The organism is Staphylococcus pragensis (genome assembly GCF_004785665.1).
In the GTDB taxonomy this organism is placed as follows: domain Bacteria; phylum Bacillota; class Bacilli; order Staphylococcales; family Staphylococcaceae; genus Staphylococcus; species Staphylococcus pragensis.
This window is the reverse complement of sequence record NZ_SRPJ01000001.1, coordinates 403,701-461,371: the sequence shown is the minus strand read 5'-3', so window position 1 is coordinate 461,371 and position 57,671 is coordinate 403,701. Positions and strand designations below refer to the sequence as shown.

At 33.2% G+C, this 57,671-nt stretch carries 55 protein-coding genes and 1 riboswitch (2 of these 56 cut by a window edge); of the genes, 21 read left to right on the top strand and 34 right to left on the bottom strand.

What is annotated here, in order from left to right:
* From E2558_RS02355 to E2558_RS02315, 9 genes are all read right to left on the bottom strand, one after another.
* On the bottom strand, nt 1–580 hold the 5' portion of the coding sequence (locus tag E2558_RS02355; protein WP_126565373.1) for an ABC transporter permease. The gene continues 224 nt to the left of window position 1, outside the view; only the first 580 of its 804 coding nucleotides appear in the window; its start codon is at nt 578–580; its stop codon lies off the left edge, out of view.
* Entirely contained in the window at nt 573–1,667 is a 1,095-nt protein-coding gene (locus E2558_RS02350) for an ABC transporter ATP-binding protein (RefSeq protein ID WP_126565372.1), read from the bottom strand. Before E2558_RS02350 ends, E2558_RS02355 begins: the two co-directional genes overlap by 8 nt.
* A 15-nt stretch (nt 1,668–1,682) precedes the next feature.
* On the bottom strand, nt 1,683–2,222 hold the full coding sequence (locus E2558_RS02345) for a helix-turn-helix domain-containing protein (RefSeq protein WP_126565371.1): 540 nt from the start codon (nt 2,220–2,222) through the stop codon (nt 1,683–1,685).
* A 173-nt stretch (nt 2,223–2,395) separates the two neighbouring features.
* Nucleotides 2,396–2,671 carry a UPF0223 family protein gene (locus E2558_RS02340; RefSeq protein WP_126565370.1) on the bottom strand — a complete coding sequence of 92 codons (276 nt, stop codon included), beginning with the start codon at nt 2,669–2,671 and terminating at the stop codon, nt 2,396–2,398.
* Between the two features lie 166 nt (nt 2,672–2,837).
* Complete coding sequence (gene lpdA / locus E2558_RS02335) at nt 2,838–4,244, bottom strand: dihydrolipoyl dehydrogenase (protein WP_126565369.1); 1,407 nt, start codon at nt 4,242–4,244, stop codon at nt 2,838–2,840.
* Between the two features lie 3 nt (nt 4,245–4,247).
* Nucleotides 4,248–5,549 (bottom strand): dihydrolipoamide acetyltransferase family protein, encoded by a 1,302-nt coding sequence (locus E2558_RS02330; protein WP_126565368.1) that lies wholly within the window; start codon nt 5,547–5,549, stop codon nt 4,248–4,250.
* Between the two features lie 210 nt (nt 5,550–5,759).
* Nucleotides 5,760–6,737, bottom strand: a complete 978-nt coding sequence (locus E2558_RS02325; RefSeq protein WP_103297106.1) for an alpha-ketoacid dehydrogenase subunit beta — start codon at nt 6,735–6,737, stop codon at nt 5,760–5,762.
* A 3-nt stretch (nt 6,738–6,740) separates the two neighbouring features.
* A complete protein-coding gene (gene pdhA / locus E2558_RS02320) occupies nt 6,741–7,853 on the bottom strand; it encodes a pyruvate dehydrogenase (acetyl-transferring) E1 component subunit alpha (RefSeq protein WP_126565367.1) in 1,113 nt (370 codons plus the stop codon).
* A 169-nt stretch (nt 7,854–8,022) separates the two neighbouring features.
* Nucleotides 8,023–8,649, bottom strand: a complete 627-nt coding sequence (locus E2558_RS02315; protein WP_126565366.1) for a YkyA family protein — start codon at nt 8,647–8,649, stop codon at nt 8,023–8,025.
* 130 nt (nt 8,650–8,779) lie between these two features.
* Here E2558_RS02315 and def point away from each other — a divergent pair, with 130 nt between their 5' ends.
* From def to rnjA, 3 genes are all read left to right on the top strand, one after another.
* A complete protein-coding gene (gene def, locus E2558_RS02310) occupies nt 8,780–9,331 on the top strand; it encodes a peptide deformylase (protein ID WP_126565365.1) in 552 nt (183 codons plus the stop codon).
* Nucleotides 9,332–9,753: 422 nt separating this feature from the next.
* Nucleotides 9,754–9,972 (top strand): DNA-dependent RNA polymerase subunit epsilon, encoded by a 219-nt coding sequence (locus E2558_RS02305; RefSeq protein WP_126565364.1) that lies wholly within the window; start codon nt 9,754–9,756, stop codon nt 9,970–9,972.
* Nucleotides 9,972–11,651 (top strand): ribonuclease J1, encoded by a 1,680-nt coding sequence (gene rnjA, locus E2558_RS02300; protein WP_126565363.1) that lies wholly within the window; start codon nt 9,972–9,974, stop codon nt 11,649–11,651. Before E2558_RS02305 ends, rnjA begins: the two co-directional genes overlap by 1 nt.
* 95 nt (nt 11,652–11,746) lie before the next feature.
* On the opposite strand, the gene E2558_RS02295 is transcribed toward rnjA, so the two are convergent.
* The 3 genes from E2558_RS02295 to E2558_RS02285 all read right to left on the bottom strand — a co-directional run bounded on the left by E2558_RS02295 (nt 11,747) and on the right by E2558_RS02285 (nt 14,899).
* On the bottom strand, nt 11,747–12,406 hold the full coding sequence (locus E2558_RS02295) for a potassium channel family protein (protein WP_126565362.1): 660 nt from the start codon (nt 12,404–12,406) through the stop codon (nt 11,747–11,749).
* A gap of 124 nt (nt 12,407–12,530) precedes the next feature.
* Complete coding sequence (locus E2558_RS02290) at nt 12,531–13,547, bottom strand: cytochrome d ubiquinol oxidase subunit II (protein ID WP_126565361.1); 1,017 nt, start codon at nt 13,545–13,547, stop codon at nt 12,531–12,533.
* Entirely contained in the window at nt 13,547–14,899 is a 1,353-nt protein-coding gene (locus E2558_RS02285; RefSeq protein WP_126565360.1) for a cytochrome ubiquinol oxidase subunit I, read from the bottom strand. Before E2558_RS02285 ends, E2558_RS02290 begins: the two co-directional genes overlap by 1 nt.
* 214 nt (nt 14,900–15,113) lie before the next feature.
* On the opposite strand from E2558_RS02285, the gene E2558_RS02280 reads away from it, so the two are divergent.
* Nucleotides 15,114–15,347: a glutaredoxin family protein gene (locus E2558_RS02280; RefSeq protein WP_126565359.1), complete on the top strand. Its 234-nt coding sequence runs from the start codon at nt 15,114–15,116 to the stop codon at nt 15,345–15,347.
* A 138-nt stretch (nt 15,348–15,485) separates the two neighbouring features.
* Here the strand turns inward: E2558_RS02280 and ptsP are convergent, their stop codons facing one another.
* The 5 genes from ptsP to auxA all read right to left on the bottom strand — a co-directional run bounded on the left by ptsP (nt 15,486) and on the right by auxA (nt 21,051).
* On the bottom strand, nt 15,486–17,201 hold the full coding sequence (gene ptsP / locus E2558_RS02275) for a phosphoenolpyruvate--protein phosphotransferase (protein ID WP_126565358.1): 1,716 nt from the start codon (nt 17,199–17,201) through the stop codon (nt 15,486–15,488).
* 2 nt (nt 17,202–17,203) lie between these two features.
* A complete protein-coding gene (locus E2558_RS02270; RefSeq protein ID WP_103297095.1) occupies nt 17,204–17,470 on the bottom strand; it encodes a phosphocarrier protein HPr in 267 nt (88 codons plus the stop codon).
* A 327-nt stretch (nt 17,471–17,797) separates the two neighbouring features.
* Nucleotides 17,798–18,340 carry a DUF697 domain-containing protein gene (locus tag E2558_RS02265; RefSeq protein WP_126565357.1) on the bottom strand — a complete coding sequence of 181 codons (543 nt, stop codon included), beginning with the start codon at nt 18,338–18,340 and terminating at the stop codon, nt 17,798–17,800.
* A gap of 66 nt (nt 18,341–18,406) precedes the next feature.
* Entirely contained in the window at nt 18,407–19,579 is a 1,173-nt protein-coding gene (locus E2558_RS02260) for a class I SAM-dependent rRNA methyltransferase (protein ID WP_126565356.1), read from the bottom strand.
* Between the two features lie 176 nt (nt 19,580–19,755).
* On the bottom strand, nt 19,756–21,051 hold the full coding sequence (gene auxA / locus E2558_RS02255) for a lipoteichoic acid stability factor AuxA (protein WP_126565355.1): 1,296 nt from the start codon (nt 21,049–21,051) through the stop codon (nt 19,756–19,758).
* Between the two features lie 150 nt (nt 21,052–21,201).
* On the opposite strand from auxA, the gene graF reads away from it, so the two are divergent.
* The 4 genes from graF (at nt 21,202) to E2558_RS02240 (ending at nt 24,456) form a co-directional block, all read left to right on the top strand.
* Nucleotides 21,202–21,336 carry a glycopeptide resistance-associated protein GraF gene (gene graF, locus E2558_RS12420; RefSeq protein WP_194432013.1) on the top strand — a complete coding sequence of 45 codons (135 nt, stop codon included), beginning with the start codon at nt 21,202–21,204 and terminating at the stop codon, nt 21,334–21,336.
* 138 nt (nt 21,337–21,474) lie between these two features.
* A riboswitch (TPP riboswitch) is annotated at nt 21,475–21,575 on the top strand.
* An 87-nt stretch (nt 21,576–21,662) separates the two neighbouring features.
* On the top strand, nt 21,663–22,238 hold the full coding sequence (locus E2558_RS02250; RefSeq protein ID WP_126565354.1) for an ECF transporter S component: 576 nt from the start codon (nt 21,663–21,665) through the stop codon (nt 22,236–22,238).
* A 12-nt stretch (nt 22,239–22,250) separates the two neighbouring features.
* Nucleotides 22,251–23,654 (top strand): ABC transporter ATP-binding protein, encoded by a 1,404-nt coding sequence (locus E2558_RS02245; RefSeq protein ID WP_126565353.1) that lies wholly within the window; start codon nt 22,251–22,253, stop codon nt 23,652–23,654.
* On the top strand, nt 23,647–24,456 hold the full coding sequence (locus tag E2558_RS02240; protein ID WP_126565352.1) for an energy-coupling factor transporter transmembrane component T family protein: 810 nt from the start codon (nt 23,647–23,649) through the stop codon (nt 24,454–24,456). Before E2558_RS02245 ends, E2558_RS02240 begins: the two co-directional genes overlap by 8 nt.
* A 60-nt stretch (nt 24,457–24,516) precedes the next feature.
* Here E2558_RS02240 and purD read toward each other — a convergent pair whose 3' ends face one another.
* The 11 genes from purD to purE are packed head-to-tail and all read right to left on the bottom strand — an operon-like array spanning nt 24,517 to nt 35,752.
* Complete coding sequence (purD, locus tag E2558_RS02235) at nt 24,517–25,755, bottom strand: phosphoribosylamine--glycine ligase (protein WP_126565351.1); 1,239 nt, start codon at nt 25,753–25,755, stop codon at nt 24,517–24,519.
* A gap of 33 nt (nt 25,756–25,788) precedes the next feature.
* Entirely contained in the window at nt 25,789–27,267 is a 1,479-nt protein-coding gene (gene purH / locus E2558_RS02230; protein WP_126565350.1) for a bifunctional phosphoribosylaminoimidazolecarboxamide formyltransferase/IMP cyclohydrolase, read from the bottom strand.
* A 15-nt stretch (nt 27,268–27,282) separates the two neighbouring features.
* The gene (purN, locus tag E2558_RS02225; protein ID WP_126565349.1) at nt 27,283–27,849 is read right to left on the bottom strand and encodes a phosphoribosylglycinamide formyltransferase; all 567 of its coding nucleotides are present in this window, start codon (nt 27,847–27,849) and stop codon (nt 27,283–27,285) included.
* Nucleotides 27,846–28,880 (bottom strand): phosphoribosylformylglycinamidine cyclo-ligase, encoded by a 1,035-nt coding sequence (gene purM, locus E2558_RS02220; RefSeq protein WP_126565348.1) that lies wholly within the window; start codon nt 28,878–28,880, stop codon nt 27,846–27,848. The genes purN and purM overlap by 4 nt, the downstream gene beginning before the upstream one ends.
* Nucleotides 28,873–30,357, bottom strand: a complete 1,485-nt coding sequence (gene purF / locus E2558_RS02215) for an amidophosphoribosyltransferase (protein ID WP_126565347.1) — start codon at nt 30,355–30,357, stop codon at nt 28,873–28,875. The genes purM and purF overlap by 8 nt, the downstream gene beginning before the upstream one ends.
* Nucleotides 30,336–32,525 carry a phosphoribosylformylglycinamidine synthase subunit PurL gene (gene purL / locus E2558_RS02210; protein ID WP_126565346.1) on the bottom strand — a complete coding sequence of 730 codons (2,190 nt, stop codon included), beginning with the start codon at nt 32,523–32,525 and terminating at the stop codon, nt 30,336–30,338. Before purL ends, purF begins: the two co-directional genes overlap by 22 nt.
* Entirely contained in the window at nt 32,518–33,189 is a 672-nt protein-coding gene (gene purQ / locus E2558_RS02205; protein ID WP_126565345.1) for a phosphoribosylformylglycinamidine synthase subunit PurQ, read from the bottom strand. The genes purL and purQ overlap by 8 nt, the downstream gene beginning before the upstream one ends.
* A gap of 1 nt (nt 33,190) precedes the next feature.
* Nucleotides 33,191–33,451 carry a phosphoribosylformylglycinamidine synthase subunit PurS gene (gene purS, locus E2558_RS02200; protein ID WP_103297081.1) on the bottom strand — a complete coding sequence of 87 codons (261 nt, stop codon included), beginning with the start codon at nt 33,449–33,451 and terminating at the stop codon, nt 33,191–33,193.
* Entirely contained in the window at nt 33,451–34,155 is a 705-nt protein-coding gene (gene purC / locus E2558_RS02195) for a phosphoribosylaminoimidazolesuccinocarboxamide synthase (protein WP_126565344.1), read from the bottom strand. Before purC ends, purS begins: the two co-directional genes overlap by 1 nt.
* A gap of 3 nt (nt 34,156–34,158) precedes the next feature.
* Nucleotides 34,159–35,283: a 5-(carboxyamino)imidazole ribonucleotide synthase gene (gene purK, locus E2558_RS02190; RefSeq protein WP_126565343.1), complete on the bottom strand. Its 1,125-nt coding sequence runs from the start codon at nt 35,281–35,283 to the stop codon at nt 34,159–34,161.
* A complete protein-coding gene (gene purE / locus E2558_RS02185; protein ID WP_126565342.1) occupies nt 35,270–35,752 on the bottom strand; it encodes a 5-(carboxyamino)imidazole ribonucleotide mutase in 483 nt (160 codons plus the stop codon). Before purE ends, purK begins: the two co-directional genes overlap by 14 nt.
* A 210-nt stretch (nt 35,753–35,962) precedes the next feature.
* Here purE and folD point away from each other — a divergent pair, with 210 nt between their 5' ends.
* Complete coding sequence (gene folD, locus E2558_RS02180) at nt 35,963–36,820, top strand: bifunctional methylenetetrahydrofolate dehydrogenase/methenyltetrahydrofolate cyclohydrolase FolD (RefSeq protein WP_126565341.1); 858 nt, start codon at nt 35,963–35,965, stop codon at nt 36,818–36,820.
* A gap of 93 nt (nt 36,821–36,913) precedes the next feature.
* On the opposite strand, the gene E2558_RS02175 is transcribed toward folD, so the two are convergent.
* A complete protein-coding gene (locus tag E2558_RS02175; protein WP_126565340.1) occupies nt 36,914–38,059 on the bottom strand; it encodes a globin domain-containing protein in 1,146 nt (381 codons plus the stop codon).
* 256 nt (nt 38,060–38,315) lie between these two features.
* On the opposite strand from E2558_RS02175, the gene E2558_RS02170 reads away from it, so the two are divergent.
* The 6 genes from E2558_RS02170 to rihC all read left to right on the top strand — a co-directional run bounded on the left by E2558_RS02170 (nt 38,316) and on the right by rihC (nt 44,013).
* Nucleotides 38,316–38,633: a DUF5011 domain-containing protein gene (locus E2558_RS02170; RefSeq protein ID WP_126565339.1), complete on the top strand. Its 318-nt coding sequence runs from the start codon at nt 38,316–38,318 to the stop codon at nt 38,631–38,633.
* 297 nt (nt 38,634–38,930) lie between these two features.
* Nucleotides 38,931–40,052 (top strand): cytochrome aa3 quinol oxidase subunit II, encoded by a 1,122-nt coding sequence (gene qoxA / locus E2558_RS02165; RefSeq protein ID WP_126565338.1) that lies wholly within the window; start codon nt 38,931–38,933, stop codon nt 40,050–40,052.
* The gene (gene qoxB, locus E2558_RS02160) at nt 40,052–42,040 is read left to right on the top strand and encodes a cytochrome aa3 quinol oxidase subunit I (RefSeq protein ID WP_126565337.1); all 1,989 of its coding nucleotides are present in this window, start codon (nt 40,052–40,054) and stop codon (nt 42,038–42,040) included. Before qoxA ends, qoxB begins: the two co-directional genes overlap by 1 nt.
* Nucleotides 42,030–42,635, top strand: coding sequence for a cytochrome aa3 quinol oxidase subunit III (gene qoxC, locus E2558_RS02155; protein WP_126565336.1), 606 nt, complete (start codon nt 42,030–42,032; stop codon nt 42,633–42,635). The genes qoxB and qoxC overlap by 11 nt, the downstream gene beginning before the upstream one ends.
* Nucleotides 42,632–42,922, top strand: a complete 291-nt coding sequence (gene qoxD, locus E2558_RS02150; protein WP_126565335.1) for a cytochrome aa3 quinol oxidase subunit IV — start codon at nt 42,632–42,634, stop codon at nt 42,920–42,922. Before qoxC ends, qoxD begins: the two co-directional genes overlap by 4 nt.
* A 182-nt stretch (nt 42,923–43,104) precedes the next feature.
* Nucleotides 43,105–44,013 (top strand): ribonucleoside hydrolase RihC, encoded by a 909-nt coding sequence (gene rihC, locus E2558_RS02145; protein WP_126565334.1) that lies wholly within the window; start codon nt 43,105–43,107, stop codon nt 44,011–44,013.
* A gap of 75 nt (nt 44,014–44,088) precedes the next feature.
* On the opposite strand, the gene E2558_RS02140 is transcribed toward rihC, so the two are convergent.
* The gene (locus E2558_RS02140; RefSeq protein WP_126565333.1) at nt 44,089–45,264 is read right to left on the bottom strand and encodes a serine hydrolase domain-containing protein; all 1,176 of its coding nucleotides are present in this window, start codon (nt 45,262–45,264) and stop codon (nt 44,089–44,091) included.
* Between the two features lie 399 nt (nt 45,265–45,663).
* Here E2558_RS02140 and E2558_RS02135 point away from each other — a divergent pair, with 399 nt between their 5' ends.
* The 4 genes from E2558_RS02135 to E2558_RS02120 all read left to right on the top strand — a co-directional run bounded on the left by E2558_RS02135 (nt 45,664) and on the right by E2558_RS02120 (nt 52,495).
* Nucleotides 45,664–46,911, top strand: coding sequence for an LCP family protein (locus E2558_RS02135; RefSeq protein ID WP_126565332.1), 1,248 nt, complete (start codon nt 45,664–45,666; stop codon nt 46,909–46,911).
* A gap of 19 nt (nt 46,912–46,930) precedes the next feature.
* Nucleotides 46,931–47,401, top strand: coding sequence for a DUF2538 family protein (locus E2558_RS02130; protein WP_126565331.1), 471 nt, complete (start codon nt 46,931–46,933; stop codon nt 47,399–47,401).
* Between the two features lie 156 nt (nt 47,402–47,557).
* A complete protein-coding gene (locus tag E2558_RS02125; protein WP_126565330.1) occupies nt 47,558–47,983 on the top strand; it encodes a GNAT family N-acetyltransferase in 426 nt (141 codons plus the stop codon).
* A gap of 363 nt (nt 47,984–48,346) precedes the next feature.
* On the top strand, nt 48,347–52,495 hold the full coding sequence (locus E2558_RS02120) for a GW dipeptide domain-containing protein (RefSeq protein ID WP_126565329.1): 4,149 nt from the start codon (nt 48,347–48,349) through the stop codon (nt 52,493–52,495).
* Between the two features lie 117 nt (nt 52,496–52,612).
* Here the strand turns inward: E2558_RS02120 and E2558_RS02115 are convergent, their stop codons facing one another.
* Nucleotides 52,613–53,032: a MarR family transcriptional regulator gene (locus E2558_RS02115; protein WP_126565328.1), complete on the bottom strand. Its 420-nt coding sequence runs from the start codon at nt 53,030–53,032 to the stop codon at nt 52,613–52,615.
* Between the two features lie 153 nt (nt 53,033–53,185).
* Between E2558_RS02115 and E2558_RS02110 the strand changes: the two genes are divergently transcribed.
* Nucleotides 53,186–54,193, top strand: coding sequence for an acyltransferase family protein (locus tag E2558_RS02110; RefSeq protein ID WP_126565327.1), 1,008 nt, complete (start codon nt 53,186–53,188; stop codon nt 54,191–54,193).
* A gap of 130 nt (nt 54,194–54,323) precedes the next feature.
* Nucleotides 54,324–55,487, top strand: coding sequence for an aminotransferase class I/II-fold pyridoxal phosphate-dependent enzyme (locus E2558_RS02105; protein ID WP_126565326.1), 1,164 nt, complete (start codon nt 54,324–54,326; stop codon nt 55,485–55,487).
* A gap of 66 nt (nt 55,488–55,553) precedes the next feature.
* On the opposite strand, the gene menB is transcribed toward E2558_RS02105, so the two are convergent.
* The 3 genes in view from menB to menD are tightly spaced (each overlapping or abutting the next) and all read right to left on the bottom strand, a layout consistent with a single transcriptional unit that may run on beyond the window.
* On the bottom strand, nt 55,554–56,372 hold the full coding sequence (menB, locus tag E2558_RS02100; protein WP_126565325.1) for a 1,4-dihydroxy-2-naphthoyl-CoA synthase: 819 nt from the start codon (nt 56,370–56,372) through the stop codon (nt 55,554–55,556).
* On the bottom strand, nt 56,365–57,168 hold the full coding sequence (menH, locus tag E2558_RS02095) for a 2-succinyl-6-hydroxy-2,4-cyclohexadiene-1-carboxylate synthase (protein WP_126565324.1): 804 nt from the start codon (nt 57,166–57,168) through the stop codon (nt 56,365–56,367). Before menH ends, menB begins: the two co-directional genes overlap by 8 nt.
* Nucleotides 57,155–57,671, bottom strand: the 3' end of a protein-coding gene (menD, locus tag E2558_RS02090; RefSeq protein ID WP_126565323.1) for a 2-succinyl-5-enolpyruvyl-6-hydroxy-3-cyclohexene-1-carboxylic-acid synthase. Its footprint extends 1,154 nt past the window's final position; the window shows 517 of its 1,671 coding nt (coding positions 1,155–1,671); the start codon falls outside the window, past its right edge — the gene reads right to left on this strand; its stop codon occupies nt 57,155–57,157. The genes menH and menD overlap by 14 nt, the downstream gene beginning before the upstream one ends.

Below are 57,671 nucleotides of genomic sequence, written 5' to 3'. Positions count from 1 at the left end.
CACCTTCTTTAGTTAACGGCATAATTACTTTTCTAAAAGTAGTGAAAGGATTAGCACCTAAATCACTTGATGCTTGCAATAAATTATTAGGTATTGCTTTCATACTATTAAAAATTGGCAAAATCATAAAAGGAATATAAATGTAACTTGCTACTAATAGAAACGCACCTGGCGTAAATAACATAGATGCCGATGGAATATGTAAAAAGTTTAAAAATTTATTAATCATTCCTTCATGACTAAGAATACCGATGAAGGCATATGTTTTAAGCAATAGGTTAATCCAAGTTGGTATAATCAGTATCAGTAACCAAAGATTTTGATTTTTAGATGTACGTATAAAATAAGCTGCTGGGTAACTGATAATCAATGTGACTATAGTAATAAGCGCTGCATAAAATATAGAATCCCACATCATTTTCAAATATTTTAATGAAAATACTTGCTCATAGTTGGTAAAGCTGAAGTGTCCTTTTACATCAGTAAAAGAGAAATAAACAAGCAAAATCACAGGGATAATGATAAAGAACACCATCCATAAAAGATAGGGAATTATCAGTATCTTATTGAGATTACGCATGATCTATATCCTCATAACTTTCGATTCGTTTGTCGAACTCTTCTTCTGTTTCTCCTGGCACCATAATGTGTATCGCTTCAGGATCGAAGAATAAGCCCACTTCACTACCCACTTCAGCTTTTTTCGTCGATTGAATAACCCATTCATAGCCTTTCCTATCTATACAGCAAATTTCATAATGCACGCCTCTGAATAGCATTGAATCTACTGTTGCTTTGAATAAGCCTTTATCGGATTCAATTAATGAAATATCTTCGGGACGGATGACGACTTCAACATTTTTATTAGCTGGAATCCCAGCATCTACACATTCAAAGTCTTGTCCATAAATATTTACCACAAAATCTCTTACCATTGTGCCTTCAACAATATTAGACTCACCTATAAAGTCAGCAACAAAACGGTTAACTGGTTCATCATATATATCCGTTGGTGTCCCAAATTGTTGGATTTTGCCATCTTTCATAACAAAGATATAATCGCTTAACGCTAACGCTTCTTCTTGATCATGTGTAACGAAGATAAAAGTAATGCCTAAACGCTTTTGTAATTCACGTAATTCATACTGCATCTCTGTACGCAATTTTAAATCTAGCGCTGATAATGACTCATCGAGTAGAAGTATTTCAGGCTCATTCACAATTGCTCTGGCAATCGCAACACGCTGCTTTTGTCCCCCACTCATTTCACTGATATTACGTTGTTCATAACCAGATAATTTTACTAGTTTTAACGCATCTTTAACTTTTTGATTAATCTCTTTTTTAGATTGCTTTTTTAGTTTCAAACCAAAAGCAATATTATCGAAAACATTTAAATGAGGAAATAGGGCAAAATCCTGGAACACTGTATTCACTTTACGCTTATTCGCAGGCAAGTTTCCAATTGATTTATTTAAATAAATAATATCGCCATCATCCGGTTGTTCAAAACCTGCAATTAGCTTTAAAATCGTAGTTTTACCACATCCTGATGGACCAAGTAGTGTATAAAAGTGACCTGACTCTATTTCTAAATCCATATTATCTAGAATCGTTACATCATCGTAACCTTTCGTTACATTTTTAAATGATAACAATGGCTCCACTTCAATATTCCCCCTCTATAAATATGATGCTGTAGCAACAATTAAAATTTTAACTTCATTTGCCGTTTCATTATGTAATTGATGAATTTCATTAGCCCTAAAATATAATACATCTTCTTCTTTTGCTTGATATCGTTCTTTTCCTAAAGTGAGTGTGACACATCCTTCAAGACAGTAAATAAATGTGTCTGATTCAGAAGGTTCAAAGTGTTTATAAGAAGCGCCTGGTTTAATAGATAAGATCAGTGGTTCCATCTCAAATTCATTAGAGTTTGTAACTAACCAATTCAATATGTAGCCTCTATCATATTCATCGTAAATCGTTCTATCATTTTTCGTGTAAAGCACTTTTTCTTTAGATTTCTCTTTGAAAAAGTCACTTGGTGATGTTCCTAATACTTCTAATATATTTAAAAATGTTTCCATACTTGGCGAAGCATGTTGGCTTTCGATTTGCGAAATATAACCTTTTGATAAATCAGTACGCTCTGCTAATTCTTCTTGTGTTAAGTTCTTTTGACGTCGTAAGTTACGTAATTTAGTACCAATTTGCATATTTAACCACCTAAAAAAAGCTGTATCATGTTTAGTAATATTAAACATTTTGTTTAATGCTTAATAAAAATAACAAAATACAGCTTTAACTTCAATAGGTTTATAAAAATTATTCAAAATAAATCTTTTTAAGACCTATTTAATTGTAAAAATTGTGTCATTTATAGAGGTGACTAGTTTTTACCACTAAACGTTTGTTGTTCAGGGTGATTCTTTACATTTTGTACAGCTTTATAACTGTTATAGCCACTTTTATCTTCAAATTCTTTGAATAACGTTTTTTCTTCCGCCTTTCCAGGTACGATTTCTTTAAAACGTTTATAATGAGCCATTAAGTCAGCGCCATTAACAGACTGTTCATAATAGTTCTCTATTTTATTAAAAAATGCTATAACATCAACCATTTCTTCATTTGTCCAATCTAGATCTAATGGATATTGATATTCCATATACACTCCTCCTTTTCAAAAAATATAACTATCAATACTTTACTAATGCCCTTTTTACCACTTATATATTCAAAAAAAGGGTGGAACAATGAATTCTAAAGTGAATTCATAGTCCCACCCTTTAAAGATGTGTTGTTATTGAATAAATAGTCTAATTGACTAGATATTACATAGTGTGGATTGGCATTCCGATTGCTTTTTCAGCAGCTTCCATAGACATTTCACCTAAAGTTGGGTGAGCATGTACTGTTAATGCGATATCTTCAGCATTCATGCCAGCTTCAATAGCTAAGCCTAATTCTGAAATGATATCTGAAGCGCCATTACCAGCAATTTGTGCACCGATAACAGTTCCATCTTCTTTTAATGTGATAAGTTTAACGAAACCAGTAGTATCGTCTAATGATAATGCACGACCATTACCAGCATAAGGGAATTTAGATGCTTTGAAATCTAAACCTTCTTCTTTAGCTTGAGCTTCAGTGTAACCAACTTGAGCTAATTCTGGTTCAGTGAAGCATACAGCTGGCATACCAATGTAATCAACTTCTGAAGCTTGTCCTGAGATAGCTTCAGCAGCTACTTTAGCTTCATAGCTTGCTTTATGAGCAAGTGGTAAACCAGGAACGATATCACCAATTGCATAAATGTTGTCGATAGAAGTACGGCTTTGTTTGTCTACTTCTAATAATCCACGATCTGCGAATTTAATGCCTAATTCTTCTAAGCCTAATTCGTCAGTATTTGGACGACGACCAACTGTTACTAATACGTAATCAGCTTCGATAGTTTTTTCTTCACCTTTAGCTTCGTAAGTAACTTTAACGCCATTTTCAGTTTCTTCAGCATTTTTAGCCATTGCTTCAGTAATGATTTCAACTCCTTTTTCTTTCATGCCTTTTTTAACTGGTTGAACCATTTGTTTTTCGAAACCGCCAAGAATTTCTTTAGCGCCTTCTAAAATTGTAACGTCTGAACCAAAGTTAGCAAATGCAGTACCAAGTTCTGAACCAATGTAACCGCCACCTACAACGACTAATTTACCTGGAACTTCTTGTAAGTTTAACGCGCCAGTTGAATCGATAACACGTTTACCAAATTCGAAGTTAGGAATTTCAATTGGTCTAGAACCAGTTGCGATAATAGCGTTTTTGAAGTTATAAGTTTGAGCACTTTTTTCGTCCATAACACGTAAGCTGTTGTTATCTACGAAGTAAGCTTCACCTTTAACGATTTCAACTTTATTACCTTTTAATAAGCCTTCAACACCACCAGTTAATTTACTTACAACTGATTGTTTGAATTCTTGAACTTTGTCAAATTTAAGAGATACGCTTTCAGCGATTACACCTAAGTTTTCAGAGTGTTGAGCTTCTACAAAGCGGTGAGAAGCGTGTAATAATGCTTTAGAAGGAATACAACCAACGTTTAAGCATACACCACCTAAGTTACCTTTCTCAACGATAGTAACTTTTTGTCCTAATTGTGCTGCGCGAATTGCTGCAACATAACCACCAGGACCTGCTCCGATTACAATAGTATCTGTTTCAATTGGGAAATCTCCAACTACCATGTTTTACCCCTCCATTAATAATAATTCTGGATTATTTAATAAGCGTTTAATGTGATTCATAGCGTTTTGACCAGTTGCACCATCAATTTGTCTGTGGTCGAAGCTTAATGATAATGCTAATACTGGAGCTGCTACAATTTCACCATCTTTAACGATAGGTTTTTGAGCAATACGGCCAATACCTAAGATAGCTACTTCTGGGTGGTTGATAACTGGAGTGAACCATTGTCCACCAGCTGAACCGATATTACTGATTGTGCATGAAGCACCTTTCATTTCTTCAGATGTTAATTTACCATCACGAGCTTTAACAGCTAATTCATTGATTTCATCTGAAATTTGGAAGATTGATTTACGGTCTGCATTTTTAACTACAGGCACTAATAAACCTCTTTCAGTGTCAGCTGCAATACCGATATTCCAATAATGTTTGTGTACGATTTCGCCAGCTTCTTCGTTGAATGAAGTGTTAAGTGCTGGGTATTTTTTAAGTGCAGAAACAAGTGCTTTAACAACATATGGTAAGAATGTTAATTTAGTACCTTGTTCAGCTGCGATTTCTTTGAATTTCTTACGGTGATCCCATAAGTCTTGAACATCAATTTCGTCCATTAATGTTACGTGAGGTGCAGTATGTTTAGAGTTAACCATTGCTTTCGCAATTGCTCTACGCATAGCAGGGATTTTTTCAGTAGTTTCAGGGAAGTCGCCTGCTGGTACTGATTGAGTTTGAGCTGCTGAAGCATCTTCAGTTGAAGTTGCTGCTGCGCTTTCGTTTGAAGCAGATGCTGCTTGTGCACCGCCACCGTTAACATGATTATCAATGTCTTCTTTAGTGATGCGTCCATTTTTACCTGAACCAGCTACAGCTTTAATGTTAACGCCTTTTTCACGAGCGTATTTACGAACAGATGGCATAGCTTTGATTTGTCTATTTTCATCTACTTCTTCATCTTGTGAAGCTGATGCTGCTGGAGCTTCTTCTTTAGCTTCCTCTTGAGCAGGTGCTTCTTCTTTAGATGAAGCGTCGTCATCATGACCACCTTTGAATTGCATTTCTTCTGCATCAGGTGCATCAATTTTAACGATTACGTCACCTACTACTGCTACAGTACCTTCGTCAACTACAACTTCTTCTACTGTACCGCTAACAGGAGATGGGATTTCAACTACAGATTTATCGTTTTGAACCTCTGCTAATACATCATCTTCTTCAATTGTATCTCCGGCTTTAACAAACCATTTTACAATTTCACCTTCGTGGATACCTTCACCAATGTCGGGTAATCTAAATTCAAATGCCACGTTCTTGTCCTCCTAAGATTTTATATTCATTCATTAAATTAAATTTATAACATAGAGCAAGGACATAATAATGTTAAACATCATCCAATTATTATGTCCTATATCTCTAATGTACACTTAACTATTGACATACAGAGTAAAAAGTAAACATTTTACTTACTAACCTTCTATATGCTAACTAACATTTTAAAATTAAACTGATTGATATTATTAGAATTCTAAAGTAGCTTTAGCTTGTTCAATAATATCGTTTTTGTTTGGTAACCAAACATTCTCAGCTTGAGTGAATGGGTAAACTGTGTCAGCAGCAGCTACACGTGCGATTGGAGCTTCTAATGAAAGAATTGCACGTTCAGCTAATTCAGCAGCTACAGTAGCACCAACACCAGCTTGACGTTGAGCTTCTTGAACTACTACAGCACGACCAGTTTTTTCAACTGAAGCAACTAAAGTATCGATATCGATAGGTTGAACAGTACGTAAGTCGATGACTTCTACTGAGTAACCTTCTTTTTCTAATTCTTCAGCAGCTTTTTCAGATTCTTGAACCATTGCACCGTAAGCGATTAATGTGATGTCGTTACCTTCTTTTTTCACATTCGCTTTACCTAAGTCAATTGTATATTCTTCTTCTGGAACTTCTTCACGGAATGAACGGTATAATTTCATGTGTTCTAAATATACAACTGGATCATTAGAGCGAATAGCAGAAAGTAATAAACCTTTAGCATCATATGGGCCAGAAGGAATTACTACTTTGATACCAGGTGATTGAGCTAAGATACCTTCTAAATTATCTGCGTGTAATTCAGGAGTGTGTACCCCACCACCAAATGGTGCACGAATTGTTACAGGTGCTACTTTAGAACCCCCTGAACGGAAACGTGTACGAGCGATTTGACCAGCAACTGAGTCAAATACTTCAAATACGAAACCAAGGAATTGGATTTCCATTACAGGACGGAAACCTTCAACAGTTAAACCAAGAGCTAAACCACCGATACCTGATTCAGCTAATGGAGTATCGAATACACGGTCTTCACCGAATTCTTTTTGTAAACCTTCAGTAACACGGAATACACCGCCGTTAACACCAACGTCTTCACCGAAAACTAATACGTTTTCGTCATTTTGCAATTCAGTTTTAAGCGCATTGTTAATCGCTTGAACCATTGTCATTTGTGCCATGGCTTATTTCGACTCCTTCTCTTTGTAAATTTCATATTGTTCAGCTAAGTTTTGAGGCATTTCTTCATACATGATGTCCATTAAATCAGTAACTGTTTGTTTTGGAGTATTGTCAGCCTCTTTAATAGCTTTCTTGATGTCGTCTTTAGCACGTTCGATAACTTCGTTTTCTTTATCTTCATTCCATAAACCTTTGTTTTCAAGGAATTTTCTGAAACGTACTAATGGGTCTTTTTTCTCCCAATCAGCGTCTTCATCTGAAGTTCTGTAACGAGTTGGATCGTCCCCAGCCATTGTATGTGGACCATAACGATAAGTCATAGTTTCGATTAATGTTGGACCTTCACCATTAATTGCACGTTCACGAGCTTCTTTAGTAGCTTGATATACAGCCAAAGCATCCATACCGTCAACTTGGATACCAGGGATACCTACTGCAATTGCTTTTTGAGCTAATGTTGTTGCAGCAGTTTGTTTACTACGTGGAGTTGAGATCGCGTAGTTGTTGTTTTGAATTACAAAGATTGCTGGAGCTTTGTAAGCTGAAGCAAAGTTAATACCTTCATAGAAGTCACCTTGTGAAGAACCACCGTCACCAGTGTAAGTAATAGCTACAGCTTGTTTACCACGTTTTTTAAGACCGAATGCTACACCAGCAGTTTGGATGTATTGTGCACCGATAATGATTTGTGGACTGAATGCATTAACGCCTTCAGGGAATTGGTTACCTTTGAAGTGACCTCTTGAGAATAAGAAAGCTTCAGTTAAAGGTAAACCGTGCCAAATGATTTGTGGTACATCACGGTAACCAGGTAAGATGAAGTCTTCTTTTTCTAAAGCATATTGAGAAGCTAATTGTGAAGCCTCTTGTCCTGCTGTTGGAGCGTAGAAACCTAGACGACCTTGTCTGTTTAATGAAATAGAACGTTGGTCAAGGATACGAGTCCATACCATTCTTTCCATTAATTCTACTAGTTGTTCATCAGTTAAATCAGGTACTAAGTCTTCATTTACGACATTACCATTTTCGTCCAAAATTTGAACCATTTCAAATTTCGACTGAGTATCATTTAATACTTTTACTGCATCGAATTGGGCTTGTAACTTAGGAGCCATTCAATTCACCATACCTTTCCCATATAATAGAAATTCATTTTATCCTCTCATAGTGTACCACAATTTATTTGTACTGTTAAATATTTTAATAAAGTTCTGTATTACTAAAAAAGATACAGATTTTTTAAACTGTATTAGTGACAATTACACTACTGTATTAATAGATATACTATGAAAGTTGATCGACATCTTGTTTTTCTTTATTTACTGTATTCATCGCTTTAGAATAGTGTTTGAATTTCTTTTTGAAATTATCTTGTGCTTTATTTAAAGCGTCATTTTTTTCATCCACTTGAGATTGAGTGATGCCATCTTGTTTTATTAATTCGAATAAATCTTTTTCTTTATTTAATACATTTTTGTAGGCTTTAGCATAATCATCATGCGCTTTATATTTATCTTTAACCGCATCATCTAATTGCTTAACTTCTTTTCGCTTATCATCACTTTTTATTTCTTTAATATGAGATTGTCCTTTTTTAAATTGTTTCTCAGAATCTTCAATTGTAGAAATTTCATCGTTAAATGTGTTCTCTCGTTGTTTGATATTATCGAGAATGTCATCAGCTGCTTTTTTACGTGTGTCATCATTATTGCTGTTTGCTTTTTTGTATAAATCTTGTTTTTTCACTTCAAGATCATTTAGCTTTTTGCTTGTGCTTGTAATTCCTTGCTCTTTTTCAAAAGCTTTTTGAATATTATCATCATAAGCGCGTACTTCTTTTTTATCAGTCGTACAACCTGCTAATAAAATACTTGAAGCGGCTGCTACAGCAAGTGTTTTACGTAATTTCATTAATTGTTATCCTCCTCGTAGTGATTCGAATGTAATATTATAAAAAGATAAGTTATAAATCAAATAAAATCAGATAATGTACTTAACAACCTCTAATCTGTTATATTTTATTATAAGGAAGGTGTATGACATGTTAACTATGAAAGATATTATAAGAGATGGTCATCCTACATTACGTGAGAAAGCTGAAGAAGTAAAACTACCACTCTCTGATGAAGATAAAAATACATTACGTGCTATGCGTGAATTCTTAATTAATAGTCAAGACGATGAAATTGCTAAAAAATATGGGTTACGTTCTGGTGTAGGTTTAGCTGCGCCTCAAATTAATGTCTCTAAACGTATGATTGCTGTTTATTTACCAGATGATGGTGAAGGTAAATCATATGACTATATGTTAGTAAATCCTAAAGTAATGAGTCATAGCGTTCAACACGCTTATTTACCTACTGGTGAAGGTTGTTTAAGTGTTGACGAGAATATTCCAGGGCTAGTTCACCGTCATTATAGAGTGACTATTAAAGCTTACGATATCGACGGTAATGAAGTTAAATTGAGACTTAAAGGCTACCCAGCTATTATATTCCAACACGAAATTGATCATTTAAATGGCATTATGTTCTACGATTATATCGATAAAGATCATCCATTAACGCCATTACCAGATTCAGTAGAAGTATAATTGATACATTTATATGCTTAATATATTTTTAAGGAGCGTGCTTTCTTTGAAAATATATTAGGCGTTTTTTATGCTAGCTTTCAGTAAAATGAGTAGTTATATATAATTTCAGGCTAAATATAAACTGCTTTATTTATTTAGATACATAATGTAAAATGAGTATTAACTGACAAGATAGTTTAATACTATTTTTCAACTAATGAACGAAATTAATCACTACTCTGTGAACAATAATAGTAACAAAGTAAAATAATTATTAATCGCTTAAATTTATCGAATATATATTATTAAAATTGAATTTTTACTTACTTAGCATTCAATATTTGTATTAAATTGAAAATAAAAATAACCGATGTACTTTGCTATACTCAATTGTTTAACTAGAGTCGCATATTAATATATTTTAGGAGGAATTATTCATAATGGCAGTATTTAAAGTATTTTTTCAACATAATAAAGACGAAGTAATCGTTCGTGAAAATACAAGTACAATTTACGTTGAAGGTGAAACTGAAGAACAAGTTAGACGTTATTTAAAAGACCGCAATTATAACATCGAATTTATTACTAAATTAGAGGGCGCACATTTAGAATATGAAAAAGAACACTCTGATCATTTTAATGTGGAGAATGCTCAATAATGAAACAACTACATTCTAATGAAGTAGGTGTATATGCTCTAGGTGGTTTAGGCGAAGTGGGTAAAAACACTTATGCCGTAGAGTATAAAAATGAAATCGTTATTATCGATGCTGGTATTAAATTCCCAGATGATAATTTATTAGGTATCGACTATGTGATTCCAGATTACACTTACCTTGAACAGAACCAAGATAAAATTGTCGGTCTGTTTATCACTCATGGACACGAAGACCATATAGGTGGTGTGCCCTACCTATTAAAGCAAATTAATGTACCTATTTATGGTGGTCCATTAGCTTTAGGTTTAATTCGTAACAAGTTAGAAGAACATAATTTATTACGTAGTGCTACACTACATGAAATCAATGAAGATAGCGTGATTAAATCTAAACACTTTGAAATTTCATTCTATTTAACTACACATAGTATTCCAGAAGCATATGGTGTCATTGTAGATACACCAGAAGGTAAAATCGTTCACACTGGTGACTTTAAATTTGACTTCACTCCTGTCGGTGAACCAGCTAATATTGCTAAAATGGCAGAATTGGGTAAAGAAGGCGTATTGTGTTTACTTTCTGACTCAACAAATGCATTAGTACCTGATTTCACTCTAAGTGAAAGAGAAGTTGGTCAAAACGTTGATAAAATTTTCCGTAACTGCAAAGGTCGTATTATTTTTGCAACATTTGCTTCTAACATTTATCGTGTGCAACAAGCAGTTGAAGCGGCAATTAAGTATAATCGTAAAATTGTAACTTTCGGTCGTTCAATGGAAAATAATATCAAAATCGGTATGGAATTAGGCTATATTAAAGCACCACCTGAAACATTTGTAGAACCAAATAAAATTAATAATATTCCTAAACATGAACTATTAATCTTATGTACTGGTTCTCAAGGTGAACCAATGGCGGCGTTATCACGTATTGCCAATGGTACACATAAACAAATTAAAATTATCCCTGAAGATACAGTAGTATTTAGTTCATCACCTATTCCAGGTAATACTAAAAGTATCAATCGTACAATCAATGCTTTATATAAAGCGGGTGCAGATGTTATTCATAGTAAAATTTCTAACATCCACACATCTGGTCATGGTTCTCAAGGTGATCAACAATTGATGTTACGATTAATTCAACCTAAATACTTCTTACCAATTCATGGTGAATATCGCATGTTAAAAGCACATGGTCAAACTGGTGTTGATTGTGGTGTTAAAGAAGACAACGTCTTTATCTTCGATATCGGAGATGTTTTAGCACTTACACACGATTCAGCACGTAAAGCTGGCCGTATTCCTTCAGGTAATGTTCTTGTAGATGGAAGCGGTATTGGAGATATCGGTAATGTTGTTATTCGTGATCGTAAGTTACTTTCTGAAGAAGGTTTAGTTATTGTTGTAGTAAGTATCGATTTCAATACTAATAAATTACTTTCTGGTCCTGATATTATTTCACGTGGTTTTGTTTACATGCGTGAATCAGGTCAACTCATTTACGATGCGCAACGTAAGATTAAAACAGATGTTATTTCTAAATTGAATTCAAATAAAGATATTCAATGGCATCAAATTAAATCTTCAATCATTGAAACATTGCAACCATATCTATACGAGAAGACAGCTCGTAGACCAATGATTTTACCAGTTATTATGAAAGTTAATGAAGATTAATTATTATAAATAAATTATAAGCACGATATAGACATGTTTTTTGAACATGTACTATACCGTGCTTTTTTTCTTTACTAGTGTTTTTATATCCTATTTTAACGTACAATTTTCTTTTCAAAACGATTTAAATCATTATCGTGACCAATCATAATGAGTATATCTCCAAACTCAATATTCATATTTGGATCTGGTGACACGATAATCTCCTTGCCTCGTTTAATCGCAATAATATTAATTCCAAACTGACGACGAATATCTAAATCTATAATAGACTGTCCTGTCATCTTCTCACTTGCTTTCAATTCAACTAATGAATGCTCATCCGCTAATTCAAGATAATCTAATACACTTGCACTCGCCACGTTATGCGCAATACGTCGTCCCATATCTCTTTCTGGATGCACTACTGTATCTGCCCCGATTTTATTTAATATTTTAGCGTGATAATCATTTTGAGCTTTAGCCGTAACCTTCTTAACCCCTAATTCTTTTAAAATTAAGGTCGTCAACGTACTCGATTGAATATTTTCCCCAATTGCTACAATTACGTGATCAAAGTTACGTATACCTAAACTTTTCATTACCGCTTCATCTGTAGTATCAGCCACCACTGCATGCGTAGCAATATCACTATACTCATTCACTCTTGCTTCGTCTCTGTCAATTGCCATAACATCCATATCAAGCGCATTTAGTTCTCTTACGATACTACCACCGAAACGCCCTAGACCTATAACAACATATTCCTTCTCCATACCGTAGATACCCCTATCTTCTATAAAAAATAGGAGCCAAGAAAGCCTATTCCATGTTTTGAAAAGTAAACACACTCACTTCAAAACATAAATTAAACTTATCTCAGCCCCTTCATTATTGTAGTTATTTCTTGCCTTCGACATACGATTTATCGAATACAAATAATCTCAATAATAATATTAACGATGGAACTAATAAAAGTAAACCTAAAATAAACACGATAACAAGTGCTAGTCCCATTGATGAATTGACGCCTGAATCTGTAATTTTAATGTATGGATATAAAATGTAAGGTAACTTGCTCATACCATAACCATAAAAAGCAAAAGCCATTTGTAAAATAACCATAATAAACGCTAAACCATGATATTTTTTCATTAAGTTTAATACACCAGCAATTAAGAAAAAGATAAAGCTAATGGCAAACATCCACCAATAATTCGTAACTGCATTATAGAAATGGTTTGAGTTTTGAATTCTTAATGAGAGGAACACAAATAATGAAATAATAATCATTGGTGGTCCCCAAAACATAAACCATTGACGCATAAACGAATATGCTACGTCATCTTTAGCTTTAGCTGCATAATAAGTTAAGAAACCAGATGAAATATATAATACACTGATAATTGCTAAAAATACCACTGACCAAGCAAATGGACTTAAGAGTAATTGGACCCAGTCTAAATCAATGTGTGAGCCTCTTTGGTTAATGTAACCACCTTCAGATATAGTTAATACGGTTGCTAATGAAGCTGGAATTAATAATCCCGTCACCCCGTATAAAAAGATCCACGGTAATTTCGTATCTTGACCATAATGTTCAAAAGCATAAAAACTACTTCTAATTGAAATAAGCACTAACGCAATTGAGCCAGGTACTAATAGCACTGTGCCTAAATATAGGGCAGAATCTGGAAAGAATCCGACAAAACCTACAAAGAAGAAGACAAAGAATACATTTGTAACTTCCCAAACTGGATTAAGATAGCGTTCAACAAGGTGGTTAATCTTTTTTTCTTCTCCAGCTAATTTAGTATGCAATGTGAAAAATCCTGCACCAAAATCAATTGAAGCTACAATAATATAGAAAAATAAGAATGTCCATAATACAACAATACCAATACTAGTATAATCCATTATGCTTGACCTCCTTTTTCAATGACTTTATCTACATCATCTTGGGCTGGTTTATTTTTAAACATACGTAATAAGACGTAAGCCGAAGTAAATAACAGAACTAAATATAACAATCCAAACATAATTGTAACTAATGTAATTCCACCAGCTTGTGTAGCTGCCTCACTTACGCGCATATAGCCTCGAACTATCCATGGCTGTCTACCCATTTCAGTTAAAAACCAACCAAATTCAATAGCTAATAACGACGCAGGTCCTGTTAGTAATACTGCATATAATAAACCTTTGTTCAGTGTAAACTTGCGTAATTTTTTAAAGATTAATGTAAGTAAAAATAGCCCTGAAACGATAAAACAGAATATACCCATTGAAACCATTAAATCAAAGAAGTAATGCACAATTAAAGGAGGTAAATCATTTTTAGGAAAATCATTTAACCCTTTCACTTTTGCATTAATATTATTATCAGCTAAGAAGCTTAACATACCAGGAATTTTAATCGCACCATGAACTTCTTGTGTTTTATCATTTAATACACCGAAAAATACTAAATCAGCTTTAGATTGTGTATCAAAATGCCATTCATAAGCGGCCAATTTCTCAGGTTGTACTTTATGAAGAAATTTCGCTGACATATCTCCAGCAAGCATTGCAAGTAAAGTATTTATAAAACCAACAATCATTGTCATTTTCAATGCTTTTTTATGATAGTCAGCATCTTTACTAAATTTATTCTTCAATAATTTAAAAGCAGCAATAGCAGCTAAAAGAAACGCCATTGTCATACCAGCTGTAGCGACTACATGAAATGCTCTAACTAAAAATGAGGGATTAAACATTGCTTCAAATGGTTGTACATTAACCATTTTGCCATGTTTCATTTCGAATCCAGCTGGTGTATTCATAAATGAGTTAACTGATGTAATGAAGAAAGCTGAGAATGAACCACCTATTATTACTGGAATACTGATAAGAAAATGTATCCATTGATTTTTGAAACGATTCCATGTGTATAAGTATATACTTAAGAAAATAGCTTCAAAGAAGAATGCAAATGTTTCCATAAAGAGTGGTAAAGCTATAACATGCCCACCTAATTTCATGAAAGTTGGCCAAATCAATGAAAGTTGTAAACCAATAATTGTACCAGTAACTACCCCTACTGCTACTGTAATCGTATAACCTTTCGACCAACGTTTGGCTAATGCGATATATTTAGGATCTTTATTTTTAATCCCTAAAAATTCTGCGATGGCAAACATTAACGGCATACCTACACCAATGGTAGCAAAGATGATATGAACCGCTAATGTCATACCCGTTAGAAATCGACTAATTTCAACAGAATCCATATATTAATCACCTTTTTCTTTATATTTAAGATTTATGTTTTTAGAAACAATTGCTTTAAATTATATTACTTTCATTTTTCTAACTAAATTGTTTTGCTTAATCTTCATAAATTTTTAACAATGTATTTCACATAATTTTCACAGTTTGCATTTCTTAGATATATTTTATATAGTAATTTCAGTTGAAATAATTGACAAAAAGGAGTGTTAATCAATGTCTTCAATCACGATTTACACACAAAATGATTGTCCGCCTTGCACTTTTGTTAAAAATTATTTAAGCGAACATCATGTAAGTTATGAAGAAAAAAATATTGCTAAAGACGAATATCGACAAGAAATGATGAACTATGATGCATTTTCAACACCATTTATACTTTTAAATGATGAGCCTATGTACAATGTTGATATGGAAAAAATTAATAAAGCTTTTAATATTGAGAACTAGTCGCTTTAATAAATAAATATTTTTCATCAAAAAACGTCGCACATCTAGTCTGTATAGTTAAGTCTTGATGTAAAACGTTTAAAACAAGAAAAGCACCTTTGTCTAATGTCAAATTAAACAAAGGTGCTATTTATATAATTATTTAGAAATATTATTTACTAAATCTTTAACTTCATCTTGTGTAGCACAATTAATTGCACGATGTGCTAATTCTGCCATTTCATTTTTACTTAAACCATTAATTTGTCTTCTAGCTTTTAAGATAGATGTTGCACTCATAGAGAACTCATCTAATCCTAAACCTAGTAATAATGGAATAGCCGTTTCGTCTCCAGCCATTTCACCACACATACCAGTCCATTTACCTTCTTTATGAGAAGCTTCGATAACTTGTTTAACCAAGCGTAAAATCGCTGGATTATATGGTTGATATAAGTAAGAAACACGTTCTGACATACGGTCAGCGGCCATAGTGTATTGAATTAAATCATTCGTACCAATACTGAAGAAATCAACTTCTTTAGCAAATACATCTGCTAAAGCAGCAGTTGATGGAATTTCAACCATGATACCTAATTCAATTTCATCTGACACTTCATGACCTTCGTTTTTAAGTTTATCTTTTTCATCTAAAAGAATCGCTTTTGCATCACGGAATTCATTAATAGTTGCTACCATTGGGAACATGATATTTAATTTACCGTATGCAGACGCACGTAATAATGCACGTAATTGAGTTCTGAAAATATCTTGTTGATCTAAGCATAAACGAATTGCACGATATCCTAAGAATGGATTCATTTCTTTAGGTAAATTTAAGTAAGGTAATTCTTTATCCCCACCAATATCTAAAGTACGCACAACTACACGTTTATCTTTCATAGTTTCAAGCACTTTTTTATAGGCTTCAAATTGCTCATCTTCAGTTGGCATTTGATCTCTACCCATGTAAAGGAATTCAGTTCTATATAAACCAATACCTTCAGCGCCATTTTCCATTACGCCATATAAATCATCAGGCGTACCGATATTCGCAGCTAATTCAGCATGTTCGTCGTCAACTGTAACAGTTTCTGCGTCGCGTAATTTTTGTAATTCTTTCTTATCTTCAAAGAAACGTTCACGTTTATTTTGATAAGCAATTAATTCGTCTTTAGTAGGATCAATGATTACGTCACCAGTTGTACCGTCAACAATAATCATGTCGCCTTGTTTCACTTCATTAGTAATTGATTTAGTACCAACTACAGCAGCAATTTCTAATGAACGACTCATAATTGCTGAGTGACTAGTACGTCCACCAATATTAGTAACAAAGCCTTGAACAAATTCTTTATTCAATTGTGCAGTATCAGAAGGTGTTAAATCATTTCCGACGATAACTACACTTTCATCAATCATACTTGGGTTAGGTAAATCAACACCTAAAAGATGTGCTAACACACGTTTAGAAACGTCTCTAATATCTGCAGCACGCTCTCTCATGTATTCATTATCCATTGATTCAAAGATTGTAATAAATTGCGTAGTGACTTCGTGTAATGCTTCTGGAGCACTTGCTTTTTCATTCGCAATTTTATCTTCGATTGGTTGAATTAACTCAGGATCATCAAGTACTAATAAATGTGCATCAAAGATAGCAGCTTTATCAGGACCTAATTGTTTCTCAGCGTTATTTCTGATTTTAGTTAACTCAATTTTAGAAGCTTCTAACGCATTTCTAAACTTTTTAATTTCAGCATCAGTATCAGTGACTTTTTCATTCGTAAATGATAAATCTGGCTCTACTAATAAGTATGCTTTAGCAATTGCAACGCCATCAGACGCTGCAATACCTTTAATTAAGTTTGACATAATTATTCAGTTAAACCTTCTTTAGATAAGACATCACTGATAGCTTGAATTGCGTCTTGTTCGTCGCTTCCGTCAGCATAGATAGTGATTTCAGCATCTTTACCTACACCTAAACTCATAACACCCATGATAGATTTTAAGTTAACTTTTTTACCGTTGTATTCTAATTGAATATCTGAATCAAATTTTGATGCAGTTTGAACTAACATAGTTGCAGGACGTGCATGAATACCAGTTTCATCGATAATTACATAAGATTTTTGTTCCATAATCTATTTCTCCTTCGCAAAGTTAGAATATTCAAATTTATCATAGTCTAACATAATTTTATAACATAACACTACCAAAATATAATAGCGAATTCAATTCTTATACGATTGAAACCCTATTATAATGGTAAATGATATGACTAGACAAGCAATTCAGACTGTCAATAAACTTCAATATCAATATTAATACTTTCCTATTTAAAATTAATATTTCTACTTAAATATCGCCAATCTGTTGCTTGCTATTATTTTGTTAATAAATTCAATCAATATTATAATTGTTATCTTATTAACACTTTATATTAATTATACTACAACATTTCCATTTTAAATAATATCATATAGAACTTTTTCACATTTTTCTATGTGGTCTCGTCCCAATTTGTTCATAAAGTAATAGCTAATAGAAGCTGACACTGCTTGTCCAACGACTGGGAACCACTTTGTTTGTTTGGCAGCAGTACGTTTCGCCATATCTCTTATTACTACCTTTAATACAGCACTTGATACTTTTTTCCCTACAAATGAGCTACCTTGAATCGCCGCAGCAGATAATACACGTTCTTTAACGTCATCGCCTAAACTATTCACTTGTTTGTGGTCAAGACCATAAATTTTATTAACATCTTCAATGATGTCTCTCATTAATTTAATATCCACACCAAAGTCTAGTCCTGGAATAGGAACAACGCTCATCCCAGAAGATAGAAGAGATTTCTTTTTAACAAGCGCTTCTGCTCTCACTCTACGCTCTTCAATTTCTTCTTTAGTAGTAGGTAAAGCACTTTTTTCCTTAATTTCTTCCATATTCAATACTTTGTTACCCACTTTATTTGTCATGTTATTTGTAAATCTATTTATAATTCCCATACTTTGACACCCTTTCATGTTGATTCTTTTTCATTCATTAAACCATTATACCCACTTTTATTTATGTTAATGCTTAATATTTAAGAATACTGCTTTCAAGTATTTAGATGGTTTATAATGTGGATGTGTTTTGAAGTCTTTTGGCAAGCCCATTACTTCTTCTATTTCATATTCTACGCCTGCTGATTCTAATGTCTTTTTAATCACGTTTTTAAAAGATTTTAACGGAAAGACACTTGAGTTCGTACATAATAACATTGAGCCATTTGGCGCTAAAATATCTAATGCACCATTAATCAAGTCATCGTAATTTTTTTGCACTGAAAAAGTTTTCTTCTTATTACGTGCAAAACTTGGTGGATCAATTACAATTGTGTCATATTGTTTGGCATGACGAGCGGCATAATTATAAAAATCAAAAGTATCCATTACGTAGATATACTGACTTTTAGGGTCAATACCATTGAGTCCAAAGTTTTCTTCAGTTAGAGCACGTGAACGATTTGCTAAATCGACACTTGTCGTCATTTCCGCATTTTGAGCTGCTATAACTGAGAATGCCCCTGTATAACTAAATAAGTTAAGTATTGTTCTTCCTTCTGAAAAATGATCGCGTAATTTTTTACGTACTTCTTTTTGGTCTAAAAAGATACCTGTCATTAAACCATCATTTAAATCTACATTATAAAATGTAAAGTTTTCTTCTATTACAATTGGGAATTCTGGCGTTTCCCCTAACACATGGCCTCCAGTATACTCTGTATCTTTAAAACGCATCTTTTCATAAATTGACTTAAACTCAAATACATTTTGGATGGCTTCTACCACGTTGTAACGGAACTTGTAAATCCCTCTTGAATACCATTGAATAAGTAAATGGCCATTATAGTTATCAATTGTAAGACCACCTACGCCATCACCTTCAGCATTAAACAGTCTGAAAGCATTTGTGCCTTCAATATGATAATAATATTCTCTTTCTTCTAACGCTTGTTTAAACAAACTTTCGAAAAACTGAGTATTAATGACTTCGTTTTGGTCATAACTCAATACCCACCCTAAACCTTTATGTTGACGTCCAACATATGCTGTTGCAATGTATTGATCACTTTCAGTCATTAGATAAAATAAGTCGCCTTCCTTTAAATGGTCGTGTTGATAAATATCTTCTTCATCGACTAACGGATATTGATTTAAATATTTTGTTTCTTTTCCTTTATTTAAAGTTGCTATTTTCATTTCTAACGCTCCTATTTAAATCATATTTTTATTAGAAAATCTTTCCATTATACGTTCTTGTCTATTTTAACAAAATTAAATTTCACTTTATACTAAACAAAACTAAATAAAATAACTCCCCTCAAAGTTCTTCATTTTTAAAACTTTGAAGGGAGTTAATCATATACGTGATGATATTAAGGACGATCTCTTAACTGTAGCGTAAAGGCAATAATTACTGGTATTAACATAATGATTAATGTCGGTGTGATAAATATTGATAAAAGCAGACCGTGAAGCATAATGTTAATGAATTCTGTTAGTAATTTAAAGAATAAAATACTAATCATAAAGAGTTGTAAATAGTAGAATTTACCTCTCAAGTAATGTGTGAATGTAGTAGCTATATAAATAATGATAATAAACATTAGTAATAATAATGTTACCCATTCAACAACATATTGTGTTTGCGATAATTGCCATTCACCAGACACAAATAATGAATTTCGATTGTTAAATTCTATAAATGTAAATAAGAATAAAACAAAACCACAGAAGATTTCTACATACGCTGGTTTAATCCATTTAGGTCGACGCATCCAATTAGGAATATCGTCTTCTTGAATATCAAACACATTTTTAAATTTACTTTTGAATTTATCGCGTTTAGATCTAATTTTTTCTAAGTCTACACTTCTTCTCGTCTTATGTGCATATTCTGATGTTTTATCTTGAAGTTGTTTGAAATGAACTTTAGATTGAGTCGATACATTTCCTTTAGTAGTTCTTGATAATTCTGGTTCTTCTTCCCCTAATTCTTCCTTAGTTAATGGAAGTGATCTTCTTAAGAATAAGAAGTTCCAAATAGATGCTTGAGCTAATAGCCACATCACTAAGAAGAAAGTATCTACACTTAAAATATCAATTGGTGCAATTTCATTTGCATCAATTTTGCCGTATAAAGAAATTTGAGTAATTAAATAAGCAATACCATATGAAACAATAATCCATAGATAGTGACTTTTTCTATTTTCGCTATAAAGTTCATCTTTATAGACGATATAGCCTGTATGGATAACAAATGGAATGACGAAAATCACTGCCCAAAAACCATATACTTGCGTCATTAATGTAATTGTAATAAGGAAATATAGAATTCCAATAACTAAAAAGAAAATTGAGATGTCGTAATCATATTTCGTAGTTCTATATAATGTATAACCAATTAACATTAAAAGAATACCAAACAAAATAATGATGACTGCACTAATAATAGGAAAGTTGCCTATGAATCTACTCATCACTCTAATTATTTCACTAAAGAATGCATTAAGAAAATCCCATAAATTATGTATCCTTAATTCAGCTTTATTTTTATCTTTTAGTTGTTTAATTAAAGGTAAATTGATTAGGATAATGAGACCCGTGAAGAGTGAAACGATACCGATTAAATAACTATAGATAATCTCGGTGTGTTTCTTAAGAAAAGACATACTGTTCACCTCAAAATTTATTATATATGAAGATTTTCATCTTGTCTTTAATAAAAAAATAAAATACTTCTCTAGACCTATTTAAGTTTAACCTACTTTTTATTGGGTAAACAATAGATGTAACAATTATTCAACGAGGAGTGTTGTATGATGACAAACGAAGATGCTAAAAAAACAGCAGCTGAACAAGCTAAAGAAGCTGAAGACAAATTAAAAGAACAAAAAGAAGAAAAAACTGACGATCTAGAGCAAACTAAGCAAGATGTTCAAGATACTTTAGATTAATTTAATTTTTTGCTACCAGTCAATTATTCATTGACTGGTAGTTTTTATTTTTTCAATTTTTTCTTTAAAATATATTTAAATTTAAAAGCATCTTGACAATATTTCTTAAAAGTCATACATTTAAGTTAAATTAAATATTCAACGCACTAGGGGTGTGTATACTGAGATGAGGAGTATCCTCGAACCCTTTGAACCTGATCTAGTTAAAAGCTAGCGTAGGAAAGTGTCGCTAATATAAATAATTGTAATACATACATAATGCATTTTATTTAAATTCACGCACAACTTTCTACGGAGGGTTGTGCGTTTTTTTAGGAGGAAGTAGTATGTCAAAAGGTTTAAAGCTATCAGAAATCTTAGTAACGGTGCTGATAGCAGTAATTTTTGCTATCATTTATAATTTAATGTATTTACCTTATAATGTTGTTCAAGCATTAGGTTTTCATTTAGAACAACTTACATATGGAATCTGGTTTATGGCGGGTGTAGTATCCTATCTAATCATTCCTAAACCAGGAATTGCCTTACTTGCTGAATTTGCTGCTGGAGCTGGTGAAACTATTGTTAAAGGGGAATTTAGTATTCCTACAATTGTATATGCAATTTTACAAGGTTTAGCTTGTGAAATCATTTTTGCAATTTTCAAATATAAATCACGCTCACTAATGGTAGCTATGCTAGCAGGATGTGCAGCAGCTGTCATTTCTCTTCCAATAGATTTCTATTATGGATATATGAAAGAAGTTGCATCTTGGAATTTAATTTTGTTTATAGTTTTCCGTATTATTAGCGGTATCGTAATAGCAGGTATTTTATCTTACTATATCGTTAAAGCACTTGATCAAACCGGTGTAACTAAATTATTCCGCCCTGCTTCTCAAAAAGATTACGACAACCTATAAGGGGAAATTCATGTGTTAAGAGTTAAAAATTTACGCCTAAAATACCCAAATGGTAATCGAAAAATTTTCGATAACTTAAATATAGAAATTAAAGATAAACAAAAAGTGCTTTTACTAGGTCCTTCTGGATCTGGTAAAAGCACATTGCTTAATGTTTTAAGTGGAATCGTTCCTAATCTCATTGAACTTCCTATGAAGTATGATGAATTAGAAATTGATTCACAATCTGGTGTAATCTTTCAAGACCCAGACACACAATTTTGTATGCCTAAAGTATATGAAGAATTAGCATTTGTACTTGAAAATAAACAAGTGCCTCGTCATGAAATGGATCAACTAATTAAAAATGCCCTTGCTTCTGTAGATTTAAATGTCACAGAAGATACCTTTGTTAATCACTTAAGTGGCGGTATGAAACAGAAACTAGCAATAGTAGAAACTATTCTTCAAGAAGCGAATACGCTTTTCTTAGATGAGCCTACTGCTATGTTAGATGTAGATGCTACAGCAGATTTATGGAAAAAATTAATCCATTTGTGGACAGATCAAACCGTACTTATTGTGGAACATAAAGTAGAACATATTTGGGAATATGTTGACCGTGTTATTTTAATGAATTACGAAGGTGAAATTATCGCTGATAATACACCTGATTACATACTTCAAAATTGTGAAGCATTACTTACAGAATATGGAGTTTGGCATCCTCAAGCCTGGGAACGCGCTCCCGAGTCAAAATCACTATCGCCTAATAAAAGTAAAGTATTATTAGATTTTAAAAATGGTGAAATTATTCGTGGAAAAAATAAATTGTTTACTGTAGATGACTTTAGTATTCATCCGGGAGAATGGATTACCATTACTGGTAAAAATGGAGCTGGAAAGACTTCTTTATTAGAATCTATTCTTCAATTAATTAAATATAATGGACAAATGTTTTATCAAGATAAACAATTGAAAAAAATTAAGGATGCTGCTAAACACATGTATCTTATTTATCAAAACCCAGAACTTCAGTTTATTACGAATTCTGTTTATGATGAAATTAATATTCATTACAATCATTTAGATCGAAAAACTGCAGATAATGAAACACTACAATTATTAAAACTCTTACATTTAGAGAATGTAAAAGAGCAACATCCGTTTGAATTATCAATGGGCCAAAAACGACGTTTAAGTGTAGCAACTGCTCTAAGTTCAAAAGCTGACATTATTTTACTTGATGAACCTACATTCGGTTTGGATAGTCATAATACATTTCAATTAATAAAGTTATTCCAAGAACGAGTATCTAATGGACAAACGATTGTTATGGTAACTCATGATCCTGAAATCATTCGACGTTATCCAACTCGTCGATTAAATGTTGAAAATGGTCAACTTATAGAGATGGCAGGTGAACTGCATGTTTGAACGTTGGAAAAAACATTACACATTTGTTGATGATGTTAATATCATTACTAAATTATTACTTGGAATAGCTTTATTCTTCTTTGTTATCTTTGTACATAACTTTGATTATATGATTTATATTACGTTGTTGCTATTTTTGCTATTACTATTATTCAATGGTACCTCTTTTAAAATCACAGGTACATTAGTACTAGCTTGCGTATTATTTGCTCTATTATCTTCTTTATTTATGATTCTTTATGGTGATGGAACTCATGTCCTGTTTTCATTAGGATTTATTCAAGTTAGTATAGAAAGTTTAGTTAGAGGTTTACATGTATCTTTACGTACCATTTCAGTTTCTATGTTAGGAATTCTAATCGCTTTAACTTCGCAAATTGTCATGATTTTTTATAGTTTAATGCAACATTTAAAAGTTAAACCTAAAATCGCTTATGCGTTTATGGCTGCGATTAGAATGGTCCCTCTCATTTTTACATCATTCATTCAATTGAGACGTTCACTAAAAATGCGTTATCAAATGATAGATGCTTCAAATTATAGAGGACTTAAACGTCTCAAACATTTATTAATACCAATCTTAAGTCAAAATATCCGTCGTGCACATCAATTATCTGTGGCAATGGAATCAAAAGGCTTTAAAGATGGTCCAAGAACGTATTATTACAAAGCACCTTTTTCTTATAAAGACATTTTATTTGTAATCTGCGTTGTGGCCATTTTAATCATTGCATTTTACCTTTCACAGTATTTACCAATTACCGGTATTACAGATGCACGTGTATCAGGATATACAGCTTAAAGCACACAAAGAGAGCGTATCACTCAAAATATGATACGCCCTCTTTTTTTATTAATACCTTTATTTCAACGCTTTATTTCCAATATCATGACGATAGAATAAATTATCACTTTCTACTTTTTCCACGTTACTATAAGCTGCAACTTGCGCTTCTTCAATTGTTTCCCCTTTTCCGATAGCTAATAAAACTCTGCCTCCTGAAGTAACGAAATCATCATCTTCTTTACGTAAGCCACTAACGAAATAATTATCATTTAATTCGAAACCTGTGACTTTGGCACCTTTCTCGTAGCTACCTGGATAACCTTTAGATGCTAGCATAACGCCTACGATATAGTCATCATGCCATTGGAAGCGGATAGGATCTTTACGGTCTAAAGCCACGATTTGAGCCATTAAATCACTTTCTAAACGACTTAATAATACTTGGGCTTCTGGATCTCCGAAACGTGCATTAAACTCTATAACTTTAGGACCTTCTGAAGTTAAAATTGCTCCAATATAAAGTAAGCCAAAGTACTCATATCCTTCTGCTTTCATCGCTTTCGCAATAGGTTGAGCAATTTCTTTATCCGTACGTTTTAGAACATCTTCGGAAATGTGAGGGACTGGGCAATACGCACCCATTCCTCCAGTGTTAGGACCTTCATCGTTATCATAAGCACGTTTATGATCTTGTGCAATACAGTCAAATGGTACTGCATAGTCGCCATTAACAAAGGTCATTAATGAGAATTCTTCGCCTTCTAAAAATTGCTCAAATACTACTTTGCCCTGTTCTTCAGGATATAATGTTTCAACCGCTTCGATTGCGTCTTCACGTGTTTCGGCGATAATTACGCCTTTGCCAGCTGCCAAACCATCCTTTTTAGCTACAATTGGCAACTCGCATTGATTGACATAATCAAGCGCCTCAGTTTTAGAATTCACTTCTTTGTAATCAGCAGTTGGAATATCGTATTTCTCCATCAACTGTTTAGCAAATAATTTAGAACCTTCTATTTGTGCCGCTTCTTTATTTGGTCCGAACACTTTAATATTCGCTTGACGCAATTGATTAGATAATCCATCAATTAAAGGTTGTTCAGGACCAATCACTACCCACTCAACATTATTTTCTTTTACAAATTTTAAAATAGCCTCGTGGTCATTTTCAGCAATTTCAGTATGTGTTTCTGCCATATTCTCCATAGCATCATTACCCGGAATCGCAAATAATTGTTGAACTAAAGGTGATTGATGCAATTTAGAAACTAAAGCATGTTCACGTCCACCTGCACCTATAACTAAAACATTCATCTAAATCGTCCCTCCATCCTTTTCAATATTTTATTAGTGTTTAAAGTGACGCATACCTGTCATTACCATAGTAATACCATATTTATTTGCCATATCGATTGAATCTTGGTCTTTAATTGAACCACCAGGTTGGATAATTGCTTTGATACCATGTTTAGCTGCTAATTCAACAGTATCATCCATTGGGAAGAAACCGTCAGAAATTAAAGCAACATTATCATTAATTTCAATTGCACGTTCTAATGCAATTTTCGCAGAGCCTACACGGTTCATTTGACCTGCACCAATACCTACTGTTTGTTTTGTATTACTTAAAATAACTGCGTTACTTTTTACAGATGGAATCACTTTCCAACCAAGTAGCATTGCTTCCCATTGATCGTCTGTTGGTTCCACATCAGTCACTACTTTCATGTCATCTTTAGTAACTTCATAGTTATCTTTATCTTGAACTAAATAACCACCTGATACTGAAACAAATTCTTCTTCTCGATTATCAATAGTCATATCAATTTCTAGTAAACGTATATTTTTCTTTTTAGTTAAAATGTCTAATGCATCATCAGTAAATCTTGGGGCAATTACTACTTCTAAAAAGATAGCATGCAACGTTTCAGCAAGTTCAGCCGTTACCGTTCTATTTAAAGCAATAATACCGCCAAAGATAGATTGATTATCCGCATCATATGCATTCTTGAAAGCATCTTCAATTGTATTGCCGATACCAACACCACATGGATTCATATGTTTCACTGCTACAGCTGCTGGTTCACTAAATTTCTTCACTAAAGATAACGCTGAGTCAGCATCTTTAATGTTATTATAACTAAGCGCTTTACCATGTAATTGTTTAGAACCTGCAATCGTGTGTTTACTTGAAGATGTGCGCACAAAGCGTGCAGATTGTTGTGGATTCTCACCATAGCGTAATTGTTCGCTATCTCCTTTGAAGAAACTTACAATTGCGTGATCATATTCATTTGTATGCGCAAATACTTTAATCATTAATTCTTTACGGAACGCTTCATCTAAACGGTCAGACTTAATTCGTTCAATCACTTCATTATAGTCTGCAGGATGAACAATTGTAGTAACATGTTTAAAGTTTTTAGCTGCCGCACGTAACATCGTTGGACCACCAATATCTATGTTTTCAATGGCATCCGCTTCAGTTACATCTGGATTTGACACTGTTTTTTGAAAAGGATATAAATTTACGACTACCATATCGATTAAATCAATATGTTGTTCTGATAATTGCTCAAGATGTTCAGGTTTATCTCGATCCGCTAAAATGCCTCCATGTACTGCTGGATGCAACGTTTTAACACGACCATCCATAATTTCAGGAAATTGAGTTAAATCAGACACAGATTTTACTGGAACAGAAGCTTCTTCAAGTGCACGTTTCGTACCGCCAGTTGAATATAATTCATAATCTAAGTCGCTTAATGCTTTAGCAAATTCTACAATTCCACTTTTATTTGAAACACTTAAAATTGCTTTTTTCATGATTTACTTATCTCCTTACTTGATAACCTTAGCAATAACGCTAGGATAAAGTTCATACTCTAAATGTTTAACACGTTCTTCTAATAGTTCTTTAGTATCGTCCGGTTTAATATCACATTGTCTTTGTTCAATAATTTCTCCCGTATCCATGCCACTATCAACATAATGGACAGTTGAACCAGTTACATTATCACCGCTATTAAACGCTTGTCCAATAGCATCTTTCCCCTTATATTTTGGCAATAATGATGGATGAATATTTAGTATTTTACCTTCGTATGCGTCTAATAAATCTGGACCTATTAATCTCATATAACCTGCAAGAATAATCCATTCTACTTCTTCACGTTTTAATAATTGAATCAAGTGTTGTTCATAGGCAGATTTAGATTCAAAGTTTTTAGGTTCATTGATATGTGTCGCTACTTTTAATTTTTTTGCACGATCTATACAATATGCATCGTCATGGTCTGTATATAAAGACGTAATTTCAATATTGTTAAGTTCACCTTTGTCTACTTTTAAAACGATATTTTCAAAGTTGCTTCCTGAACCTGAAGCAAAGATAGCTACTTTAGTCACGCCTCTACCCCCTCTAAATGGATAGGCGTATCTTTATCTGTAATAATTTCACCAATTTCATATGCAGAAATACCTTCTTTGTTTAATATGTCGATAGCTTTTTTAGCTTCTTCCTTATCGACAATAACCGTATAACCTATTCCCATATTAAATACGTTATACATTTCTTGAGTTTCAATTTGAGCCTGTTGTTGTAACCATTCAAATACCTTAGGTGTCGGGAAGGATTGAGTATCAATTTTGGCTGCTAATCCTTTAGGCAACCCACGTGGGATGTTCTCGTAAAAACCCCCACCTGTAATATGATTCATGCCTTTTATTTGGACAGCCTTTTTCAGAGCAAGAATAGGCTTAACATATAACTTTGTTGGTGCTAAAAACGTATCTAGATACGTACGACCATCGAATTCATCATTTAAATTAATACCTGATGCTTTAATTAATTTACGAACTAAACTGTAACCGTTAGAATGAATTCCGTTTGATGCAAGGCCAATGATGGTTTGACCTTCTTGAATTGCTGAGCCATCAATGTAGTCTTCTTTCTCAACTGCACCCACCGCAAAACCTGCAAGATCATATTCACCTTCATGGTACATTTCGCCCATTTCGGCAGTTTCGCCACCAATTAAAGCTGTATTAGTTTCTTCGCAACCATCACTTACACCTTTGACGATTTGTTCGATGACCTCTGGAACAACTTTATTTGTAGCAATATAGTCTAAGAAATAAAGTGGTTCAGCACCAGTAGTTAAAATATCGTTGACGCACATTGCTACAGCATCGATGCCAATAGTATCGTGTTTGTCATTATCGATGGCAAGCTTTAATTTAGTGCCTACACCATCAGTACCAGAGACAAGTACAGGTGCTTTCATATTTAGTTGTGATAAATCGAATGTTGCACCAAATCCGCCTAAACCGCCAAGCACTTCTTTACGCATAGTACGTTGGACGTGACTCGACATTCTTTCAACTGCTTCATAACCTGCGTGAATATCAACACCTGATTGTTCATAAGCTTTAGACATGAATATTACCCTCTCTATCAAAGTAGTGTTTATGATTATCAATATAATCCTTTTGACGTTGACTCAAGTTTTTATAATAATTCTCTTCATAATCGAAAAGGCCTGCCGGATAGTCCCCAGTGAAGCTTTCAACACACAAGCCGTTATATGGCGCATCATAATCTAAGCCAATGGATTCAATTAATCCATCCACGCTTAAATACGATAATGAATCTGCGCCAATATAGTCACAAATTTCTTCTGGTGATTTACTCGCCGAAATCAGTTCAGCTGTCGTTGAGACATCAATACCATAGAAACTTGGGAACATAAATTCAGGAGACGCTATACGTACATGAACTTCTTTTGCACCTGAATCTTTTAACATTTTCACAATACGTTTACTTGTAGTACCGCGTACAATGGAATCATCGACTAAGACAATACTTTTTCCTTCGACAATATCTTTAACAGCGGATAATTTTACGCGAACACCTTGTTCTCGTAATTCTTGAGTTGGTTGAATAAATGTACGTGCTACATATTGGTTTTTCACTAGGCCCATTTCATATGGTAATCTGCTTTCTTCAGCGTAACCACTTGCAGCTGATAATGAAGAATTAGGTACACCAATCACCATATCAGCATTAGCTGGACTTTCTTGTGCTAATTTTTTACCTGACGCTTTACGTACAGCATGAACGTTCTTCCCAGCAATCGTAGAATCCGGACGTGCAAAGTAAATATATTCCATTGCAGAAATTGCTGTATTGGTATGGCTTGTATAAGATTTCACTTCAATACCATCTTTATTAATGACGACATATTCTCCAGCGTGAATGTCTTGAACATATTCAGCGCCAAGCACATCAATCGCACATGTTTCACTTGCTAAAATATATGTCCCATCTTGCATTTTTCCAACTACAAGTGGACGGATAGCATTAGGATCAACTGCACCATATAATGCGTCTTTTGTTAAAATTGCAAAAGTGAAACCACCTTTAATTTGACGTAAACTTTCTTTTAAAGCTTCTTCAAAAGTTGGCGCTTTACTGCGACGAATAAGGTGCATAATAACTTCAGTATCAGATGATGAATGGAAGATGGCACCATGTTTTTCTAAATACTGACGAAGTGCTTGAGCGTTAATTAAGTTACCATTGTGACAAATCGCTACACTCATATCATAGAAGTGATAAAGGAACGGTTGAATATTTTCAATGCCTTTATTACCAGAAGTAGCATAACGCACATGACCAATAGCATTATGTCCTACTTTAAGGTTTTCCATTTGAGGTGCTTTAATTGCTTCAGTTAGCAAGCCTAAACCACGTTCGCCTTTTAATGTTTCGCCATCAGAAACAACAATCCCTGCGCCTTCTTGGCCACGATGCTGTAAACTATGAAGTCCCATATAAGTTAATTGAGCTGCTTCAGAATGGTTCCAAATTCCGAATACCCCACACTCTTCGTTTAATCCACTGTAGTTAAACATTTTTCGATGGCTCCTTCCCAATTTTCTTTAATATCTGAGACTTTTTCTTCAATAGTAGTTTGAGCATTTGAAACTTTAAATTCGTCTACATCCGTTAATTCACCAATTTCAATAGCGTTGTCGATATCTAGTGTTTCACCTTCTTTTACCGCGACCACGTAGCGACCTTGTGTTTCACTGAATAATTGCGCATCTGAAAGATCTACATGAGCAGTTAAACCAAGGCTATGGTAAGCACTAATACGCGCTAACGTTATTAATAAGCCACCTTTACCAACTGTTTGTACATGAGAAGCGACACCATTTCTAATTGCTGTTTTAACGGCTTCACCTTTAGCTACTTCATCACTCAAATCGATTGATTCATATTCGTGGTTAACTTTGCCATATAATAATTTTTCAATTTGGCTACCACCGAAATCATCTTTAGTTTCTCCTACTAGATATAATTTGTGACCAGCTTGAGGGTGGAAATCATTTAAATAATTAATGTCTTCGATTAGTCCTACCATACCTACTACTGGTGTTGGGAAAATAGATGTGCCACGTGTTTCGTTATATAATGAGACGTTACCAGAAACGACTGGTGTTTTTAGTACTTCACATGCTTCAGACATGCCTTTAGTAGAATCAATTAATTGTTGATAGATTTCTTTCTTTTCAGGTGAGCCATAGTTTAAACAATCTGTCATTGCTAATGGTGTAGCCCCAACAGCAATTAAGTTACGATATGCTTCTGCTACAACCATCTTTCCGCCTTCATAAGGTTGGTTAAAGACATATCTTGCTTCGCCATCAATTGTAGAAGCAACAGCTTTATTCGTACCTTCTACACGGACTACTGAAGATTGTAAACCTGGTTTAATAATTGTATTTGCTCCAACTTGTTGATCATATTGTTCATATAAATAATGTTTTGAAGCGATAGTTGGATGTGTTAATAATCTTTCAAATACATCTTGAGCATCGATTGAACTGTAATCATTTTTAGAAGTGTTATATTCTTTTTCTTCGCCTTCTAGAACGTAAACAGGTGCTTCATCAGCTAACGATTGAACCGGAATATCTGCAAACACTTCATCTTCATATTTAAGAACGAAGCGGTCTGTGTTTGTTACTTCTCCAATTACTGCGCTATCAAGTTCATGTTTATCAAATAAGTCTAAGAATTTTTGTTCTGTTCCTTTTTCAACGACTAATAACATTCTTTCTTGCGTTTCTGAAAGCATCATTTCATATGGTGAAATACCAGGTTCACGAGTTGGTACTTTATCTAAATGTAATTCTAAACCGCTTCCGCCTTTAGCTGCCATTTCAGATGAAGAAGACGTTAATCCAGCTGCACCCATATCTTGAATACCAACTAATTCATCAAACGTAATCGCTTCTAATGTTGCTTCCATTAACTTTTTACCAACAAATGGGTCACCAATTTGGACTGATGGACGTTTACTTTCACTTTCTTCAGTTAACTCTTCTGATGCAAAAGTAGCCCCGTGAATACCGTCACGTCCTGTTTTTAAACCGACATAAATGACTGAGTTACCTTCACCTTTAGCAGTCCCTTTTTGAATCATATCGTGGTCAATCACACCCACACACATAGCATTAACTAATGGATTACCATCGTAACGGTCATCAAATTCAATTTCTCCAGCAGTTGTTGGAATACCAATACAGTTACCGTAACCACCAATACCTGCTACGACACCTTTAAGCAGACGTTGGTTTTGTTTAGCTGATAATTCGCCAAAGCGTAAGCTATTTAACAAATTAATAGGTCTAGCACCAATTGAAACAATATCTCTAATAATGCCGCCTACACCTGTAGCTGCACCTTGATAAGGTTCAATGGCAGATGGATGGTTATGTGATTCAACTTTAAACACTACAGCTTGGTTGTCTCCGATATCAACAACACCTGCGCCTTCACCTGGGCCCATCAACACATGTTCCCCAGTTGTAGGGAATTGTTTTAAGAAAGGTTTAGAATGTTTATATGAACAGTGTTCGCTCCACATTACTGAAAAGATACCAACCTCAGTAAAGTTAGGTTCTCTTCCCAAAATTTCACATACTTTGTCGTATTCTGCATCGCTTAAACCCATATCTTGATATAATTTTTCCAGCTTAATTTCTTCAATACTAGGTTCAATAAACTTAGACATTTTGTTCCCTCCAACTATTTACCATTGCTTCAAATAATTTCACGCCGCTATCTGTACCAAGGATTGTTTCAAGTGCTCTTTCAGGATGAGGCATCATACCGCAAACATTACCTTCTTTATTTACAATACCTGCAATATGTTCATGAGAGCCATTTGGATTATCTTCATAAGTAAGGATAATTTGATTATTCTCTACTAATTCCTCATACATTTCATCTGTACAATAATAATGACCTTCACCATGTGCTACTGGATAAACTACAATTTCATTTTCACCATAAAGGTTAGTGAATGAAGTTTGATTATTAGCAATTTTCAGTTTTTCATTTCTACTTATAAATAGATGAGAATCATTATGTAGCAATGCGCCAGGCAATAGACCTATTTCCGTTAAAATTTGGAAACCATTGCAAACACCTAATACAGGTTTACCTTCATCTGCAAAACGTTTAACTTCTTCAATAATCGGTGCTACACTTGCCATTGCCCCTGAGCGAAGATAGTCACCGAAAGAGAAACCACCTGGGATAAGTACGCCATCGAAACCTTCTAATGATGTTTCTCGATAGTCAACATACTCTGCTTCAGCGCCTGACTTGATTGCTGCATTGTACATGTCTCTATCACAATTGGATCCGGGAAATACGAGAACTGCAAACTTCATTTTATGCATTCTCCTTTTCATCTACAATTTTGTAGCTATATTCTTCAATCACTGTATTAGCGAATAATTTTTCACTTAACGTTGTGATAATATTATCCACCGCTTCATCTGTAGCTTCATCAACAGTCATATATAATACTTTACCTACACGAATATCATTAACTTGTTTGTATCCTAAATCATGTACTGCTCGATTTAAGGCTTGTCCTTGCGTATCTAATACCTGTGGTTGTAGTGTGATGTGAAGTTCAATCGTTTTCATTATTTAAGTTCCTCCAATTTATTTAAAAATGTTTGATATGTGTCAATAAGTGAACCTGTGTCATTTCTATAAACGTCTTTGTCAAAGTTAGTATCTGAATCTTTATCCCAAATGCGACATGTATCTGGAGAAATTTCATCAGCTAATAAAATTTTGCCATCTTGTGTTCTGCCAAATTCAACTTTAAAATCTACCAAGCGCAAGTTCATTTCATCCATGAGTTGAATGAGCACGCGATTGATATCTTTTGCCATCGTTTTTAATGTTTTGATTTCTTCGTCATTTGCAATATTAAGAAGTTTAACGTGGTCATCTGTAATAAGTGGATCGTTTAGATCATCATTTTTGTAAAAGAACTCTACCAATGGCGCTTCAAATTGATGTCCTTTTTCAAATCCTAAACGTTTTGTAATAGAACCTGTTGCGATATTACGAACTACTACTTCTAGTGGAATAATTTTGACTTCTTCAACTAATTGTTCTGTATCTGATAGTTGCTTAATAAAATGACTTTTAATTCCTTGTTCAGTTAAATAGTCGAAGATAATTGAAGTAATTTTATTATTTAAACGTCCTTTACCTTCCATAGTATCTTTTTTCGCACCATTACCAGCTGTAACTTCATCTTTATATTCCACTCTTAATTGGTGTGGTGTGTCAGTAGAAAAGATTCTTTTAGCTTTACCTTCATATAATAGAGACATGAGTTATTCTCTCCCTTCAAATTCCTTAAGCATGTTAGCTTCTGTACCGTTAATATCATCAGTTAAAACAGTCATATGACCCATTTTGCGGTCGGGTTTACGTTCAGATTTACCATAAATATGAATATGCCATTCAGGATGTTCACTAAACTTATCCTCTAGTAAGTCTAAATCACGACCTAGTAAGTTCATCATGACAGCAGGCTTCAATATTTCAACTGACTTTGGCAGTGTTTGTCCTGTAACTGCTAAGATATGTGTATCAAATTGTGAATAATCACAAGCTTCGATTGAGTAATGTCCGGAATTATGAGGACGTGGTGCGATTTCATTTACAAACAAATGGTTGTTTTTATCAATGAAGAATTCAACCGTAAATGTTCCGACAAAATGTATTGCTTCAATAATTTTATTTACTTCATCTCTTGCTTCTTGTTCTTTATCGCTTCTTGCTGGCACGATAGTTTTAAATAGGATTTGATTTCGGTGTTCGTTTTCTTGTAATGGGAAATAAGTGATTTGCTTTTGATTACCAATTGTAACTGTTAAAGAGACTTCGAGTGCTAAATCTAAAAATTGTTCAGCTACACATTCTTGATTAGAAATAAGTGCTTTAGCTTCTTCAATATTAGTTGCATCTTTAACTAGTATTTGTCCTTTACCATCATATCCACCAAAACGTGTTTTAAGAATGAAAGGATAACCTAATTCATTTATAGCCATTTGGAGGTCTTCATCACTTTGAACAGATAGGAAAGGAACAATTTTAGAACCAGCTTGCTCTAATGTTTGTTTCTCAGTTAATCTGTCTTGTAATAATTGAATGGCTTGATAACCTTGAGGAATATTAAATTGTTCAGTTAGGTGTTGAAGTTGGTTAGCCGAAATGTTTTCAAATTCGTAAGTAATCACGTCAGTTTTTCGACCTAACTCTTGTAATGCTTGTTCATCGTCATAAGCTGCATTAATAAATTCATGCGCCACTGGTTTACATGGACTATCAGCATTAGGATCTAAACACACGACTTTAAATCCCATCTTCTGAGCAGATTGGGCCATCATTTTGCCAAGCTGTCCTCCGCCGATAATACCAATCGTGTCACCAAACTTTAATTTATTGAAGTTCATTTTGCATTTCACCTACTTTGTCTACAAGTGATTGTTCATAATTCTCTAAATTTTTTCGAACGTTTTCATTACCAATACTTAAAATTCTGGCCGCTAAAATTCCAGCATTTTTTGCACCAGCCTTACCAATGGCTGTCGTTGCAACTGGAATACCACCAGGCATTTGTACAATTGATAACAATGAATCTAAACCTTTTAAACTTTTAGATTCAATAGGAACTCCAATAACTGGTAACGTCGTCATAGATGCTACCATTCCAGGTAAATGTGCAGCTCCGCCTGCACCCGCGATAATAACATCATAGCCATTAGCTCTTGCTTGGCTAGCAAAATCGAACATTAACTTTGGCGTACGATGTGCAGATACTACTTTCTTATCGTACGGAATTTCAAATTGCTCTAACATAGCGCAACTTTCTTGCATTATCTTCCAGTCTGAGGAACTACCCATAATGACTGCTACTTTCACTTTGTACACCCTTTCAAAAGTTTGAAATATTGATACGATTAGTTGTATATTACAGATATAGCATAACAATCATTGAACGCTTTTTCAATTAAAAATCGAACTTTATTTATAATTTTTAATGTAATTTACGTCTTTTGCCTAAAGTTTGACGTAATTAGGGTTTGAAAGTTAAGCTATAATTATAATTTAAACAAACAAGGAGGAATTTTTGTGGTTGCAAAAATTTTAGATGGGAAACAAATTTCTAAGGACTACAGACAGGGATTACAAGATCAAGTAGAAGCTTTGAAAGAAAAAGGCTACACTCCTAAATTATCTGTTATCTTAGTGGGAAATGACGGGGCTAGTCAAAGTTACGTTAATTCTAAAAAGAAAGCTGCTGAAAAAATTGGCATGATTTCTGAAATTGTTCATTTAGATGAAGACACTTCAGAAGAAGATGTATTAAAAGAATTAGACCGTTTAAACAATGATGATTCAGTAAGCGGTATCTTAGTTCAAGTCCCACTTCCAAAACAAGTAAGCGAACAAAAAATCCTAGAAGCAATTAATCCTAAAAAAGACGTTGATGGTTTCCACCCATCAAATATCGGTAAATTATATATCGATGAACAAACATTCGTACCATGTACACCTCTAGGTATTATGGAAATCTTAAAACATGCTGATATCGATTTAGAAGGTAAAAACGCAGTTGTTATCGGTCGTAGCCACATTGTGGGTCAACCAGTATCTAAATTATTATTACAAGCTAATGCGACTGTAACTATTTTACATTCACGTACTAAAGATATGCACAGTCATTTAAAAGAGGCTGATGTTATTGTAAGTGCAGTTGGTAAACCTGGTCTTGTAACTAAAGATGACGTTAAAGAAGGCGCTGTTATTGTCGATGTAGGTAATACACCAGATGAGAACGGTAAATTAAAAGGCGACGTTGAATTTGACGAAGTTAAAGAAGTTGCTGGCGCAATCACTCCTGTTCCAGGTGGCGTTGGTCCTTTAACAATCACTATGGTATTAAATAATACTTTATTAGCTGAAAAAATGCGTCGTGGCATTGAATAATTCTATTGATTGTCAATGCAATGAATGATTAAAAAAAGGGATAATAAGCGAAACAGTTTCGCTTATTATCCCTTTTATTATCTGATTTAGTTATTAAACAGCCACACTTAATTTAGGTACAAATGTTTCAAAGTGAATACGGCTTTGATCAACATTCATTTCTTTCAATAGTTCAATAACTGATTGAAGAAATTGAGTACCACCACATACATAAACTTCTGTATCGTCACTAATAAATTGTTCTAAATATTCTTTAGTTAAATAACCTTTTGATGCTCTATCATATAATTCATAATTAGATGATTCTACTTTTCTGCTAATATCTTTTAATAGTGTAGTGAATGGCGTATCATTCATATCTCCAGTAACCTGAATAAATTGAGCTTGACTACCTTTATCAGCCACTTCTTTAAACATTGAGACTAATGGTGTAACACCAATACCAGCTCCAATAAACAATTGAGGATGTTCAGTGTTGTCTACCATAAAAGGCCCAACTGGTGCTGATAAATTAATATCATCGCCCTCTTTTAATTCATCATGTAGAATGGTTGATACTTCACCTTCATGATCTGTAGTGACATCTCTCTTAACTGCAAATGTTAAATGTGTGTTGTCTCCACTAACGATTGAATAATGACGTTTTGCACGATAAGGCATCTTACTACTACCTACATCTACTGTAATGTAGTTACCAGGAATAAATTGACTTAAATCATATTCATTTGAAGTAACTGTAAATGCTTTGATATTTGATGAAAGTTGTTCTATTTTTTCAATTTTAAAAGGTTTAAATCCATCCCATAACATTTTACTGTATATGTCTTTTTCAACTTGAATAAATACATCAGCGATTTCTTGATATGCTTTTTTCCAAGTTTGAATAATTGGATCCTCATCACCAAGCCCTACAACAGCTTTGATTGCTTCTATTAAATTCTCTCCCACAATATCATAGCCTGCAGGTGGTACTTGTAAAGCACAATGTTTATAAGCGATTTCTTTAACAACCGGCAAGATATTAGCTAAATTTTCAATATTAACTGCCGCTGCTAATACACTTTGCGCTAAAGCAGTCGATTGAAAACCTTTCTGCTGGTTAGTTTGGTTAAACATATTTTTTAATTCAGGGTGTTGTTGAAACATTCTTTTATAGAAATACGATGTTATTTCTGTCCCCTTTTGTTGTAATACAGGCACTGTTTCTTTGATAATGGCCTTTTCTTGTTCATTTAACACTAAAATCACTCCCATTAATAATAACTTGTAATGACTACAACCATATTGTAATACATTTTAAAAAGATTGCGTTATCTATTGTTATTATTTTCACAAAATGTTCAATTTACATAAACTTAATATATATTTTCCTTTATATTATTTAAATTTCAGAAGTAATACGCTATATTAAGACTATAGTATGATGTTTATCATCAGAAAATAAAGTATAGTTTAGTTAAACAAACAACGATTTATTAATTCGGAGGTTAACGTAATGAATAAACTAATACAGTCACTTTCAGCGCTCGGAGTCTCCGCAACTCTTGTTACCCCAAATTTAAGTGCCGAAGCAACATCCAATCACACACCTGAACTTAAAGGCGTCAACGATATCGTTATTCAAAAAGGTCAAAAGTATAATTTATTAAATGGAATTAGTGCTTATGATAAAGAAGATGGTGATTTAACTCATAAAATCACTGTAGATGGTCATGTTGATACATCAAAAGTTGGTAAATACAAAGTACAATATCATGTTATTGACTCAGATGGTGCTCAAGAAACATCATATAGATACATAGAAGTTAAATAAATGTCATATTTATAAAATTTAGATGAGAAGAAATTCTCATCTTTTTTTGTCTCAAACCCTTGAAAACGCTGAAAATGATAACGTTTCTCAACTACAAACACTCAAGTCTTAATTTTGTCATTTTTCACAGAATAGACACATAATTTTAACAAATCTTACATTCCCCGTCATTCCTATTGTTATTAGTTTTTTCCTATTTATAAATATAATTTTTTTCCTATAAGTACTTGTAAATATTGCGTAATAAACTAAAATTAGTGGTAAGCCCTACATTTGTAGTATTAGGAGGTCAAAAAAGTGTCAAAATTTAAGTCTTTGCTTCTAATGTTTGGGACGCTTATTTTACTTAGCGGATGTTCAAACTTAGAAGTATTTAATGCAAAAGGGCCAGTAGCAAGTAGTCAGAAGTTCTTGATTATCTATTCAATCATCTTCATGCTTGTTATTGTTGCTGTTGTACTTACAATGTTCGCTATTTTTATTTTCAAGTATAGCTATAATAAAAATAACGAATCTGGTAAGATGCACCACAATTCTTTAATTGAAACAATTTGGTTTGTGGTACCTATCATTATCGTTATCGCTTTAGCTATTCCAACAGTTAAAACGTTATACGATTATGAAAAACCACCTGAAAGTAAAGAAGATCCTATGGTTGTCTATGCAGTTAGTGCTGGATATAAATGGTTCTTTGCTTATCCAGAACAAAAAATTGAAACAGTTAATACATTAACTATTCCAAAAAATCGTCCAGTAGTATTTAAACTACAATCTATGGACACAATGACTAGTTTCTGGATTCCTCAATTAGGTGGTCAAAAATATGCCATGACTGGCATGACAATGGATTGGACTTTAACAGCCGATCAAACTGGTACTTTCAGAGGACGTAACTCAAACTTCAATGGTGAAGGTTTTGCTCGTCAAACATTTAAAGTTCACTCTGTAGACCAAAAAGATTTCGATACTTGGGTAAAAGAAGCTAAAGGTAAGAAAACAATTAGCCAAGACGAATTTGATAAACAAATTCTTCCAAGTACGCCTAATAAAGAATTAACATTCAATGGTACACATATGGCATTCGTTGACCCTGCAGCTGATCCAGAGTACATCTTCTACGCTTATAAACGTTACAACTACGTTCAAAAAGATCCAAACTTCGTTGCTGAAGACAAATTATATGAAGATGTAACTGATAAACCTCAGAAACCAGCTCGTAAGGTTCAAATTACTAACGCTAACTATAAGCGTCATGGTATGAAGCCAATGATTTTAGGCAACAACGATCCTTATGATAATGAATTCAAGAAAGAAGAATCTCATAATTCTGAGGAAATGGAAAAAATCAACAAAGGAGCTAAAGACGAAAATGCGTCTAAGCTTCAGCACAAAGACAATGATCATGGAGGTGAACATTAATGAATTTTCCATGGGATCAATTGCTCGTTAAAGGTAACTGGATGATTACAATGGCCCAAATTGGTGCGCCATTCTTAGTTATCGGACTTATCGCAGTAATTACTTATTTCAAATTATGGAAATATCTTTATAAAGAATGGTTCACATCCGTAGACCATAAAAAAATCGGTTTAATGTACTTAATCTGTGCTGTACTTATGTTCGTCCGTGGTGGTATTGATGCGTTATTACTACGTACTCAGTTAACGATTCCAGATAACAAATTCTTAGAATCTAACCACTACAATGAAATTTTCAGTACACACGGTGTAATCATGATTATCTTTATGGCCATGCCGTTCATTTTTGGTTTATGGAACGTAGTAGTTCCTTTACAAATTGGGGCACGCGATGTGGCATTCCCAGTTATGAATAACATTAGTTTCTGGTTATTCTTTGTTGGTATGATCTTATTCAACCTTTCATTCATCGTAGGTGGATCACCAGCAGCTGGTTGGACAAACTATGCGCCATTAGCTGGCGAATTTAGTCCGGGACCTGGAGTTAACTACTACTTAGTTGCGATTCAGATTTCGGGTATCGGTACCCTAATGACTGGTATCAACTTCTTCGTAACAATTTTAAGATGTAAAACTCCAACTATGAAATTCATGCAAATGCCAATGTTTACTGTAACAACTTTCATTACGACTTTAATCGTAATTTTAGCATTCCCAGTATTCACAGTTGTTCTTGCATTAATGACAGCTGACCGTATATTCGGAACTCATTTCTTCACAGTAGCAGACGGCGGTATGCCAATGTTATGGGCAAACTTCTTCTGGGTATGGGGGCACCCTGAGGTATATATCGTTATCTTGCCTGCATTTGGTATTTATTCAGAAATTATTCCAACATTTGCTCGTAAACGTTTATTCGGTCACCAAAGCATGGTGTGGGCAACTGCTGGTATCGCATTCTTAAGTTTCTTAGTTTGGGTTCACCATTTCTTCACAATGGGTAATGGTGCTTTAATTAACTCATTCTTCTCAATTTCAACAATGTTAATCGGTGTTCCTACCGGAGTTAAATTATTCAACTGGTTATTAACATTGTATAAAGGACGTATTACTTTCGAGTCACCTATGTTATTCTCATTAGCCTTCATCCCTAACTTCTTATTAGGTGGGGTTACAGGTGTAATGTTAGCGATGGCATCTGCTGACTATCAATATCACAATACTTATTTCTTAGTAGCCCACTTCCATTACACATTAGTTACTGGTGTAGTATTTGCCTGCCTAGCTGGTTTAATCTTCTGGTATCCTAAGATGATGGGTTACAAATTAAATGAAAAACTTAACATCTGGTGCTTCTGGTTATTCATGATTGGATTTAACGTATGTTTCTTACCACAATTCATTCTTGGATTAGATGGTATGCCACGTCGTTTATACACTTATATGCCATCAGATGGTTGGTGGTTATTAAACGTTATTTCAACTATCGGAGCATTAATGATGGCTGTTGGCTTCCTATTCTTAGTGGCAAGCATCGTTTACAGTCATATTAAATCACCTCGCGAAGCAACTGGTGATAACTGGGATGGTCTAGGACGTACTTTAGAATGGACAACTGCTTCAGCAATTCCACCTAAATACAACTTTGCCATTACTCCAGATTGGAATGACTACGATACATTTGTTGATATGAAAGAACATGGTCGTCATTACTTAGATAACCATAATTACAAAGATATTCATATGCCAAACAATACTCATACTGGTTTCTTCATGGGTATCTTCATGTTAATCGGTGGTTTCTTCTTAATCTTTGATACAATCGTTCCTGCAATTATCTGCTTAGTTGGTATTTTAGGTACATTAGTTTATCAAAGTTTCGTACAAGACCATGGATATCATATCCCTGCTTCTGAAGTTGCCGAGAATGAAGCTCGCTTAAGAGAAGCTCGTATTAAAGAAAGGGAGGCTGTAGGTCATGAGTCATGATACAAATACTGTTGATTCACGTACGCATGAAGGTCAATTGAATAAACTTGGCTTCTGGATTTTCCTTACAGCCGAATTCGCGTTATTCGGTACCCTGTTTGCAACGTTATTAACGTTGCAACATGGTGGCGATTACGCTGGCAAAATGACAACTGAATTATTCGAGTTACCACTTGTTTTAATTATGACATTTGCCTTATTAATTAGTTCTTATACATGTGGTATTGCAATTTACTACATGCGTAAAGAGAAACAAGGCTTAATGATGTTTTGGATGATTCTTACATTACTTTTAGGTTTAGTGTTCGTAGGTTTCGAAATTTACGAGTTTGCGCACTATGCTTCTGAAGGTGTAACACCTAAAATTGGATCATATTGGTCTAGTTTCTTCATCCTTTTAGGTACTCATGGTGCCCACGTATCATTAGGTATTGGCTGGATCATTTGTTTATTAATTCAAGTTGCTACACGTGGATTAAATAAATTCAATGCTCCAAAATTATTTATCGTAAGTTTATACTGGCACTTCTTAGATGTTGTTTGGATCTTCATCTTCACTGCCGTATATATGATAGGGATGGTGTATAGCGGATGAATACAATTGTAAAACATACAGTCGGCTTTATTGCCTCAATCGTTTTAACGTTATTAGCAGTTTTCGTAACTCTATACACAAACATGACATTCCAAGCTAAAACAACTATCATCTTTGGTTTTGCTTTCATTCAAGCTGCATTACAATTATTAATGTTCATGCACTTAACTGAAGGTAAAGATGGTCGTTTACAATCGTTCAAAGTTATCTTTGCGATTATCATCACTTTAGCAATCGTTATTGGTACTTATTGGGTTATGCAAGGTGGACATTCTCACCACTTATAATTTAATAAGCACCCTACTTTATAAACCTGTATTGAAACGATTTTCGTTTCATGCAGGTTTTTTTATACATATTTTTAAGTGGTTAACTATAATTTCATTATTCTTTTATATTTATGAATAGCTATTCTTTTCATTAGTAGTAAAATTAAAATAAGAGAAATATTATTTGGGAGGTAATTGAGATGGCTTTACCTATTATCATAGATACTGATCCAGGCATAGATGATGCAGCTGCGATTAGTTTAGCGCTGTGTCATCCAAACTTTGACGTTAAGATGATTTCTACTGTTAATGGTAATGTTGATATTGAGAAAACAACTATGAACGCATTAAAACTTAAAGCCTTTTTTGAAAGTGATGTTCCTGTTCATAGCGGAGCTGAAAGACCTTTATTAAATGAGATAAATAATGCAAGCCATGTTCATGGAGAAAGTGGTATGGATGGTTATAACTTTCCAAATGCATCTTTAAAAGAACTTACTTCACACCATTCAGTAAATGCTATGTACAATATTTTAAAAAATACTAATGAACCTATTACTCTTATCGCTTTAGGTCCACTTACTAATATTGCCCTACTTTTCAATTCCTATCCTGAGAGTAAATCTCTTGTTAAAGAAATTATTTTAATGGGTGGAAGTACAGGTCGTGGGAACATAACTCCCCTAGCAGAATTTAATATTTACTGTGATCCTGAAGCTGCACACGTGGTATTTAATAGTGGCATACCTTTAACCATGATTGGCTTAGATTTGGCACGTCAAGCGCTATTTACCCATGAGTTTATCACCTCTTTTAAGAAGATGAATAAAACTGGTTCAATGCTTTATAATATATTCCAACATTATAGAGAAGATGATTTCGAAGTAGGTTTAAAATTATATGATGTGTTTACTATTTTATATTTAATGGATAGTGAGAGTTATGAGGTTAAAGAGGCTAATGTTCAAATTGAGTTACAAGGAAATTTGACGCGTGGCGCTACAGTAGTGAATTTTAAATCCGACTCCCCTAACTGTAGTGTAGTAACATCTACAGTTAACGACAAATATGAACAAGTCTTTTTAGAAATGCTTAAAAGATGTAAATAATGGTATAAAAATTAACGCTGTATTGTTAGAGTGAATCATTTTTATTCACTCTAAATCAATACAGCGTTTTACTTTCTAATAACTGTAATATGATGTTTGATTTAATAATCTATCATAAATATGTGAAATTTTATTTTCATTTGAAACTTTGTTGTCATTTGCGATATTAGTTCCCATAACAACAATATAACGTTGGTTAAAATATACAGTGAATATTTGCCCGAAAAATACTCCATTGATACGATCCCGTTGTTGACTTACATAAAAACCGTATCGATATGATTCTGGATACATTGTACTTCCCATTTGTTGTAGTAAAGGCGTGGTTGTTGATTCGTTGAATATTTTATTTTGTTGCAAGTTTCGAACTAGATGTGCCATATCATATGTTGTCATAAATAAATTACCTGCGCCATAGTACTGGTCTAAAATAGTTGGATGCATCGTTTTGAGCTTATTATTGATTATTTTATATCCAGTAGCCATATATTTTTGGTAAGGCTTTTCATTGAAAAATGCACTATTATTTAAATCATTTGGCTTTGCAATCTCTTCATAATAATTTTCAACATATGACTTATGTGTTACCTTTTCGATTACTTGTGCTAAAACCAAGTAGTTTGCATCATTATATAAATGTTTATGGTAAAACTTATTATCAATACCTCTTTGTTGAATCATGTGTACTGCACTCTCTAAACTTTTAGACTTTGGAGAGGCCTCAAATTTAAATAATCCACTTCTGTGTAACATTAAATCTTTTAGCGTTATAGTCTTAGAAGTTTTAAACCATGGAAGATATTTAGATACTGGATCATTGATATTAACCTTATTTTCTAATTCTAATTTTTTTAATATTAAACCTGTAGTAAATTTTTGTGCTGAACCAATTAAATACATTGTATCTGGGGTGTTTTTTATGCCCTTTTTAATATTACGATAACCATAACCTTTATTAAATACTAATTTGCCACGGTCAAGAATTGTGATTGAACCGTTAAATTGCACGCCATTTAAATATGTATCAACATTTTTCATATTGATATCGTTCGCTTCAACAATTTTTAGATGTTGAATTTTTTTTGGCTCTTTATCTTTATTTAAAAGATACAATTTATTATCATTTTCTTTATTATATTCGCTTTCTTTATGCCTAGCGCTAATGAGTTTCATTGAGAAAATGATAATCAGCAAAACTAATACACATAATACTACTGTAAAAAATATTGCTTTAATTTTATTTGTCTTCATCTGTTGCCTCTTTATAATTAAGCAGATAACGCTATAATTAAATTAAGTTATCCATTTAATTTATATTCATTTAATATTTTATATTATAAATTATGCTATAAAAAAATTCATCTCTAATTTATCATACGCTTATTTTTAAAAATCACATCATCCTTTAGTCCGATAAAGTGAGTGTATTTTTCTTAATCAGACTTAACTTAAGCGTATATAGAAATTTAATTTCTTTCCTTTTTTTGTGACAAAATTTAAGTTGTAATTTCTCCCGAAGAGTAATACAATTTATGGTTATGAGAGTTAAAGATTATTTAAAAAATTAAGTAACCTAAGTCATCTTAGTAAAAAATATAATTTCTTCGTTTAATTGATAACTATTAAAATTTAAGTATAGGAGCGAAAGTTATGAACCGTTTTTTAAAATACTTTATGATGTTATTGACTTTAGTTCTTATAGTAGTTCCTGTAATTTTTATTATCCATTTATATCATAGTTCTGAAGATGCTATGAAAGATTCTTATAGTAAAGATGATGCTACACGACAATCTAATATAAGAAAAGGAAAAGTTGATCCATCTAAAGATGCTGTATCAATTTTATTTTTAGGTATTGATGATAATGAAGGCCGTAGAAAAAATGGCCAAACTACAGAGCACTCAAGAACAGATTCAATGATTCTTTCAACCTTTAGTCCAAAAAAACATCAAATTAGATTACTAAGTATCCCCCGTGATACAATTAGTTATATTCCTAAAGTTGGCTATTACGATAAAATTACTCATGCACATGCATATGGTGGTCCAATAGCTGCAATGGATTCTGTAGAAGCAACGTTAAACGTACCAGTTGACTATTACGTTCGAGTTAATATGGATGCTTTTGTTCAAGCAGTTAATGAGCTTGGAGGCATTTATTATGATGTACCTTATGATTTAAATGAACCTAATACAGATGATACTGGTAGAATCAAAATCAAAAAAGGTTATCAAAAACTTAATGGTGATGAAGCGTTAGCAGTAGCAAGAACGCGTCACCATGATTCTGATCTTAAACGTGGCGAACGCCAAATGGATTTAATTAAACTTCTTTTCCAAAAAGCGAAGGATTTAAATTCGTATAGTAAATTAGATGAATTAGTTCAAATTGTAGGTAAAAATGCGAAACATAATTTAACATCTCAAGAAATCAAAAGTCTCGCTTCAATGTATTTATCTGATGATATAGACTTCAAAAAGTCCCAACTCAAAGGTAAAGATGATTACTTAGATGGTGTCTATTACTATAATCCAAGCGTCGATAGTATCGCTAAATATTCAAATTTATTGCGTTCAGATTTAGGACTATCTAAAATAACAGATAAGAAAGACTTTTTAGATGAACGTGTTATCAAGCATTATGGCTCATTAGTACCATTAACACCACTTGATCAATCTTTATTAAAAGATAACCAAAAAGATACGACTTCAAAAGATAACAATGATGATGAAACAGATAACCAATCAAATGATAGGAATGGTGAAGATGCTAATTCTTACAATAATGAACCCAATAATACAAACCAATCATCTTCAAATAATAACAACTCAGATGCTACCTATATTCCAGACCAATCAAATGAATTAGATAACAATCAAAACAATCAGTTATATTAAGTTGAAAGGAGCACGTACAATGTCACGTAAAACGTATGAAAAAGTTGCCAATATCAACGGGATGTTCAATGTTTTAGAGCAACAAATCATTCATAGTAAAGATATGGCGTTATTTAGAAATGAATTCTTCTACGTTAATCATGAACATCGTGAGAATTATGAAGCTTTATTATTGTATTACGGTAATACGTCTGAGAACCCTGTTGTTAATGGTGCTTGTTATATCGTAGCTCTTCCAGATATTTTCAATAAGGTAGATGTATTTGAATCAGAGTTACCATTTTCTTGGGTATACAATGAAAATGGCATTACAGAAACGATGCAAAACATTAGCATACCGCTTCAATATTTAATTGCTGCGGCGTTAGAAGTTACTGATGTCAACTTATTTAAACCTTCTGGCTATACTATGGGCATGAATAATTGGAATATTGCACAACTTAGAATTTTTTGGCAATACTGTGCCATCGTGCGTCAAGAAGCTCTTTAATCATAATTATTTATGTAATGAGCGGGCCGATGAAATCAATTAAATGACTATTGATTTCTGGTCCGCTCTATTTTTATCTCATTATTTAATATAGAACAACTCTATACTTATATTCATTTTGACTAATACTAATTTTTTTAAAAGGAGAACTACACAATGTTTGAAATTGTAAAAAATAAAAATATGCTATCAGACTGCTTTACAATTAGAAAAGAAGTATTTGTTAAAGAACAAGGCGTACCTCTTGAAAATGAACTCGATGAATTTGAAGAACACTCTACTCATATTATTGGGTACGACGATCAAAATCATCAACCATTCGCTTGTGCAAGGTTTCGACCTTACGAAGATGCTGTTAAAATAGAACGTGTGGCCATCTTAAAAGACTATCGTAATTATGGCTATGGTCATGCTTTAATGACTGCTGTAGAACATTTTGCCAAAGCACAAGAACACCAATGCCTTGTTTTAAATGCTCAAACACAAGCTCAAGGTTTTTACGAAAAATTAGGTTATACACCTACAGGCGACGTGTTTTTAGAAGAAAATATTGAGCATATTAAAATGTACAAAAATATTTAATATGCATTTATAATTTGTAATTAAACTGAAAAATGATTTCTTTATTTATATGTACCTAAAATTGCTAACTTTTATAAATTTAATATTTACAATTTTATCTACTGCAAATTAAAGCTAATTACTTATATCCTTTTGCTCCCTACACATGGTAATAAATGTAAAACAAATATATTTCTAAATTTAATCATTATTCAAAATACCGAAAAGTTTATTCTAAATTTTTAATTACCATTAGTATTATTATTCTTTGTTTGATATAAGTAAGAAAAAATTAAAGTTAGTTTACAAAATCGTTAAATTAATAATTTTCATCTATTTAATTACTATAATAGATAAATAACAACAATTATTAGGAGTAAAAACATGACAAAAAAATTCAGCCTAAAATTCCCTTCAATGATTGCACTTACACTATTTGGTGCTGCATTTACATCGCATCAAGCTCATGCAGCTGAAAACAATCAAACTAATACTAATGCTAAAAATGTAATTGATGATCAACACCAGTTAAATAGTGCTAAACAAGCTAAACAACAAGTAACGCAATCAACTCAAAATGTTTCTGGCGTTCAAGCTTATCACAATCCATCAGAAGTAAAACCAAACACATCTTCTAATGTTCGTACGTATGATGCTAACTTAGATAATTTACATAATTCAAATAGTCAATCTAAAATCCAAAACGGAACTAGTGTTCAATCTTCAAACAATGCAACTGTGAACAAAGCAACAACTAATGATGTTGCAACAAATAAGACGAGTAACGTCCAAGGCACAAATGCTACTCGAACAAATAATGCTCAACAATTAAATTCTAGTGCAACAAATAATACACAAACAACATCACAACAGAAAACTCAAGGTACAGCTAACCAACAAAATACAAATATTAATCAAAACATTGCGACTCAAAATAGTAACTCAACACAAACGAGTAAAACTAATGCAACTCAAAATTCAAACATTAATAAACAACAATCATCGGTTGCTAACCTTAATCAAGGTAATCAAAAACGAGATATTGAAAAAGCTAATACTGCTGTTCAATCACAAAATAAAATCCAAACATATAATGCATCAAATTTAAATAATAGTAGTAACAAGTCTCAAAATAATACACAAACAACTCAAGTTCAAAAAGCAAATACTAATTCAACAGTAAATGCTCAAAATACGACTGCTCAGCAAAACAATGAGCAACTTAAGACTCAAAACGATGCGACTCATTCAAGTAAAGCATCAACTACTAGTAACACGAAATCAACACAAACTAAACCAACAAATCCTACAACTAATGCACAGACACAAGATAATACAAATACAAACGTAACGACGTATGCTCAATCAATGACTGGTGATTCATCCGTTAGATCTGTAGGAGGTAAAGGTGGCCCTGCTACTAACGTTCGTGCTGTAAAACGTTATGCAGCAACTTCATCATTACCTAAATATAAACCTCAAGTGAGTTCTTCAATTAATAATTATATTCGTTCTCACAATTTACAAGCGCCACGAATTGAAGAAGATTATACATCTTACTTCCCTCAATATGGATATCGTAATGGCGTAGGTAATCCTGAAGGAATTGTTGTACATGATACTGCTAACGATAACTCAACTATTGAAGGCGAAATTAATTATATGAAGAATAACTATCAAAATGCCTTTGTACATGCTTTCGTCGATGGTAATCGTATTATTGAAACAGCGCCAACAGATTACTTATCTTGGGGCGCAGGTCCACAAGGTAACGAACGTTTTATCAATGTTGAAATCGTGCACACGCATGACTATGATTCATTCGCACGTTCAATGAATAACTATGCAGATTATGCAGCTACTCAGTTACAATATTATGATTTACAACCAAATAGCGCTGAATATGATGGTCAAGGTACAGTTTGGACACATTATGCTATTAGTCGTTACTTAGGTGGCTCTGACCATTCTGATCCACATGCGTACTTCCAAGCGCATAATTATAGCTATGACGAATTGTACGATTTAATTAATGAGAAATATTTGATTAAAGAGGGAAAAGTAGCACCATGGGGCACAACATCAAATAATTCTAATAACAATTCAGGTTCTAATAATAACAGCAATAGTAATAAAAGAAATAATAGTTCAAGCACTGCTAAAAATAATAAATTAACAGTTAAATCAGCAACTGGTTTAGCTCAAATAAATTCAAATAACAGTGGTGTTTATAATACAGTTTATGACGATTCAGGCAAAGCCACTGACCAAGTTCATAACACATTATCAGTTACTAAATCAGCTCAATTAGGTTCTGATAAGTATTACTTACTTTCAGATTATAATAGCGGAAAAACTTATGGCTGGGTTAAACAAAATGAAACAACTTATAATACAGTTAAATCTCCAGTAAAAGTTAACCAATCTTATACTATTAAACCTGGTTCAACGTTATATACAGTACCTTGGGGTAATTATAATCAAGAAGCTGGTACTATTTCTAAATCAAATACTGCACCATTTAAAGCAACTAAATCTCAGCAAGTAGGAACAGCTACTTATTTATATGGTTCAGTTAACGGACAAAATGGTTGGATAAGTCAATACTATTTAAGTCCCCTAACATCTAACGACAACGTAATGAAAGTTTCAGAATTACAGAATACACTTGGTCAAGTTTCTTCAAATAGTAAAGGTGTATATTCAACAGTTTATGATACAGTTGCCAAAACTAATCCTGAACTTAACGGTAATACGTATCGTATCACTAAAAAAGCAAACTTAAATAATCAAGAATTCTATTTAATTTCTGATTATAATAGTGGCCATTTACGTGGATGGGTGCCAGCGTCTGATATTTCCGTTAAGTCTGCTACACCTACTAAAACTGATGTTACTTCATATAAAGTGAACAGTAATACAAATGTGTATAGTACGCCTTGGGGCAGCGATAAACAAATTAAAGCGACAATTCCAACTAGTAATGAAGAATTAAGATCAATAGATAATGTTCAAATTGGTAATACTACGTATCTTCATGGTGTAGTTAACGGTGTATGGGGTTGGGTAAACAGTGATGATATCGTTAAACCACACTTCAATGCTAAGTTTGCTAAACCTGCCACAACACAAACTGTGTCTAGTATGGCACAAGTGAATGCTAATAATGATGGTATTCGTGCTACCGTTTATGATAAAAGTGGTAAAAATGCAGCGAAATATGCTAATAAAACGTATAAAGTAACTAAAGAACGAACAATTGATGATAATACGTATGTGCTGTTACAAAATCCAATTCAAAATACACCATTAGGTTGGTTCAATATTAAAGATTTAAATATTCAAAATTTAAGTAAGGAACAAAAACTTTCTGGAACTTATACTGTAAATAAAGCAAACAATGGCCTTTATTCAGTAGCTTGGGGTACAGCCCAACAACGTTTAGATAATAAAGATTTAGCAAACCAAACATTCAAAGTTTCAAAAACTGCTACTATTGGTAATACAACTTATTATTATGGTACGGTAAATGGAAAAACTGGTTGGATGGCACAAAACGATTTATCGTCTAACGCAACTGTTGATGATGCTGAAAATTATGAAGATGAATTAATTATTGATAGCACAAATAGTTTCTACTATGATGCACCTTCTTCAGCGAAAGCTTATGATTTAAAACCGTATAATGAAGAAATGTTCCATGTGACTAAGCGTAAAATAGTTAATGGTAAAACTTGGTACTACGGTAAATTAAGTAATAACAAATATGCTTGGATTAAAGATTCAGATTTGAAAAAGCAATTAGTGAAACGTAAGACATCATATCAAACATTAGACCAAGCTGTAGCAACACAACAAAATGCTTATGGTGCTCCACCACAAATACAACGTAATGCATACGGGTGGGCAAACGCTTCAACTAGTGAAATAAAAAATGCCATGAACTCTGATGCATTATCTAAAAATGATACACTTAAATATCAATTTTTACGTTTAGATCGCCCACAAAACTTATCAGTAGCAGGTATGAATAAGCTACTTAAAGGTAAAGGTGTTCTAGAAAATCAAGGTCAAGCATTTAGTGAAGCAGCTAAAGCAGCAGGTATCAATGAAATTTACTTAATTGCTCATGCTTTAATTGAAACTGGAAATGGTCAGTCACAATTAGCTAAAGGTGCAGATGTAGTGAATAATTACGTTAATCCAAATAGCGCAAATAAATACTATAATGTATTTGGCATTGCAGCATATGATAGCACCCCTCTTTCTAGTGGTATAAACTATGCTAAAAATGCTGGATGGAATTCAGTCTCTAAAGCTATCATTGGTGGCGCTAAATTCATTGGTCAAGATTATATTAAAGCCGGTCAAAATACACTTTACAAAATGCGTTGGAACCCTGATCATCCAGGTACTCATCAATACGCAACTGATGTCAATTGGGCAAACCTTAATGCTGAAATCTTAAAATCGTTTTACGATAAAATTAAAGCAGTAGGTAAATATTTCGAAGTAACGAGCTTTATCAAATAACAATTAAAATTAAAATATAAGAGGTAGTGTTAATAACATGCACCTCTTATATTTTTATACTAAAATAACCCTATGTCATTTCACTTAATTAAAAGTGATGACATAGGGTTTTATTTTTTAAAAATATATATGACGACTATTTAATTTATTCAACAATGAGTTTAAATTTTCGATTTCTTTTTTTGATAAACATTGGCATCGTGCTTCAATTAATTCACATCTTGCAGTATTAATCTGCTTAATTAAATCACGTGCTTCTTCTGTTAAACTTAATTCTTTACAACGTAAATCCTCATGTGATTGTTGGCTTGTAATATAGCCTTTATAAACTAATTTTTTAATCCATCGTGAAACAATGGACTGTTCTCTACTAATCTTCATAGTTAAATCATATTGAGATAAGCGGTCATAATTATATAATATTCTCAATAATTCTAATTGTTCATTAGTAATATCTGTTCGTTGTCCAAAGCGTCTATTTACTAAATTAAGATCATTATTCGTTAATGTGATAAGTTTTTCTAGTTGATTATACATAGTTGTTCTACTCCACTTTTGTAATTGTTATTATTATAAAATTTATTCTATCATTATACAATACTATTCAACAAATTGACTAAATTTGTTGCATTATTATATTATTATATACTAAGTTATATACAGTTAGCATTAAATAAAGGAGCACATCGTATGTCTATAAATAAAGATAGAGACTACTTTTTCGACAATGCACGTGCCATACTAATATTTTTAGTTGTATTAGGTCATATGATTCAGCCTTATACTTCTGAAAGTAACTATATGTTAGCTTTGTATCTTGTAATTTATAGTTTCCATATGCCAACCTTTTTATTTATTTCAGGATACTTCGCAAAGCATTTAGATAAACCCAATTATTTAGAGAATGTTGCTAAAAAATTGCTTGCACCTTATGCTATTTTTTATGCTTTTTTCTCAATTTATTATTTTATAACTGGAAAAAGTGATGCCATTCAAATGGACCCATTCAATCCTGTATTTGCTTTATGGTTCTTACTAACACTGTTCTTTTTCCATGTTATTTTAGTCATTATTCGTCGTTATAATCCAATGTATGTCTTGCCTATTACTATTATTGTCGCAGTATTAGCAGGCTTCTCAGATAACGTGGATGGCTATTTAAGCGTCTCACGTACGATAGTATTCTTCCCTGTGTTCTATATTGGCTATTTAATGACGACAGCTCAGACACAAATTTTCCGAAATAAGAAACTAAGCATTATATCAATATGTATTCTTATTGGTTTCTTTATTGGTTACTATATTCACCCTATTAACGGAGATTGGCTCTTAGGTAGTAGTCCCTATACGTCTCTCGAGAATCATAATCAAAGTGTTTATAGTCCACTTAAACGTTTAATGCATTACGTCATTATCTTTGTAACAATGTTTGCATTCTTAAATTTAATGAGTAACCATCAACGTTTCTATACTTATATTGGGCCACGTACGATGTATGTCTATCTATTGCATGGACTTGTAATTGGTGTAGTGCGAGGATTTAAGCTATACCCATTTCACGATTCCATTTCACTATGGACCTATATTTATTTGATTGGGACTTCAATGGTAATTGTTTACGTTCTTTCAAGTAATTTTGTATGTAAATGGACCAATCCAGTCATTAATCTTAAGAGACCATCCCAATTTAAGTTTTAACTATTGAAAATGAAAAACAACGCACGTATACCAAATTATAGTATTAAAATATGTTACTATTAGATTATTCTAAAAAATCTATAGTGACATACAAGGTAACTATAGTTTGGTATTTTTTGAGGTGTAAAACATGAAATTATCATTAAATTCAAATTCTAAATTTTTAAGAGCACCAAGTATTCGCCAATTCTCTAATCGCATGAAACATATTGATGATTGTGTCAATTTAACGATTGGTCAACCCGATTTTCCAATGCCAGATGTTGTTAAAGAAGCTTATATTAATGCGATTAAAGAAGATAAAACAAGTTATTCTCACAATAAAGGATTGACTGAAACGCGCCAGGCTATTAGCCAATATTTTAAAAATAAGTATGGCTTTTATTATAGTGAAGAGGAAATTATCGTAACAAATGGTGCAAGTGAAGCGCTAGATACTTCTTTACGTAGCATCATTGAACCTGGAGATGAAATTCTTATTCCTGGTCCAATTTATGCTGGTTACATCCCTCTTGTAGAAACACTTGGCGGGGAACCAGTGTATATCGATACAACGCAATCCAATTTTAAAGTCACACCTGAGTTAATCGCTCAACATATCACAAATAAAACGAAAGCCATTCTACTGAATTACCCTACTAATCCTACTGGTGTTATTTTAGAACGTCACGAAGTAGAAGCTTTGGTAGAATATTTAAAAACAAAAGAAATTTTCATTATTAGTGATGAAATCTATGCTGAAAATACATTTAAAGGTGAGCATACATCTTTTGCAGAATATGAAGTCATTCGTGATCAATTATTATTGATTGGTGGTTTGAGTAAATCACATTCAGCTACAGGTATTCGCATTGGATTTTTATTAGGCCCTGAATATCTTATTGAAAAATTAACCTTTATGCATGCATATAATTGTATCTGTGCTAATGTACCTGCACAAATTGCTTGTATCGCAGCATTAAATGAAGGTTTAGAAGCACCTCAATATATGAATGAAGCGTATGTTGAACGTCGAGATTATTTAAAAAATAAGCTTATAGAATTAGGCTTTGAACTTGAGGCTCAACCAGAAGGTGCATTTTATATTTTCCCAAGTATTAAGAATTATACTGAAGAAGATTTTGACTTTTGTGTTAAAGTGTTAGAAGAAGCTCATGTAGCTATCGTACCAGGATCATCTTTTACTAATATTGGTAAAGGCTATGTGCGTATCTCCTATGCTTATGAAATGAGCGTATTAAAAGAAGGCATGCGACGTTTAGAAGCATTTTTAAAACAAAATTATGATTTATAACTAAAATGAACCCATAGTGAAATGTATTGACATCTCACTATGGGTTCTCATTTTATCTAAAATCTATTATGGGAATTTAGGGAATTGATCGAAGTCTGGATCACGTTTTTCTTTGAACGCGTCACGACCTTCTTTCGCTTCATCAGTTGTGTAGTACAATAATGTAGCGTCTCCAGCCATTTGTTGTAAACCAGCTAATCCATCAGTGTCAGCATTCATCGCTGCTTTTAAGAAACGTAAAGCAGTTGGTGAATGTTTCATAATATCTTTACACCATTTAACTGTTTCGTCTTCTACTTCATCTAAAGGTACAACTGTATTTACTAAGCCCATGTCTAATGCTTCTTGTGCATTATATTGACGGCATAAGTACCAAATTTCACGTGCTTTTTTATGTCCAACGATTCTAGCTAAGTAACCTGAACCATAACCTGCATCGAATGAACCTACTTTAGGTCCTGTTTGACCAAAGATAGCATTGTCAGCAGCAATTGTTAAGTCACATACTACGTTTAAGACGTTACCGCCACCAATTGCATAACCTCTTACCATAGCGATAACTGGTTTAGGAATAACACGGATTAAACGTTGTAAGTCTAAAACGTTTAAGCGAGGAATTTGGTCTTCGCCTACGTAACCACCATGTCCACGTTTCTTTTGATCTCCACCTGAACAAAATGCTTTATCGCCTTCACCAGTTAAGATGATTACAGATACATTTTGATCATCGCGTGCGCGTGAAAATGCATCAATCATTTCAGCAACTGTTTTAGGTGTAAATGCATTACGTACCTCTGGGCGATTAATAGTTACTTTAGCAATTCCTTCGAAAAATTCGTATTTAATTTCATCATATTCTCTTAGTGTTTCCCACTGTCTAGTCATTTTGCTCCTCCTTTAAAAAACCTAATACTATTGTATCAAATTCCGTCTCATCTTCCACATGAATTGTATGGCCTACTTCTTTAAAGATATGAACTGGACTATCATTCATTTTATCAGCCATAGCATGCGCAGTTTTCACGAATTTCTCATCCAATTCTCCTGCTAAAATGAAGCACGGTATTTGAATATCTTTTACTTTTTTCCATAAATTTGGCATATGTCCTGTGCCATAATCTCGTAACGCTTTTGCTAATCTATGAGGATCCTGTGACATACGCATCTCGCGAATCGCTTTACGCTTTTCTTTATCTAGATCATATTGAGTATAAAACAATGGTAATTTTTCCCAATCATTAACAAAGATTTCTAAGCCAGCTATATCAAGTACCTTACCTCTTGCTGCATCAATTTGTTGACGTTCAAGACGATCATCTTCATTGTCAATACCTGGCGATGTACTCTCTAATATTAAACTCTTCAAGACATGATGACCGTGTAATGCATAATATAACGCTACACGTCCACCCATAGAATAGCCTAGTAAATGTAATGTGTACGCTTTGAATTGATCTAAGACCTCATCTAATTGTTTCACAAGATATGGGAAGTCCCACGTCTCCTCCATTGATGATTCATCTTGACCATGGCCTGGTAAATCAATCGTTAATACATTAACTTCTTGTAATAACGCTAAAAGATGTTGGCTATACGTACGACTGTCACTAATAAATCCATGCAATAATATTAATAATTGAGATGTTTCCTTTTCTGATTTATGAAAATTATAATGTAACATTTAGAATATCACTCAATTTCTTATATAAGATTTGATGTTGTTCAAGGTTATCCTGACGGTCTGTCATCACTTCATAAATGTGTGAACTCATATGAGATAACTTTTCCTGAGAAAAATCTGTAATCGTGTTAAAACGCTTGAATGTAAAATCATAAAGCAATGCTGTATATTCAAAATTCAAGCCTGTAGGTGTACCAAACAAACGTTCAAAGTAAGCATCGGCAGTCGATTTCTGTGGTAAATAAGAGAAAATGCCTCCACCATCATTATTTAATAACACAATATTTAAATGAATATTATTCAATTTCGCCATTAATAAACCATTCATATCATGATAAAAAGCTAAATCGCCAATTAATAACGTGATATTTTTATGAACGGCCATACCAACAGCAGTCGACACTACGCCGTCAATCCCATTAGCGCCACGGTTAGCATAAACTTCTACTTCACTATCAAACAATAAATTATCGACATCACGCACAGGCATACTATTACTAACA

Excerpts from the sequence above, each read along its gene's own strand:
- E2558_RS02345 (WP_126565371.1), bottom strand. The coding sequence starts at position 2,222 with ATGCAAATTGGTACTAAATTACGTAACTTACGACGTCAAAAGAACTTA.
- E2558_RS02340 (WP_126565370.1), bottom strand. The coding sequence starts at position 2,671 with ATGGAATATCAATATCCATTAGATCTAGATTGGACAAATGAAGAAATG.
- lpdA (WP_126565369.1), bottom strand. The coding sequence starts at position 4,244 with ATGGTAGTTGGAGATTTCCCAATTGAAACAGATACTATTGTAATCGGA.
- E2558_RS02325 (WP_103297106.1), bottom strand. The coding sequence starts at position 6,737 with ATGGCACAAATGACAATGGTTCAAGCGATTAACAATGCGCTTAAAACT.
- pdhA (WP_126565367.1), bottom strand. The coding sequence starts at position 7,853 with ATGGCTCCTAAGTTACAAGCCCAATTCGATGCAGTAAAAGTATTAAAT.
- E2558_RS02315 (WP_126565366.1), bottom strand. The coding sequence starts at position 8,649 with ATGAAATTACGTAAAACACTTGCTGTAGCAGCCGCTTCAAGTATTTTA.
- def (WP_126565365.1), top strand. The coding sequence starts at position 8,780 with ATGTTAACTATGAAAGATATTATAAGAGATGGTCATCCTACATTACGT.
- E2558_RS02305 (WP_126565364.1), top strand. The coding sequence starts at position 9,754 with ATGGCAGTATTTAAAGTATTTTTTCAACATAATAAAGACGAAGTAATC.
- rnjA (WP_126565363.1), top strand. The coding sequence starts at position 9,972 with ATGAAACAACTACATTCTAATGAAGTAGGTGTATATGCTCTAGGTGGT.
- E2558_RS02295 (WP_126565362.1), bottom strand. The coding sequence starts at position 12,406 with ATGGAGAAGGAATATGTTGTTATAGGTCTAGGGCGTTTCGGTGGTAGT.
- E2558_RS02290 (WP_126565361.1), bottom strand. The coding sequence starts at position 13,547 with ATGGATTATACTAGTATTGGTATTGTTGTATTATGGACATTCTTATTT.
- E2558_RS02285 (WP_126565360.1), bottom strand. The coding sequence starts at position 14,899 with ATGGATTCTGTTGAAATTAGTCGATTTCTAACGGGTATGACATTAGCG.
- E2558_RS02280 (WP_126565359.1), top strand. The coding sequence starts at position 15,114 with ATGTCTTCAATCACGATTTACACACAAAATGATTGTCCGCCTTGCACT.
- ptsP (WP_126565358.1), bottom strand. The coding sequence starts at position 17,201 with ATGTCAAACTTAATTAAAGGTATTGCAGCGTCTGATGGCGTTGCAATT.
- E2558_RS02270 (WP_103297095.1), bottom strand. The coding sequence starts at position 17,470 with ATGGAACAAAAATCTTATGTAATTATCGATGAAACTGGTATTCATGCA.
- E2558_RS02265 (WP_126565357.1), bottom strand. The coding sequence starts at position 18,340 with ATGGGAATTATAAATAGATTTACAAATAACATGACAAATAAAGTGGGT.
- E2558_RS02260 (WP_126565356.1), bottom strand. The coding sequence starts at position 19,579 with ATGAAAATAGCAACTTTAAATAAAGGAAAAGAAACAAAATATTTAAAT.
- auxA (WP_126565355.1), bottom strand. The coding sequence starts at position 21,051 with ATGTCTTTTCTTAAGAAACACACCGAGATTATCTATAGTTATTTAATC.
- graF (WP_194432013.1), top strand. The coding sequence starts at position 21,202 with ATGACAAACGAAGATGCTAAAAAAACAGCAGCTGAACAAGCTAAAGAA.
- E2558_RS02250 (WP_126565354.1), top strand. The coding sequence starts at position 21,663 with ATGTCAAAAGGTTTAAAGCTATCAGAAATCTTAGTAACGGTGCTGATA.
- E2558_RS02240 (WP_126565352.1), top strand. The coding sequence starts at position 23,647 with ATGTTTGAACGTTGGAAAAAACATTACACATTTGTTGATGATGTTAAT.
- purD (WP_126565351.1), bottom strand. The coding sequence starts at position 25,755 with ATGAATGTTTTAGTTATAGGTGCAGGTGGACGTGAACATGCTTTAGTT.
- purH (WP_126565350.1), bottom strand. The coding sequence starts at position 27,267 with ATGAAAAAAGCAATTTTAAGTGTTTCAAATAAAAGTGGAATTGTAGAA.
- purM (WP_126565348.1), bottom strand. The coding sequence starts at position 28,880 with ATGTCTAAAGCTTATGAACAATCAGGTGTTGATATTCACGCAGGTTAT.
- purF (WP_126565347.1), bottom strand. The coding sequence starts at position 30,357 with ATGTTTAACTACAGTGGATTAAACGAAGAGTGTGGGGTATTCGGAATT.
- purL (WP_126565346.1), bottom strand. The coding sequence starts at position 32,525 with ATGTCTAAGTTTATTGAACCTAGTATTGAAGAAATTAAGCTGGAAAAA.
- purQ (WP_126565345.1), bottom strand. The coding sequence starts at position 33,189 with ATGAAGTTTGCAGTTCTCGTATTTCCCGGATCCAATTGTGATAGAGAC.
- purS (WP_103297081.1), bottom strand. The coding sequence starts at position 33,451 with ATGAAAACGATTGAACTTCACATCACACTACAACCACAGGTATTAGAT.
- purC (WP_126565344.1), bottom strand. The coding sequence starts at position 34,155 with ATGTCTCTATTATATGAAGGTAAAGCTAAAAGAATCTTTTCTACTGAC.
- purK (WP_126565343.1), bottom strand. The coding sequence starts at position 35,283 with ATGAACTTCAATAAATTAAAGTTTGGTGACACGATTGGTATTATCGGC.
- E2558_RS02170 (WP_126565339.1), top strand. The coding sequence starts at position 38,316 with ATGAATAAACTAATACAGTCACTTTCAGCGCTCGGAGTCTCCGCAACT.
- qoxB (WP_126565337.1), top strand. The coding sequence starts at position 40,052 with ATGAATTTTCCATGGGATCAATTGCTCGTTAAAGGTAACTGGATGATT.
- qoxC (WP_126565336.1), top strand. The coding sequence starts at position 42,030 with ATGAGTCATGATACAAATACTGTTGATTCACGTACGCATGAAGGTCAA.
- qoxD (WP_126565335.1), top strand. The coding sequence starts at position 42,632 with ATGAATACAATTGTAAAACATACAGTCGGCTTTATTGCCTCAATCGTT.
- rihC (WP_126565334.1), top strand. The coding sequence starts at position 43,105 with ATGGCTTTACCTATTATCATAGATACTGATCCAGGCATAGATGATGCA.
- E2558_RS02140 (WP_126565333.1), bottom strand. The coding sequence starts at position 45,264 with ATGAAGACAAATAAAATTAAAGCAATATTTTTTACAGTAGTATTATGT.
- E2558_RS02135 (WP_126565332.1), top strand. The coding sequence starts at position 45,664 with ATGAACCGTTTTTTAAAATACTTTATGATGTTATTGACTTTAGTTCTT.
- E2558_RS02130 (WP_126565331.1), top strand. The coding sequence starts at position 46,931 with ATGTCACGTAAAACGTATGAAAAAGTTGCCAATATCAACGGGATGTTC.
- E2558_RS02125 (WP_126565330.1), top strand. The coding sequence starts at position 47,558 with ATGTTTGAAATTGTAAAAAATAAAAATATGCTATCAGACTGCTTTACA.
- E2558_RS02120 (WP_126565329.1), top strand. The coding sequence starts at position 48,347 with ATGACAAAAAAATTCAGCCTAAAATTCCCTTCAATGATTGCACTTACA.
- E2558_RS02115 (WP_126565328.1), bottom strand. The coding sequence starts at position 53,032 with ATGTATAATCAACTAGAAAAACTTATCACATTAACGAATAATGATCTT.
- E2558_RS02110 (WP_126565327.1), top strand. The coding sequence starts at position 53,186 with ATGTCTATAAATAAAGATAGAGACTACTTTTTCGACAATGCACGTGCC.
- E2558_RS02105 (WP_126565326.1), top strand. The coding sequence starts at position 54,324 with ATGAAATTATCATTAAATTCAAATTCTAAATTTTTAAGAGCACCAAGT.
- menB (WP_126565325.1), bottom strand. The coding sequence starts at position 56,372 with ATGACTAGACAGTGGGAAACACTAAGAGAATATGATGAAATTAAATAC.
- menH (WP_126565324.1), bottom strand. The coding sequence starts at position 57,168 with ATGTTACATTATAATTTTCATAAATCAGAAAAGGAAACATCTCAATTA.